Source organism: Bartonella japonica (assembly GCF_040545385.1).
GTDB classification, from domain to species: Bacteria; Pseudomonadota; Alphaproteobacteria; order Rhizobiales; family Rhizobiaceae; genus Bartonella; species Bartonella japonica.
The window spans coordinates 1-57,671 of the sequence record NZ_JBEPLT010000008.1 but is presented as its reverse complement, the minus strand read 5'-3'; the positions used below and the strand labels follow the sequence as shown (position 1 = coordinate 57,671).

Below are 57,671 nucleotides of genomic sequence, written 5' to 3'. Positions count from 1 at the left end.
ATGGAGCATTGCTTCCCAATACGGCAACAGTACGCTTTGATATGCTCGAAGCTGAAAAACGCCCCGTAAATGCCGCAGCTGATAATGTTGAAGTGAAATCTGTTCGTTCAGTTACTATTTCAACAGCAACAGAAGTAACAGCTTCAATTTTGTTTGACTCTAACCATTCATGGGATGAACGTATTTTATCAGAACAATTTCGCTATTAATTATTGTATTATAGTTTTTATGTGTATATGGCTGTTATAGTTGACTTTTTTATAAAAGCACCTTAACCCTCCAAAAGAGTGTAGAATACTTAATTTCATAAATAGTTCGGATAGCGAAATTAAAATCGCAGAGCAATTGATAAAAAAATGATACCACCTTTAAACCATTTTGATGATTTAGGTCTTTCCGCAAAGGTTATTAAAGCCGTGAAATCAGCGGGATATACAATTCCAACTCCCATTCAAAGTGAAACGATTCCCCATGTGCTGCAAAGGAAAGATGTTTTAGGAATTGCTCAAACAGGAACAGGAAAAACAGCCTCTTTTGTTTTGCCTATGCTTACACTACTTGAGAAAGGTCGTGCAAGAGCAAGAATGCCACGTACGCTCATATTAGAACCAACACGAGAACTTGCAGCTCAAGTCAAAGATAATTTTGAGAAATATGGAATAAATCACCGTCTTAATATTGCGCTTTTAATTGGTGGAGTTTCTTTTGAACAACAAGACCGTAAACTTGAACGCGGCGCTGATGTTCTTATAGCAACACCAGGACGCCTTCTTGATCATTTCGAACGCGGTAAATTACTTATGATGGGTGTTGAAATTCTTGTTATTGATGAAGCTGATCGTATGTTAGATATGGGTTTTATTCCTGATATCGAACGTATTTGTAGACTCATTCCTTTTACACGTCAAACTTTGTTCTTTTCCGCAACAATGGCGCCAGAAATCACCAAACTCACAAAACAGTTTTTACATTCTCCTGTATCTGTTGAGATTACAAAAGCATCCTCAACAGCAACCACAATTACACAGCGTCTCGTAAAATCTGGAAGTAAATCATGGGATAAAAGAGCTGTTTTACGAGAACTTATCCAAAATGAAGGAGATGAACTTCAAAATGCTATTATTTTTTGTAACAGAAAAAAAGATATCTCTGAACTCTTTAGATCGCTTATCAAATATAATTTTAGTGTAGGTGCACTTCATGGTGATATGGACCAACATTCACGTATGAACACGCTAGCAGATTTTAAGAACAATAAACTCAAACTTCTTGTTGCTTCTGATGTTGCAGCCCGTGGGCTCGATATCCCAGCTGTCAGTCATGTTTTCAACTATGACGTTCCTACGCATGCTGAGGACTACATTCATCGCATTGGTCGTACAGGGCGTGCAAATCGCAGTGGAAAAGCTTTTACTATCGTCACAGTGGCTGATCAAAAATATGTCAGTGCCATTGAGAAAATAAGTAGCGAAAAAATTGAATGGCTTAATGGAGATCTCTCTACTTTAACGACCTATGATCAAGAGGATAATGTTGTTTTAAAAAGAAAACCTTCAAAGTCGTTAAAGAAAACCGCTCCAAAAGAATCTATTGCTCAAACTAGAAAATCCTTAAAAAACGATAAGGTAGGTTATGTTAAAAGTGCAAACAATAAAACAAAACCACCTGAACAACGTTATACTCGAAAAAATAACGAATCCTCTCCCTCTGGATTTGGCGCTGATATCCCAGCATTTATGCTCATAAAAACCCGCGATTAAAATGCAACTTTGCTTTCTTTAATAGTGCAAAAACGGATAAAATATTTTGAAAGAACTACTCTTATTCACTTTGAAAAACGAGCCTTTCTACTACTTTTTCACGCCCTAAAAGTTGCAAAAGTTTCCCCATTTCAGGTCCATGATCCATTCCTGTAAGCGCTTGACGCAACGGCATAAACAAAGCTTTTCCACTACGATCTGTCTTTTTTTTCAATGCTGTTGTCCAAATTTTCCAACTCTCATCATTAAATACACCTTCAGGCAAAAATTTGAGTGATTGGCGTATGAATGCACGATCCTCAAGCGCTACTGTATCAAAATGTTTATCATCATAAATAATTTTCCACCACAAGGCAGCATCATTTACTTTGTCAATATTGCTTCTTATAGCGTTCCAAAAACACTCTGCCATTTCTCCTTCAATAGAAAGATTTTTAAGTCGTGTTTTAACTTCTGCATAAGTTAACGTGTGAACAAGATGGCTATTCAAAGTAAACAGATCAGCAACATCAAATTTTGCAACTGATCTTGATGTATCTTGTAAATTAAAATGTTCCAAAAGTGCTATTTGATTAGGGTAAGGTTGCACATTTTGTGATGTTCCAATCAAAACAGCAAGACACTGAACCGCTATAGATTCAAATCCTTCTTCTCGCAGAGAATAAATAGAAAGATCATTGTCACGTTTTGAAAGCCCTTTTCCTGAAACTGTGGACAATAAATTGATATGACCGAAAACTGGTAATTCTGCACCAAGCGCTTCAAAAAGAGCAATCTGTGCGCCTGTATTTGTAATGTGATCATCTCCACGAATAATATGCGTAATAGCCATATCTATATCATCAACCACAGAGGGCAATGTGTAGAGATAGCTTTTATCTTCACGAATTAAAACGGGATCTGAAAGAGAGGATAAATCAATCATCTGCTTTCCTTTTACCGCATCATTCCAGCAAATTTCTGTTCGCTTTGTTTCTAAAGGATTATTTTCAAAATTAGGAAGAAGAAAACGCCAATGAGGTTTACGACCTTGTGCTTCTAATGCTTTTTTATCTTCTGATGTCAATTTCAATGCAGCGCGATCATAAATAGGGGGTAATTTGCGAGAAAGCTGAATTTTGCGACGTCGCTCTAATTCTTCTGCGGTCTCATAACAAGGATACAGAAGACCACGTTGTTTGAGAGATTCCGAAACTTCATCATAGCGACTAAACCGTTTAGATTGATAATAAATCTCATCCGGTTGAATACCAAGCCACTCAAGATCAACCATAATAGCATCAATAAATTCCTGCTTAGAACGCTCAACATCTGTATCATCATAGCGTAAAATAAACTCCCCTTTATGCACTTGCGCATAAAGCCAATTAAACAAAGCAATACGGATATTACCAATGTGAATATAACCGGTTGGAGAAGGTGCAAAACGGACTTTTATCATAAAATAAGCTCAATTTTTATCGCGAAAACGATTGACAATAGGATAACGACGATCGCGTCCAAAGTTCTTATAACTGATTTTTACGCCGGGCGCAGATTGTCGTCTTTTATATTCTGCTACATAAAGAAGCTGTTCAATTTTCTCAACTGTTTCCCGCAAATACCCACGTTCAACAATATCGTGAACACTCATGTCATTTTCTATAAGAAACTGCAAGATATCGTCTAAAATAGGATAAGGAGGGAGAGAATCTTCATCTTTTTGATTTTCCCGCAGCTCTGCAGAAGGCGCTTTTTCTATAATATTGTATGGAATCACTATTCCTTCTGGTCCCTTAAAGTTTTGTAAATGGTTTTTATTGCGCCACTGTGCTAATGCATAGACCTGCATTTTATAGATATCTTTAATAGGATTAAACCCCCCATTCATATCACCATAAAGTGTTGCATATCCCACAGCCATTTCCGATTTATTGCCTGTCGTTACCACCATTGAGCCAAATTTATTTGAAAGCGCCATCAAAACTGTCCCGCGTGTACGGCTTTGAAGATTTTCTTCTGTCATATCAGATGGAAGATCTAAAAAAACAGGAGCCATTGTCTTTAAAAAGGCCTCAACAGGTTGCACAATAGGTATGGTTTCATAATGACTTCCTAAGAGACGTGCACACTCTTCAGCATCCTTTAATGATTCCTGTGAAGTATAATGATAAGGCATCATGACACTACGAACCCTCTCAGAGCCAAGCGCATCCACTGCTATTGCCGCACAAAGAGCCGAATCTATTCCTCCTGAAAGTCCAATAATAACATCCTTAAAACGGTTTTTATTAACGTAATCTCTTAAACCTAAAACACAAGCTTGATAATCAGCAGCCAACCCATTGAGAAGATTTTCATTGGAGCCAGAAATACACTGCCATCCTATCGTTTTGCGTTGCCAATGACTTACAGAAATATGGCTTTCAAAATGTTTCATTTGAAACACTGCTTTCCCTTGTTCATTTAATGCAAAAGATCCTCCATCAAAAACAAGTTCATCCTGCCCACCAACTTGATTAGCGTAAATGATTGGTACACCAGATCGAAGCGCTTGCTCACGAGTAACCTCTATGCGTCTTAATGTTTTATTGCGATCATAAGGGGATCCATTCAGAACAAGAATGATCTCAGCTCCTTTTTTACCAAGCTCTGCACAAAGAGAAAAATCATTCCAAATATCTTCACAAATGGCTACTCCTAACTTCATCCCACGAAAAATAATAGGTTCAGGACGTGAGCCGGGAGAGAATACTCGTTTTTCGTCAAATTCAGCATAATTAGGTAAATCAAACTTAAAACTTTCAGAAATTACCCGTCCTTCATCAAGAAGTACAGCACCATTGTAAATATTATTATTACGCCTTAAAGGAAGACCAATTATCATTGCTGGCCCTCCTACCGTTATCTTTGCTAATTTCTTAACAGAAGTTTCACATGTTTTTATAAAAATAGGCTTGAGAACAAGATCTTCCGGAGGATAAGCACTTATGAAAAGCTCCGTAAATAAAACAAGATCAGCCCCCTCTTGTTTAGCTTTCTGATGTGCCATCACAGCAAGAGAGAAATTTCCTTCAATATCACCAACAACAGGATTTAATTGGGCTACTGCTACCCGAAAATCATTTTTCATAAGCCTTTATACCATATCATCAGTTTTGCAACTAAAATTCTGTTTTCATCATCAAAAACATTTCTAAAAAACTCTTCTTTTACAAAGAGCTAAAATTAAAAACATTATGAAAGCTTTTATCCTAACTATTCGCAGCAAAAGCGAATGAATCAGTATGACGTTTTTTTTTAAGAAGCTCAGCAACAAGAAAAGCTAATTCTAATGCTTGATCTGCATTTAATCGCGGATCACATTGTGTATGGTAGCGATCAGATAAATCTTCCACAGAAATAGCATGTGCTCCACCTGTACATTCTGTTACATTACGACTAGTCATTTCAATATGAATGCCCCCTGGATAAGTCCCTTCTCTATAATGCACTGCAAAAAAATTCTCGACTTCCTTTAAAACATAATCAAAAGGACGCGTTTTATAACCATTTACAGTAACCGTATTACCATGCATTGGATCACACGACCATATAACCTTGCGCTTCTCGCGCTCAACTACGCGGATCAGTTTTGGAAGATAATGTTCAACCTTATCATAACCAAAACGTGTAATGAGAGTCAGCTTACCATGTTCGTTTTCAGGGTTTAGAATATCAATCAATCTCAAAAGCTCATCAGGTTTAATGGAAGGACCACACTTTAACCCAATAGGATTTTTAATACCACGGCAATATTCAACATGAGCATGATCAATCTGACGTGTACGATCACCAATCCATAACATATGGCCAGATGTTGCATACCAATCTCCTGAAGTCGAATCAATCCGTGTCAAAGCTTCTTCATAGCCAAGCAAAAGTGCTTCATGACTGGTATAAAAAGATGTCTCACGTAATGAAGCATTCGTTTTGGAAGTAATCCCTATAGAACGCATAAAATTAATTGCTTCAGAAATACGTTCTGCCAACAATTCATAACGCTCACCCTGCGGGCTATTAGAAACAAAACTCAACATCCATGCGTGAACATTTTCTAAATCTGCATATCCCCCTTGTGAAAAAGCACGCAATAAATTTAATGTCGCCGCAGATTGACGATAAGCCATCGACATCCGCTGTGGATCTGGAACACGAGAGGCTTCCTCAAATTCAATACTATTGATAATATCTCCTCGATAAGAAGGAAGCTCAATCCCTTCTTTGCTTTCCGTATCAGAAGAGCGTGGTTTTGCAAACTGACCAGCAATACGACCGATTTTAATAACTGGTTTAGAACTGCCAAAAGTTAAAACAATCGCCATCTGCAAAAAAACACGAAAAAAATCACGGATATTATCAGCCTCATGTTCTGCAAAACTTTCTGCACAATCTCCACCTTGTAATAAAAAAGCCTGACCTTGTGCTACAGCTGCTAATTTATTCTTCAAATCACGCGCTTCACCCGCAAAAACAAGAGGAGGATAGCTGCGTAGCTTTTGTTCAACATCTTCTAATACAGATTTATCCGGATAAATCGGAACCTGTTTAATTGGCCTTGTTCTCCAAGAGTTTGGCTCCCATTCTTTCATCATTATACTCTCTCCAAAGCTTAAGCCACAATGCATCGTGCTAAAAACTTTGCCGCTTACCATAACATGTGCTGTTCAATTTTTTATTTTCTTTCCATTTTCATAGGCATAACTTGGTTTATACATCGTTACCAATTCTTCTGCCATGGTTGGATGCACTGCCATAGTTTCATCAAAAACATCCTTTGTCAGCTTTCCCTTGAGAGATATGCCTATGAGCTGCGCCATTTCACCAGCATTTTCTCCTAGAATATGTGCACCTACAACAATACGACTTTCACCATCAACAATAAGCTTCATAAAGATCTTTTCCGAACTTCCAGAAAGAACATTGCGCATAGGACAAAAAACTGTACGATAAATTTCAACCTTCTTATAACGATGTATTGCATCTTCTTCTGACAGACCGACCGTTCCAATCTCGGGCTGTGAAAAAACTGCTGTCGTGATTAAATCATAATCAGGTGTTGTGGGTGTATTTTCAAATGCAGTCTTAACGAAACACATTGCATCATGAATTGCAACAGGCGTTAATTGAACATGTCCTGTTACATCGCCCACAGCCCAAATGTGAGGTACATTTGTTGTCATTTTTTCATCAACAACAATTGCACCCAATTCATTCACTTCAACACCTGCTCGTTCAAGTCTTAAACCTGCTGTATTTGGCATACGCCCCGTAGCCAACATAACCTGTTCAGTGCTTATCGTTTGTCCATTTGATAAAACAACATCATAATAATTTCCCATAGCTTGCACTTCGGAAACTTCTATCTCATAAATAATAGAAATTCCTTTTTCAATCATTGCATCACTCAGCAAATGTCGTAAATCATAATCAAAGTTACGAAGGATTAAATCACCACGATGAAGCAATGTTGTTTTCACACCTAATTCATGAAAAATATTAGCAAATTCAACACCAACATACCCACCTCCAACGATGACTATCGATTTTGGGAGCTTTTCAAGATCAAAAATCTCATTGGAAGTAAGACATAAATCACTACCTTTTATTATAGTATTTGGCGTAGTTTTTGCCCCAGTCGCAATTAGAATCTTTTCTGCGTTTACCCGCTCACCTGTTGTAGAAAGTTCTAATGTATGATCATCTTCAAAGACAGCACGACTTTCATAAATATGAACATTACTCCTTTGTAGCCCTTGGCGATAAAGCCCTTCTAATCTTGATATTTCTTTATTTTTAGCTGCAACCAATTTTTCCCAATTAAAAATTGGATCAGCATATTCCCATCCAAAACCAACGCTCTTACGGAACTCTTTCGCATATTGTGCAGCATAAACGTACAATTTCTTGGGAACGCAACCACGAATGACACAGGTTCCTCCTATGCGATACTCTTCTGCTATAGCAACGCGCTTACCAAGCTCTCCTGCAAGACGTGCTGCACGAACTCCACCAGAACCACTTCCAATGACGAATAAATCAAAATCAAAAGATCCCACGGATTATTCCTTCCCATACCTTTACGACAATAAGCTATTGCTCTTTATTCTCAAATGAAAGTCTTTTTGTTCTCACGCGTTATTTTTTCTATAAAAATCATATAAAACTATCCTTTTTAATTAAAAACGGCGCAAAACGCCCTTTTTAATTAAATAGAAGTTGTGCACTGTCGTAATCTTACCAATCGAATTACTTCTGATTTTCCGAAGAGCTCGATTCTTCAATTGTCATAGAATTGTTCAAATCAAGTGTTTCGGACATCTCCTTTCTTACATTTTTTATTAAATCCTGCATAAGCGAAGAACGCCATACATCAAATGTAGAATAAGAATCACGCGCAATATTTGGAACTTCTGTCAAAAACTTTTTGCCAGTATCAGAACTATAAAATTCCGTGATTGTATCAAGTTCTTTTTGCGTAAAATATTTTGCATATACATGAGCAATCTCTTTTTCTAAATCAGAGCGCCGTCTAGCTAAAGCAAGTGCTTGTTTATCCACAATATCAGAAATAGCCGTTGCCAAATTAGGGTCATCACTGATCAATTCATCTTTAAGATCACGTGCTGCGTTTGATAAAAAATTATCAAACTGATCCGTTGCATGAATAACACGAATAGCTTTTCTCGCTGAATCTAAATGCTGATCACTTACACCTTGAGCATAAACCATTCCAGTATTTACAGACAAAACTGCAACGACACAAACATACGCAAAAAAACGCTGAAAAAAATACATTATTTTCATTTAATGATTACCCCGATGACTAATTATTTGTGCTTTAAATTCGTTATTCTATCCAAAACCTTCAACACCGATTACTTCCTATTATCTATTGTCTTAATATATTATCATGTCAGCTTTCTTCTCTCAAACTAAGCAGTTTTAAAAACCTTTATTTGTCCATCAGCCATAGCGACAACCGCATGCGAAGCCAATTCCAAAAAAAGACCATGCTCGACAACACCTGGAATTGCAAGGAGAGAATCTGACAATTGTTTTGGTTGTAAAATGCATCCCCAAGATGCATCAAAAATGAAATGACCCCCATCCGTTTTAAAAGGATTTTCTTCATTCATTCGTAATGTAATTTCTCCAGAGAGTCCTAAATCATAAGCTGTTCTTTCGATAGCTTTACGTGTAGAAGATATACCAAACGGATTAACTTCTATCGGCAGTGCAAAAGCACCAAGCTTTTTTACCATCTTTGTTTCATCTGCAATGACAAGCATTGCACGAGATGCTGATGCTACAATTTTTTCATGCAGCAATGCACCCCCACCTCCTTTTATAAGAGTCATCCCTGGACCAATTTCATCAGCTCCATCAATCGTAAGATCTAGTTCAGGTATTTGTTCCAAAGTCGTGATAGGTACCCCATATTGATGACAGAGTTGTTCAGAATACCGTGAGGTAGCAACACCAATTACACGAAGACCACTAGCAACACGCTCACCAAGAAGGCGAATAAATTCATTTACCGTCGAACCAGTACCAATACCAAGACGCATATCATTTTCAACAAATTCAAGTGCTTTAATAGCTGCCATTTTTTTCATCTGCTGAATATCCATGAATTATTTTACCTTTTACCCATCAGAGACATTTATTATAGGTTAATTATAAAACAGCCTATTGCCTCAATCTGCCATAAATTTGTTCATCATCTTTTGATTAAAAAAATATCGATTGTTACAAAATATATGATAATGGTAATAATAAAATAGAACAATGAATAATTTTATTTCTTTATACAATTTTTATGTAATTTACTGGCATTTTCTATATCTAATGAGCATTTAACGCTTATTGCTCACTTCTGATAAGCTATACACAATAAAATTCATCTACAAATTATAAAATTATTTTAATATCAAAAGAATGTCTATTTTTGAATAGGCTACGGACTATTGGTCAGTTCTTGCAAATTTGGCAACGACACAAAGATAACCAAAGTATCATAAAAACTATCTGTCATTTTCTATTCTGTTGTAACAAAAATATAAAAAAGACTGAAAAACTTATAGATTATATATGTGCATACTGCCTATGCATATTCCACGGTCTATAAAATCCCATAGAAGACCAAATGATATCTCCATTTTTGTCCATCATAACGCTCCCTCGTGATAATAATTGCTGAGGAGTAAATATTATCTTTGTTTTCTTGTCGCATATTTGATGCCCCACCGCAAACGTCTTAATTATAATGTCTGCGTCTAGACATTGATCTGTTTCTTTATGTAAGATAATCACTTTTAATCCATTTTCTAACAAAGAAGTACATACATGATTGCCACAAACGAACTGTTCATTAAATGCAGGACCGTATTTTGTTGGTTTGATCATCTCATTTACATGAAATGATTTTTTCCATATAGATACCGTGAACTTAGAAATATGGGAACGGTCAATGTATAATTTTTTTTCATTAATAACACCTACAAGTCTCATATCATCCGCTATAATGAGTTGTATAGGTGGATGCATCAAGTAAACACCAATACCAGCAAAAATAAAAAAACTAAAAAAGAACCTGATACATGTTTTGCAAAAAATCAATCCAACCAAACCTATACTCAATAAAACTAAAGAGAATAATGGCATAAATCCGGGATTCAAAGCAGGAGAAATGGCTGTTATAGCGTGAGAAATTTTTATCACCAGACCAATACCAAAACCCATAATTTGAAGTGGTAACCACTCAAGACTCCAAAACATTGCAAGAACTGCAATTAATCCAAAAGGTATAATGAAAATTGAGACTATCGGCAAAGCAAGAGCGTTGCTGATGACGCTAAAAAATGCAACATTAGAAAAATGATAAGCAGCATAAATCCCACTCGCAGTCCCCGCCACGAATGAAGATGCACATATCGAAAGTATCGATAAGAATGCAAAACTGATTACTCTAGCTCCTACATAAGATGGTGTTGTTTTTCTTTTACGAGAAAGCAACTTCCCACTCCACCAATCAAAAGACGCAATCAAAGCTGCAGTTGCAGAAAAAGACATCTGAAAGCTAGGACCTAATATTTCATGTGGTGTAACAGCGAGGGTTATCAAACCCGCAATAGAAAAATTACGCATTGTTAAAGCAGAACGATTACACAATACAGCAACCAACATAACAGCAATCATCACAAAACTCCGCTGTGCTGAGACAGCTGCACCAGACAACAGCAAGTAAAAAGCCGTCATCATTAATGCAGCAATGGCAGCAAATTTTTTAGTGGAATAATAGGATGATAAAACTGGAAAAAGCGCTAGGAAACCACGAACAACCGTAAGAATGATACCACTCAATAGAGCCATATGCAAACCTGATATGGATAAAATATGCGCTAATCCAGACGTACGCAATGCTTTATTTGTATCCTCTGAAATACCCCCACGCTGTCCTGTTATAAGAGCAGCCGCAACACTACCCTTTTCCTCATTAAGTGCCATACGGATTCTTTGTGTCATATTCATCCGTAAATTTTTAATTTTCTGTAAGATAATACTCAATATTCTATCGGTTTGCGCAACAGATATTTTACTTGGTTTTCCTAGATAAACTCCTTGAGAACCAATTCCTTTAAAATAATTATGGAAACTAAAATCATAACCTCCTGGACGAACCGGACCAGACAATGCACTAAGCTTAACTCTTCCATAAAGCCCATCACCAATTGCTAATCTATATGGCAAATGTCTTGCTGATAAACGAATACGTTGAGGATTATGATATAATACTGGATTTTTTGTACTCAAAACATCTAAAACTAAACGAACATCCCCTCTTGGCCTTGCATCAATAGAAACAACTCTTCCTGTTAAAGTAGTGACAATATCTCTGCTTAACATTGGTGTTGACAGACGCCACGTTTCTATTTTTGCAGCCAAAGCGCCTAATACAATACAAAACAGAAATCCCGCAGAAATCCATATCCTCCGATAAATACGCAAAATATAAAGTATTCCAAGGGAAACACTCACCAACACACCAAATTGCCCCCAACTTGGCTCCCACGCTAAACTAAAATAAAAAATGATACCTAGGGCAAAAAAGACTAAAACCAACGAAAAAAGAATTCCAAAAGAAATTTCTTTGTTTATGCAATCTATCAACCACTTCCAGTAAAAAGTGATGGCTTCTTTCAAAGGTGTAAATAGAAAAATATTTTGTTTGCTACAGCTGTCGTTATTTGCATCATCACACATAGAAAAAGCATTCTGCCGTATCAGATTCGACTTTTTTCTTTCTGATTCACTGCTTATGGATAAAACATCCCTAATTTTATTTTGATTAAACATTGGCAAATCCCCACTTTACTTGCAATGTAGCTATTGCACCCCCTGTCACCTATGCTAACATGACTCTTTTATAAAATCCTATAAATAACATCTTAACTCTAAAGGAAAAGATTCGTGTCCGTTATTACCCGCTTTGCTCCATCACCAACAGGATTCCTTCATATCGGAGGTGCTCGTACTGCCCTTTTTAATTGGCTTTACGCCAAACATACTGGTGGGAAAATGCTGCTCCGAATTGAGGATACAGATCGAGAACGCTCAACAGAAGCAGCTGTAAAAGCCATCATAGATAGCTTGCATTGGATGGGACTTAGCTATGATGGTGCTCCTATTTCACAATTCGAACGAGCAGAACGTCATCGCCAAGTTGCTGAACAATTAGTAAAAAACGGTAAAGCTTACTATTGTTATGCTTCTCCTGAAGAATTAGCTGAAATGCGTGAAAATGCTCGTGCAGAAGGCCGCCCTCCACGTTATGATGGACGTTGGCGTGATCGTGATATTTCTAAAGCTCCTAAAGATATCAAACCTGTTATTCGTATCAAAGCACCACAAAATGGAGAAACAATTGTGCACGACCGCGTTCAAGGTGAAGTCCGCTTCCCGAATAAAGATCTAGATGACTTTATTATTTTGCGTTCTGATGGCTCACCCACCTATATGCATGCCGTCGTCGTTGACGATCACGATATGGGGATAACACATATCATACGTGGTGATGACCATCTTACAAATGCAGCTCGCCAAACAATCATTTTCAATGCAATGGGGTGGAACATTCCTGTTATGGCACATATTCCACTTATCCATGGTGAAAATGGTACAAAATTATCAAAGCGTCATGGTGCTCTAGGTGTCGATGCCTATCGAACAATGGGATACCTTCCTGCTGCTTTACGTAATTATCTTGTTCGTCTAGGTTGGAGCCATGGTGATGATGAGCTTATGTCAATCGAAGAGATGATCTCTTGGTTTGATATTGATGATATTAATAAAGGTGCAGCGCGTTTTGATTTCAAAAAACTTGATGCCTTCAATGGACACTATATACGCATAAGCAATGATCAAGATCTTTTTAATGCTGCTCTTGATATTCTACCAGAAATTGAAGGTGGATCACAAATCATTGAAAAACTTGATGAAAAACGCCGCACTCAATTTTTAAAAGCCATACCACATTTGAAGGAACGTTCGAAAACACTGTGTGAACTCATTGAAAATGCTTCGTTCATTTTTGCACAACGACCATTACAGCTTAATGAAACAGCACAAACACTTCTAGATAAAAATGGAAAAGCCATTTTAAACGGTATTTATCTTGCTTTAAAAACATGCAACTCTTGGGATGAAAAAACATTAGATGAAATTCTTCGATCTTATGCACAAACACATGACCTTAAATTTGGATCCATTGCCCAGCCACTTCGAGCAACTCTCACAGGACGTTCAACATCTCCTGGGGTTTTTGATGTGCTTATTTTATTAGGAAAAGATGAATCTCTTAATCGCATTCATGATCAACTTGCCGCTACAACATATTAATATATGTACATAACTTATTAATCCAATGAGCATTCACATCTCAATGTCTCTATGCAAATTGAAAGTTATTCTTAAGTTTTTGAAAAATATATTTGGTAAAATTGTAAATAAAAAGTATTTTTTAGATTGCATGAGCCAGCTTTTAGGGTAAATCTACCTTTCAATATAGATAGGAAAAGCTTCAATTTGTATCTCTCTATCCAGTGAATCAGCATATTGATTTTTAGGAGCGAAGGATCTGAAAGGAATATCTAATGTCCGAGCATAAAGCACACATCACAGTGAACAATAAAACAATAAAACTTCCCATGCGTGAAGGCACAAAGGGACCTGGAGTCATTGAAATTGCTTCGCTTTATAAAGAAACAAATACTTTTACTTACGATCCTGGTTTTACCTCAACCGCTTCTTGTGAATCAAAAATCACTTACATTGATGGTGATAAAGGAATATTACTTTACCGTGGTTATCCTATCGATCAACTAGCTAAAAAAGGAGACTTTCTCGAAAGTTGCTATCTTTTACTTTACGGTGAACTTCCAACAAAACAAGAAAAAAATGACTTTGATCGTTGTATCATGCAGCACACAATGGTACATGAGCAATTTGCGCGATTTTTTCACGGATTTCGTCGCGACTCACATCCTATGGCAGTTATGGTTGCGTGCCTCGGAGCAATGTCTGCATTTTACCATGATTCTATTGATATTACAGATCCCCAACAGAGAATGATCGCTTCTGTTCGTCTTATCTCAAAAGTTCCAACTCTTGCCGCTATGGCTTATAAATATAATATCGGACAAGCATTTGTTTATCCTCGTAATGATCTTAGCTACACTGAAAATTTTCTTCGTATGTGCTTTTGTGTTCCTTGTGAAGAATATAAAATAAACCCTGTGCTCGCTCGAGCAATGGATCGAATCTTTATCCTCCATGCAGATCATGAACAAAATGCCTCTACATCCACTGTACGCCTTGCGGGATCATCAGGTGCTAATCCATTTGCGTGTATTGCAGCAGGTGTTGCATGTCTTTGGGGACCCGCACATGGTGGGGCCAATGAAGCCTGCTTAAAAATGTTACAAGAAATAGGCTCAGTTGAGCAAATTCCAAAATTCATTGCACGAGCAAAAGACAAAAATGACCCTTTCCGCCTTATGGGATTTGGCCATCGAGTCTATAAAAATTATGACCCACGTGCAAAAATCATGCAGCAAACATGCCATGAAGTTTTAAAAGAACTGAATATTCAAGATGATCCACTTCTCGATATAGCAATAGAACTTGAGAAAATTGCACTCAATGATGAATATTTTGTTGAAAAAAAGCTTTACCCGAATGTTGACTTTTATTCTGGCATTACATTAAAAGCTTTAGGCTTTCCAACTGAAATGTTTACTGTTCTTTTTGCGTTAGCGCGCAGTGTCGGCTGGGTTGCACAGTGGAAAGAAATGATTGAAGATCCTGCACAAAAGATTGGTCGTCCTCGCCAACTCTATACCGGTTATCCTATGCGTGAATATGTTCCTATAGATAAACGGATGAGCTAAAAAATAGAAGAAGCACTTAATAAAGCTTCAATCAACTGGAGCTTTATTGTAAATGAATAATTCACTCAACATAAGAATATTTTTCACAAGTTTTTATCCAACAACTCTTCTTATAATTTTATCACAACAGTCATAATGAAAGTTTTTCATGACCTATTCCAATAATAATATGAAATACTCTTTTTGAGGATTGGTGAAATACTTCCCTGAAATATGTGACAATTCTGATTTATAACTTTATCTCAATTAAACATATATTCTCTATCACTCTCTATAAAAAATTGATGGATATTGTTACCTCAACAACAAGCTATAAAAAATCTTTTCTCTCACCTTCTAAAGAGCATAATGAAAAATTTATAAAGAGTTCTTTTATTCATTACACCTCAAATACTTCTTATCTCTCTTCAATAAATGAGAAAAAAGATGAAACATATTCTTACAGTTTCTTACACAAAATAACAATTCAATAATGAAAGACTATAGATATCCGTATGTATTCCCTATAAATATTCCTCTTAAAATCATTTGTTCGTAATACACTCATTTTCACAAGAAAAATTTTCGTATTTATAAAAAAGATCTTTCGATTTAGATAGCTCTCAATAACTTAAATGTTTTACAATAAAATACATAATATATATTAAAAACTTTAAAGTTTATTATTTGGTGATGTAATGATAATAGTGCTTTACTTTTGTATTCTTAAATTCTAGTTTTTTACTTCAATTTAATAATAATCTTTTTCAAAACTAAATCCTCAATTTTTTCGAATAAATAATGGAGATAAATTATTTTATCAAAAATGATTTGTAATAGAATCCATGGGATATTGATTTTTTCTCTCAATTTAATAGAATAAGTATTTTTATGATTATGATATCTATTACAATTGATAGCAGAATAGACACCATAAATTTTTATATTGCTCCCAAAAGAGATCACGGATTATTAAAAACAAAGGATGTCCTCATATTTTCCTGCTTATCCAATAGGAGAACATAATGAAATTATTAGTAGTCACTCTCATAGCGAGTATAACGTTCTTTCTTCAATCTGTTAATGCTCAAACACTGAAAATTGCAAGTGATGCTTCTTATCCCCCTTTTAGTTATATTGACTCAAATAATGAACACAAAGGTTTTGATATTGATATATCCCACGCACTCTGTAAAAAAATGAATGTCGCGTGTACGATCGTTACTCAAAATTTCGAGGGAATGATCCCCGGTCTTCTTGCAAAGAAATATGATGCGATCATTTCTTCTCTCGCTCCGACACAAGAGCGTTTACAAATAATCGACTTCACTGATCCCTATTATAGCACAGAATTAGCTATCATTGTTACTAAAGTTTCAGGGATTAAAGAAATTACTGCGCAGGCTTTTAAAGGTAAAAATCTTGGTGCGCAATCAAATACAACACAAGCAGCATATGCAGAAGACCATTATGCTTCTGAAGGAGTAAATATCAAACTCTATCCTACAGTAATAGAAGTTAATCGTGATCTTTTAAGCCATCGACTTGATGCCGTTATCATAGATAAAATCCAAGCATTAAACTGGCTTGAAAAGGAAGGAAAAGACTGTTGTCAACTTCTAGGAACTCTTGAAAAAACAAAATTTCCTATTGCAATTGCTCTACGTCAAAATAATAACGAGCTTAAAGATAAATTTAATAAAGCAATAAAGGAAATCCAGATGGATGGAACTTATGAAAAAATTATGAAAAAATATTTTACATTTGATATTTATTAAGTACTCAAATTCAACCAACTGTTTAATTTTAGAAAATCATTGTTTTACCCTTTCATGAGGAACATAAAAATGTTTAAAATTTAGTGTTTTTACTATTTTTGCAAGAAACCGGCTTTTTAAAAGAAAATCTTTCCTCTTTATGAGAGGAGTTATTAATTTGAGTCTTTTTCGATATTTCATTTTTGTAATAGCCATGCGTATGATGTATCAACATCAAATTTTTAGAGCTTATTAATTAAAATGAAACAATATCTTATTTTTATCTTCTTAAGATCTCAATTTTCTTTATGCTTAAGTTTAGTAATCTTTTTCAAAAACCATTTTTTGAATAAAATGACGAAGATGAATCACCTTATGAAAAACATTTATAAATATAGCTAATGAGATATTGGTTTCTTCTCTCCGTTTATCATACATATAATTCATAAAAATAGATATTTTTTGATCATGATATCCGTCATAATTGATAACAAAATGGGCATCATAAATTTTTACATTGCTCCCAAGAGAGCTTACAGATTATAAAAATACATGATGGTCTCATATTTTTCGGCTTATCCAATAGGAGAACAGAATGAAATTATTAGTCGTTACTCTCATAGCAAGTGCAACACTATTTTTTCAACCAGTCAATGCTCAAACACTAAAAATTGCAAGTGAAGGATCCTACCCTCCATTTAGTTACATTGATTCAAATAACGAACTCCAAGGTTTTGATATTGATATATCTTATGCCCTTTGTAAAAAAATGAATGTTACGTGTACAATCATCACTCAAGACTTTGAGGGAATGATTCCCGGTCTTCTTGCAAAAAAATATGATGCTATTATTGCTTCACTCGCCACTACACAAGAGCGCTTACAAAAGATTGATTTCACAGATTCTTACTATAATACAGAACTCGCTGTGATTGTTACTAAAAATTCAGGGATTAAAGAAATTACTGCGCAGGCTTTTAAAGGTAAAAATCTTGGCGTGCAATCAAATACAACACAAGCAGCCTATGCAGAAGACCATTATGCTTCTGAAGGAGTAAATATTAAACTCTATCCGACAACAATAGAAGTGAATCGTGATCTTTTAAACCGTCGGCTTGATGCCATTATTGTAGATAAATTACAAGCATTAAACTGGCTTGGAAAAGAAGGTAAAGACTGTTGTCAATTCTTAGGGACTCTTGAAAAAGTAAAATTTCCTATTGCAATTGCTCTACGTCAAAATAATAACGAGCTTAAAGATAAATTTAATAAAGCAATAAAAGAAATTCATATGGATGGAACTTATGATAAGATTATGAAAAAATATTTTGCATTTGATATTTATTAAATATCAATAGGTATTAAAATTAAGCACACTCTCCATTTCTAGAAAACTATTATCTAACCCTTTTTGTAAGGAGCGCAAGAATGATTGAAAATTTAACATTGCTGTCCTTTAGCAATGGAGGGTGGGGAATGGTTATACTTTCTAGTGCTGGGATAACATTATCATTGGCTTTATGCTGTGGGCTTTTAGGATTTCCTTTAGGACTTCTCGCTGCTGTGATGATTCGATCCGATATTAAAATAGCTAAAGCCATAGCAACCATCTTTTCATCTGTATTTCGTGGATTACCAGAACTTTTAACCCTATTTTTAGTTTACTATGGGCTGCAAAATATTATTCAAATTGTTCTTGATTATTTTAATATTGAAGTCATGTTCAGTATTAATGCTTTTTTTGCTGGCGTCCTTGCACTCAGTGTGGTTCTTGCAGCTTTTTCTTGTGACGTCTGGCTTGGAGCGTTTAATATCTTTGACAAAGGTCAATATGAAGCGGCTAAAACGTTAGGACTTTCACGATCAACCACATTTTTTCGTGTTATTTTTCCTCAGCTCGTTCAAAATGCATTGCCAGGACTTTCTAATAATTGGCTTACTTTGCTTAAAGATACATCTCTCGTATCAACTATTTCACTTGTTGACCTTATGCGACAAACAAATCTGGCAGTTGCCGCTACCAATAAACCTATGCTATTTTATTTAGTGGCATGCTTACTCTATTTATTATTTTCAGCGTTCTTTTCTGCAATCCTACACTATCTGGAAACATACACTCAAGCAGGATATCGAAAGGTCTTGAACTCATGATTCCTGAGTGGCTTTATTTTCTTTTTAATCCTGCTCTTCTAAACCGTTATGGTCCCAAATTTATTGAGGGATTTATTATTACTATTGAACTCGTTTCTATTTCTTGCTCTATTGGTTTTATTTTTGGCATGCTTATCGCATATGCTCGCTTGTCCAATAATAAGTTTTTACAATATTTTTCGCAGGCTTATGTCTATTTTTTCCGTGGATCTCCATTATTAGCCCAACTTTTTCTATTCTACTACGGACTTGGTTCAATGAGTAGCGTTTGGCAACAAGTCGGTTTATGGTGGTTTTTCCAAAATGAATGGTATTGCTGTCTTTTCATTTTTTCTCTCAATTCTGCTGCTTATCAATCCGAAATCTTTAAAGGAAGTTTTCTATCCATAACAACTGGACAACGTGAGGCATCAAAAGCATTAGGACTGAGCAGTTCTGTAACATTTTTTAAAGTTATTCTTCCGCAAGCAATGGTTTTAGCATTGCGTCCTTTAGGAAATGAACTTATTTCAATGATTAAATCTAGTGCCATTGCCTCACTTATCACTGTTTATGATTTAATGGGAATCGCTAAGCTCACCTACTCCCGAACATTTGATTTTCAAGTTTATATTTGGGCAGCCTTTCTCTACCTCTTTATTGTTGAATTTATTCATCGTTTTATTATTTTTATTGAATATCGCCTCTCTCGGTATTTACGATAAAGAAAACAGTCATAAAAAAAACTTTGTAATATCAAAATGTTACTTTAATCAATTGATTTATCAGTGAAAGAATATAACAAAATGAATTTAGAACCTAATAAATCTGTCCATACTGCTGAAGACTCTGTGATTTCTATCCAAAATTTGAATAAATGGTACGGAGATTTTCAAGTGCTCTATAATATTAATTTCGATGTTAAATCTGGCGAGCGCATCGTTCTCTGCGGACCTTCAGGATCAGGAAAATCAACTTTAATTCGTTGTATTAATCAATTAGAAACAGCGCAAAAAGGTTCCATTTGTGTTCACAATATCGATATTCACACTGCTCCTCTACACCAGCAGAAAAATGTTCTACGTAAAATAGGAATGGTCTTTCAAAATTTTAATTTATTTCCTCATATGAGTGTTATGCAAAATTGTATTTTAGCCCCTATGACAGTTCAAGGACTTTCCAAACAACAAGCAAAAGAACGAGCAATGCGTTATCTTACAGATGTTGGAATTGAAAAACATGCTGAAAAATATCCTTTACAACTCTCAGGCGGACAACAACAACGTGTTGCAATTGCTCGTGCACTTTGTATGGAACCTGAAGTGATGCTTTTTGATGAGCCAACGTCAGCTCTTGATCCAGAAAGTGTTAGAGAAGTCTTAGAAGTTATGGTTCAATTGGCAAATACAGGTATAACAATGCTTTGCGTTACTCATGAAATGGGTTTTGCACGCGAAGTTTCAGAAAGAATACTTTTTTTAGAAAATGGACAAATTCTCGAAGATACAGCATCTGATGTATTTTTTACCAATCCTAAATGCCAACGTGCTCGTGAGTTTCTTGCTAAAATTAAATATTAATCGTCCACATTGTCGCATTCGCACAATGCTAAATGTCCTGATTTTTCTTTCAAAAGAGTTATAATCGTTTGAGCCGCAACAACTCCAGAGGGAGCTTCAGTCTTCATTTTTCGTTCCATCATCTCAAAAGAATCAAGTTGTGCTTGGCGTAATAAAGGATTATACAGGAGTTGTTCCATCTGCCTTGCTAACATACCAGGTCGTAGAAATTCATTAAAATACTCCGGCACAGTAGGCTTATCAGAGATAATATTTGGCAAAGCAGCACTCCATAACATTATTTTTGGAAAAAGTAGAAATTTAGAAAAACAATCTAATTTATAGCAAAGGACCATAGGAATCTTTGCCAATGCTAACTCAAGTGAAACTGTTCCAAGTGCCGCAAGAGCAACATCCGCGTCCATAAAAGCATGCCATTTTGCATCTTCACCAACAACAATCTCCACCTTGCTTTTCCAGCCTCGTACAAAATCATGAATTTCATCCACCAAATGCGGCAAAGTTGGTAAAATAATACGTAAATGAGGCTCACGTTGTGCGAAAATTTCTACTGCTTCTCTAAAAATGGGCATTAAATAACGAATCTCTAACTTGCGAGATCCAGGTAACACAACCAGTGTAGGCAATGAAGCTTGTTTAATCGATAAATTTTTCTTTCTTAATTGGCGCTTTTTTTCTGATTGAACAGTCAAGAGCGGAGGATAAGTTAAAAGGCGGTGTCCAACATAAGTCGTAGCAGGACCTCCAAAATCCTTCATAATCTTTTCTTCAAAAGGAAAAATTGCTAAAACATGGTCAACAAACTCACGCATAGCTTTAGCACGCTCTGGACGCCATGCCCAAACGGTTGGTGCAATATATTTAATGATAGGAATAGAAGGTGATAAAGCACGCACTTTTTTTGCAACACGATGGGTAAAATCAGGACTATCAATAATAATTAGACAATCGGGCTGTTCTTGTGCAATAAATTTCGATAAATTGCGAATATGCCTCAGCAATGACGGAAGCTTTTTTAATACTGCACCTAAACCTATTAAAGCAATATCATGAAAATCAAAAAAACTTTTTAAACCTAATGCCTTTAAATGGCTTCCACCAACACCAATCAAATGAATATGACATCCTGTCTGTTGTGATAAACAAGAAATCAAATCCGCTCCTAGAAAATCACCTGATTCCTCACCTGCAATAACAGCAATTTTTAAGAAACAATCACTCATGATCAAAATTTTCAAATGTTTCTATAAATAGAGAATATTTGTTAGCTTTTTCTATTGTTGTTTTCACCGACAATATAAGACTTCTATTTGCCTCTACGGCAATGCCAGATAATCCACTCTTTACAATATTCATTATTGTAGCAGGCCCAATTGATGGCAAATCAACACGATGATCTTGTTGTGGTTTTGCACATTTAACAAGAACACCACCTTTAGGTGGAATTTGTCCCCTTTCTCGCATTTCACAAACCCGCCACAGCATATTATCGGTTCCCTCAGCTCCCTCAACCGCAATCACCCTTTCATTGATAGCTACCACTGCTTGCCCAATATCTAATTGACCTAAAAGCTTTGCTGCTTGTGCAGCTAAGAAAATATCTTTTTTCTCTTTTTGAGTAGCTCGCCGTGACGTCAAATTAAATGCTCTTGGTGCTAAAAGATCTGGTACTATCTCATGAGCACCGATAACATAAAAACCATGCTTTTCAATAATCTTTATAAAAGCTCTCAATAATGCATCATCTCCACCCCTCAAAGCTCCAATTAACTTAGGAAGAGCTAAAAATGTTTTCCAATCAAATTGTAATTGTGTAAGAAGAGGCCGTTTTTTTACACCACCTGCCAAAACAATATTACAAACTCCAGCTGTTTTTAAAATTTTAACAAGTCGCGCTAACTCCACAATTGATAATTCGCAATGATCATAACGATGAAGCACAGTATCTGCTTCATCACGCAAAAGTACCAGAAAAGGATTCTGCCCATTCTTCTCAAGCTCTTGAGCAACAGTGATAGGTAGAACACCATTTCCTGCTATAATAGCAGTACGGCCGGAAAGACAGCTTCTGGCACGAAATACTGGCATTTTTAATCCTTATTTTCTTTTATTCTATCACCTTCAAATCTTGGTGTACAATAAAAACGTTTTCCTTTTTCTTTAATAAAATTAACGACATCAACTACAGACTGAGAAGTAGAATAAAAAGAAGAAACGTCGCTGACACGCTCTTTAAACGGTTTGCTATGATCAAAAAGCATAGAAACAGCATGACGTAATGCATGAATATCTGTACGTGCAAGCCCTGCACGCTTCATACCAATAATATTTAATCCAGCAAGCTTTGCCTGCACCCCAACAGCTGTTCCATAAGGGATTAAATCACCAACCAGTGCAGAAACACCACCTATAAATGCATGATGCCCAATACGAACAAATTGATGAACGGCAGCACCACCACCAATAATAACATAGTCCCCGACAGTAACATGCCCAGCAATCATTGCATTATTAGCAAATGTTACGTTATTTCCCACATAACAATCGTGAGCGACATGCGCATAACAAAAAAACTGACAGTTATTGCCGACACTCGTCATTCCTACACTCGAGTCGGAACCTCTATGCATTGTCACACCTTCACGAATCGTACAATTTTTACCAATAGAAAGAGTTGTACTTCCTCCCTTATGTTTACTATTTTGTGGATCTGCCCCCAAAACTGCATGCGAAAATACTTTACTATTGGCTCCTAATGTTGTCTTCCCCATTATTACAACATGACTCATCAAACTGCATCCATCACCAATAACAGCCTCTGAACTAATATGACAAAACGGCCCAACTTGTACATTCTCACCAAGCTGCGCTCCTTTCTCTACAAGAGCAGTTGGATGAATTTTTGTACCGGACATTTTAAAATCCCCATTAATATCGTTTACTCTTCTTCTATAATCATCGCAGTAATTTCTGCTTCAGCGACGCGAACATCCTCCACTTTTGCAACACATGAAAAACGTCTCATGCCAGATCTCTTTTTTAAAAGCTGAACATAAATCTTTAACTGATCACCAGGAATTACCGGTTTACGAAACTTTGCATTATCAACCGTCATAAGATAAACTAAGTTTGTTTTCTTATTTCCTAATCTTAAAAGTGAAATTGCACCTGCTGTTTGTGCCATAGCTTCTAAAATCAAAACTCCAGGCATAACTGGCTTTTCGGGGAAATGTCCCATAAAATGTGGCTCATTAATAGTTACATTTTTAATACCAATCGCTTCTTGCTCATCATCAATTCCCACTATGCGATCGATCAATAAAAATGGATAACGATGTGGTAATATTGATAGCAATTGTTCAATATCTAAAGCCTCTAAACTTTTCATTTCTCCAGTGTTGGACATATCAGGCTTTCTCCTTTTTAACTTTGCCAATATTACGCAACGCCGCCACTTCACGAAACCACTGTTTAAATGGTCGTGCTGGAATCCCTCCCCATTTTTCTCCATCTGGAATGTCATTCATCACACCACTACCAGCAGCGATCTGAACACATTTACCGATGACGATATGATCCGCCACCCCAACACTCCCACCAAGTTGAGACATGTCACCTACAGATGTACTTCCAGCAATCCCACACTGCGCGGCAATAAGACAATAGCGACCAATCCTTACATTGTGAGCAATCTGTACTAAATTATCAATTTTACTTCCTTCACCGATAATGGTATCCTCAAACGTCCCACGATCAATTGTTGTATTCGCACCAATTTCTACACCATCCTCGATGATAACACGACCAAGCTGTGGAATCTTTTCAATCCCAGAAACGCTACCAACATAACCAAAACCGTCTTGCCCAATACAAACACCAGGATAAATCTGAACTCTATCCCCTATTAAGGAATATTGAACTGTTACCTTAGGGGCGATATAGCAGTCACGCCCAATACGACAATTCTCACCGATAACAGCAGTAGAAGAAATAAGTGTTCCAGCTCCAATCTCAACATTTTTACCAACGACAGCCCCTGCTTCAATACACACATCATGTGCGAGTTTAGCACTTGGATGAATGTGCGCATGCAGCGAAATTCCTCTCTCACCAAACCAAGGTACTGGCTTGACAGAATCAGGAAATAAAATACGACCAATCTGAGCAAAATCACGCTGGGGTGTAGATGTCACCAAAATCGCCATAGATTTAGGGACTTTAAAAACAATTTCATTCGTACAAAAAACAGCGACAGCAGAACTCCCCAAGAGAGCATCAGAAAACTTCCGATGCTCCACAAACACGAGAGACCCTTCCTCAGCACTCTCAAGTGAAGAAAGAGTATTTATAACCGTGTTAGAAAACTCTGGATTAAGAAGTTTAGCACCCGTCAACTCTGCAACATTAGCAACCGTCAGCCGCCGGGACGGCGTAAAAAAAAATGTATCCGCCATCAAAAAACTTTCTCTCCCAGCCTAACCCACTTGCTTCATTTTTTCCTTCTTCAAGAAAACTCAAATCAGAACTTCGTAGAAATACCAAAATTCAATTGCTGCAAATGATCACCTTCTTGCTTTTTTATTGGCCAAGCATAATCAAAACGCAATGGACCAAACGGCGAATCCCACATCAAACTTAAACCCGCAGACGAGCGCCATACACTTTTGGTATATGTAACAGGCATTTCATCCTGAACAACAGGTTTGTAATTATTACCATAAAGTGTTGCCATATCTGCAAATAAAGCACCACGCAACCCCAATCCCTCAGGCACAACAGGTATAGGAAATTGTACTTCAGCAGTCGCATTCATATAGGTCGTCCCTCCTAAAAAATAAACTTCACCTTGATTAGAAATCTGACGCGGACCTATTCCATTGTATTTGAAGCCTCGGAGCATATCAGTATTTATCTTAAACATATCGAAGATACGAACACCATTTTTGCCTATTTCATGAATATAACCACCACCAAAAGAAAATAAACCAACAAGATCCATCTGCTCAGAAAGCGTCTTGTACCTCATCGCTTTCCCCGTTGTCTTCAAGAACTTTGCACTTCCACCAAGCCCTGCATACTCCTGAAGAATACGCGTATACCATCCATCATGTGGATTTTTCATATCGTCAATAGTATTATAGGTAAGACCATAACTAATTGATGAACGCTTCCAAGGGCTGTTCTTTGCGGCCTGAACAATTGCACCAGAATATTTCCCATATAATTTTCTTATGTCACTCTCTTTAGTTAAATCATACTCTTTGCCAAAATCGTACTCTTCCTGCACATAAGAATAAGCTAAATTAGCAGATAACTGATCATTAATAGGCAATCCAAATCGAAGTGATCCACCTGTCTGTCGTACATCATATGCTTTATCAGCGCGGTAAGTACTGCGAAAAACATCAACACCTGCAGATGAACGATAACCCAAGAAATAAGGATCAACGAATGATAAATTATAATTACGAGATTTTTCTTGCCCAGCTCCTAAACCCAAACGGACATACTGACCACGCCCTCCAATATTACGCTCTGTAACAGATACTTCAAGCGACATACCAGGACTCGTACCACCCGTTGTATACCCTCCAGAAAGGGAAAGGTCTCCTGTTGGAGCTTCAACAACATCTACAACCAAAATAACCTGATCAGACTGATCGGTCGGAACGATTGAAATATTAACTGCTTTAAAAAAGCCCAAACTTTCTAGACGACGCTTTGCACGCTGTACCAAAGTTTGATTGTAAGCATCTCCTTCGTTCAAATCAATCTCACGGCGAACAACATAATCACGCGTTTTTTCATTGCCACGCACTTCAATGCGCTGAATATAAGCACGTGGGCCCTGTTCAATATTATATGAAATCGAAATTGTGTGATTTACAAAATCACGATTCCCCCGCGGCTCAACTTTAGCAAAAGCATAACCAGAATCAGCAGCTTTATTATTAATAATTGCAACGGACTGTTCAATATTCTCTGCACTGTAAATATCACCAGACCGAGTTTTCAGTATATTTTTCACAGATTGAACATCAATCCCATCGATATCGCTTTCAACCTGAATATCACCAATTTTATAGCGCACGCCCTCATCAAGAACAAAGTCAATTTTATATGCGTTACTTACTTCATCAAAAACCGCTTTAGAGGAAACAATTCGGAAATCCGCATAACCACGATTATGATAAAAGCGACGGAGGACCTCTTCATCAGCAGCTAAACGCTCTTCACTGTAAACATCACCTCCCAACAATAATGAGAACACTCCAGAAGGCTTTGTTAAAATCACATCACGCAAACGGCGGCTTCCAAAAGCACTATTTCCCTTAAAAGTGATGTCTTTAATCTTTGTCTTTCGTCCTTCAACAATATTAAATACCACATTTACACGCCCTTTTCCCAAGTTAATGGTCTGAACTGTAACAGCAACATTATTACGGCCAACAGTTTTATAGGCTCCACGAATTGTATTGATATCCTCTGAAAGCTTAGAAGAATTAAAAGGCTCATTCGGTCTTAAGGAAATAAACCGTTTAAGATCAGGATCCTTAAGGGACTTATTTCCTTGAAACAACACCTGATTGACCACCTCATACTCTTTGATAAATACAACCAGTTTATTATCAACCTGATCTATTTTAACATCATAAAATAAACCTAGCCTAAAAAGACGCTTCACCGCAGAATCAATATCACCACTGGAAACATTCTGTCCAACTTTAATGCCTATATTATCTCGAACTGCTTGAGCACTTACAAATTTATTCCCGCGAACTTCAATAGAATGAACTACAGATGCCTGTACCTCTTCAACCATTGCAACTGACATAAAAACTGTTGTCGGAACAACGCCCCCCATACCCAATACCAACACAGATGCTGCACTTAAAAACTTTGAACTCATAGTCATTGGCTTCTTTTACCTTAATCTTATTCCTTGGACATTTGGCCTTAAAAAAACGAACTGCTATAATGGCTTTTTTTCACAGAACAACTCTTAACCCCTTATTGACTGATTACAGCATACAATGCCACAATATTTTATGGACATGGTAAACAGCTTTAATTTCATTTTTTCTATTATTACCCAATTTATAAAATGTTTTCTATAATTTATTAGCTGAACCAACAAAAATAATCATTAAAGAACGCAAAAATCATAAATAAGAGAACAATAAAAAAACCTAAGCGAAAAATAATTTCTTGGATTTCAGCAGATATTGGTCTCTTCGTGAAAACTTCAATAACGTGAAATAATAAATGTCCACCATCAAGTGGCGGGATCGGGAAAAGATTAGTAAGCCCAATACCTATCGAAAGAAACGCTGCAAAATTCAACAAAGAAATAAAACCTGTCTCACTAACTTTCCAAGCAATTTTAACAGTTTTAGAAGGACCACTTAATCGACAATGATCCTCTTTTCCCCCTATTAAACGACTTACAAAAAGAAATGTTTGATTAACAATAAACGCAGTGCGTTCTAATGCTTTTCTCACAGCTGCACTAAAATCATAACGAATATGCTTTACATAAGCTGGATCTAAGCGTGTAAGATTATTGGGATCGACAGGCACACCTACACCTATCATACCGCTTTGAATCCGATTACCAAATCCATCATCTCTTTCAACTATTTTGGGTGTAATTACTGTCGTAAAGACTTGCCCCCTGCGTTCTATTTTAAACGCTATAGGATTTTCACCATGAAAAGTGACATAATTCATCAAATCTTCAAAACTCTCAACTTGTCGCCCATCCAGCTCAATAAAGCGGTCACCCAATTTCAAACCAGCCTGAACAGCAGGAGAATCTTTTACCAAAGAACCAACGACTGGCTCAATGGCTGCACGACCATAAATAAAGAAAAAAAATGTTAAAATAACAACAGTAAAAAGGGCATTGAATAAAGGACCCGCAAAGACAGTTACTGCTTTTTTCCAAGCGTGTGCACAAGCAAATGAACCATCAACAACCGAAAAAGAATGAGATGATGACGCATCTACTTCTTCTCCAATAAACTTTACATACCCACCTAAGGGAATAAGTCCTAAACGCCATTGTGTACCACATTTATCTGTATAACCAAATAGTTTTGGACCAAACCCAAGTGAAAAAACCGATGCTTTAATACCACATAACCGTCCAATCAAATAATGCCCCATTTCATGCACAAAAACAATAAGCATCACAATGAAAAGAATACTCAAACTTCTTAAAAGAAAATTCCCCCCACCTATTATATGATTTAAAAAATCCAAAATATTTTCTCCTCGCTAAATCATACAAAAGAGATTAAAAGGTGTCTCCATATCAAACATAAATGAACCAATTAAATAAAGAAAAAAAGCAGCCCCAACCAACCCATCTATACGATCCATAAAACCACCATGTCCAGGAAGCAAAGAACTAGAATCTTTAACAGAAAAATGCCTTTTTAGCCATGACTGTCCCAAATCACTTAATTGTGAAATAATTGATAAAGTGAGAGCAAGTAATATCACAAAAAAACTGCTTAAATTTATTTCAAAAAATTGAAAAGCAACCAATACACCGCCAGAAACTCCAACAACCGTGCCACCAATTGCTCCTGCCCATGTTTTATTAGGAGAAAACCGTGGTGCTAATTTTGGACCACCAAATGCACGCCCACTAAAATATCCAGCAATATCTGTTCCCCACACTACCGCAAACAAGAAGAGAATAACTTGAAATCCTAGCATCTCATAGCCTCGCAAAAAGGATAAAGCTACAACTGGAAAAGAAGCATATAAAAAACCAAAGAAGACCCATACACTCTTTTTTATAGGTCTAATAGATAAAAGTGTTGCAAAAACTATCAAGACACCAAAAATAATCAAAGCTGATACACTTGATGCCAAAAAAGAACCAAAAACTAAATAAAAAATGCTTGCTAATATTTTTTGCGAAACATGCCAATTCTCTTTAGTAATATTAATCCATTCATAAAGGATAAAACCGCCAATAACCCAAGCAAACAAAAAAAATAAAGTGCCACCAAACCATGTTAAATACAAAGCAATAACACCAAAAACAAAAGCCGTTAGAGTACGATAAGCAAGATTAGACAAAACAACTTCCAAACAATAAAAATAACGAATACAAATTTAAAAATTGACGCACACAAAAAACCTTTCCCTGCTCTGCTTTATATCCACATTTTTGCAAACCTTTTTTATAATTTACCATAAATGATTTAATGTACCAAGATACTGCTGACAAAACCAATAACCAGAAGTAAAAATTTCAAAAATCTTTACATTAAGATCAACTATAAAACATATTTTCCAATATTCTATTATCCATAAAACGAAAAAGCAGCTGTTCACTGCCTATGTAAATGGTGAAATTTAAATCTGATTTTTACTTGCTATAAGACCATTTTTCCATCGAAATATCAGTTATCTTCACAAAAACCAAAGGAGCATCGAAAATAAAGAGCCTATAACAAATTATTGGGTTTACTCCATTGTGCCCTCATAATAGAAAGTCATAGCAAGATTAAGGCATTATCCTTTTCTCTTCATTTCTTCCTCAGTATTTACCATGAAATATTTAAGGCACCTTGTTCATAGCAGCATCGCCATCTACAACATAACAAGAATACATTGAAAAAACTCTCTCTGCCCTTCTAAACGATTTGCATTCATAGAATAGCTCAAAAAGCACTAATCAGGGTTATAAAAAGAGTACCCCCTATTCAAATAAACCTTATCTTTACAGTATATAATTGCGACAAGACACAGTCTACCTTTAATATCATACCACGCCCTTAAGAAACCAACCAGCTTCCGTTTTTAACCACAAAAATGTTATATAGATAGAATATAATATACCTTTTCTAACGATAAAATCACTTTAAACATGCATAATTTCTGCTTCTTTCACAGATAAAATCTTATCAATGTCAACAATAGTTTCATCCGTGAGTTTTTGAACTTTTTCGGATAAACCGTGCGCCTCATCTTGACTAATTTCACCTTCTTTTTCTAGCTTTTTCAAATTGTCCAAGCCATCGCGGCGAACATGACGGGTAGCAATACGAGCTTGCTCCGCATATTGATGTGCAATTTTTACAAGTTCTTTACGGCGCTCTTCATTCAACTCAGGTAAAGGAATACGTAAATTTACACCATCCGTGATGGGATTTAGACCAAGACCAGAATCACGAATAGCACGCTCCACAGCCCCTACCATCGTTTTATCCCATACAGAAACCGAAAGCATCCGTGGTTCTGGAACTGAAATATTTGCAACCTGATTGATAGGTACGGTAGAACCATAAGCATCAACTGTTAAAGGTTCTAATAAACTCACTGACGCCCGCCCAGTCCGCAAACCACCCAACTCATGTTTAAAAGCTGCAATAGCACCATCCATACGACGCTTCAAATCATCCATAATCGATGTAACATTCATACTTCCATCTCCTTCAATTACGACTTGAAGATTATTCTCATTCCGATACTATTGTAAACTGCCCAGTTCCATTTAATACTTTAGCCAAGCCGCCTTTTTCATGAATGGAGTATACAATAATTGGCACATTGTTTTCACGTGCTAAAGTAACTGCAGTTGTATCCATAACAGACAATCCCCATTGCAAAATCTCAACATGGGTTAATTGACTAAAGCGTTTAGCAGTAGGATCTATCTTTGGATCCGCAGAATAAATACCGTCAACTTGTGTTCCTTTCAAAAGAACATCTGCACCGATTTCTGCCGCTCGTAAAGTCGCAGCAGAATCAGTAGTAAAAAATGGGTTACCTGTACCTCCAGCAAAAATAACGACTTTTCCTTGATTCATGTAACCTATCGCTTTACGCTGTGAAAAACTCTCACAAATTTGTGGCATAGCAATTGCAGAGAGCACAACTGTATCAATGCCTAATTTGGTTAATGATGTTCTTAACGCTAAAGAATTAATAGCAGTTGCAAGCATCCCCATGTGATCACCTGTTACACGATCCCCACCATGTGAAGCAACAGCAACTCCACGAAAAATATTGCCTCCACCTATAACAATAGCAACTTCCACACCCATTGCTCGCACTTCAGCAATATCAGCAGCAATACGATCTACAACAGAAACATCAATTCCAAAGCTTTGCCCCCCCATGAGAGCTTCACCTGAAACTTTTAAAAGAATACGTTTATATTGAAGTGCTAATGTCATTGATAAACTCCCAAAAAGCACAGGTACTCTTCACTTTTAAGTTTACTAAGGGCAACACTTTATCACGTGATGCCCTTTCAACAATCATAACTTCACATACCAATGACTACACACTCAATGATATGCATTCAAACCTCTAACAATCATTTACGAATAGCTACCCTTTTGCAGCCGCTGCAACCTCTGCATAAAAATCAGACTCCTCTTTTTCCACACCTTCTCCTAGTGCAAAACGAACAAAGCCTGTTATTTTTGCTGGCGCACCAATCAATTTTTCAGCATCCTTTAAAGCAGCTTCAACAGTCATATCAGGATTCATGACAAAAGCCTGAGAGAGCAAAACAACTTCTTCGAAAAACTTACGCATACGCCCTTCCACCATTTTTTCAATAATATTTTCAGGCTTCCCAGACTGACGTGCCTGATCTGAAAAAATCGCTTTTTCACGTTCAATAGCACCGGCATCAACATCTTCTGCTGTTAATGCTAATGGATTAGTTGCAGCAATATGCATAGCCACATGCCGACCAAAAGCGACTGCAGCTTCTTTATTTCCTGTAGTTTCAATAGCGACTAAAACACCAAGTTTACCAAGCCCTTCAACCACACTATTGTGTATATAAGTAGCAACTATACCATCTTCAACAGAAAGTTTAGCAGAACGACGAAATGTCATATTTTCGCCAATAGTACCAATTGCATCCTTGATTGTGGACTCCACAGTTTTATCAGAACCAGGATAAAGAGAGCTAGAAACAGATTCAACACTCCCCTGCGTACCCAACGCAGCTGTCGCTACATTGCGTACAATATCTTGGAATACTTCGTTGCGCGCAACAAAGTCTGTTTCAGAATTGATCTCAACTAAAACCGCGCTTGAACCTTTTGATACAACTCCGATTAATCCTTCAGCTGCTGTACGCCCAGCCTTTTTATCTGCTTTCGCTATCCCTTTTTTACGAAGCCAATCAACAGCAGCTTCCATATCACCATTAGTCTCTGCGAGAGCTGTTTTACAGTCCATCATACCAGCGCCCGATAATTCCCGAAGTTCTTTTACTTGTGCAGCAGTAATGCTCATATTTTCCTCTTTGTTTTATAATGGTGAAAGCGTGCGAGAAAAAATCCTATGCACGCTTATGACCCTTTCTTTAGAAAATAAGTACCTTAATAGGCGCTTAAATTATGACTCAGAAACTGCACTTTCCGAAACTGCAGTTTCTAAAATAGGCTCCACAGGAATGGGCTCCACAGGTGCATCAGCTTGTGCTCCTAAATCAACACCCATCGCACCTTGTTGACGAGCAATACCATCAAGAGCTGCACGGGCAAAGAGATCACAATACAGAGAAATTGCACGTGACGCATCATCATTACCTGGTATCGGATGGGTAACATTATCAGGATCACAATTGGTATCAATAATAGCAATAACTGGAATGTTCAAACGTTTTGCTTCTTGGATAGCAATACTCTCTTTATTCGTATCAATAACAAATATAAGGTCTGGAACAGATCCCATATCCCTAATACCACCAAGTGCCCGACTAAGCTTTTCACGATCGCGTTCAAGATTTAAACGTTCTTTTTTTGTAAAACCTTGTGCTTCAGCAGCAAGGATTTTGTCCAACTTGCGCAAACGGTGTATCGAATGGGAAATTGTTTTCCAGTTCGTAAGCATACCGCCAAGCCAACGTGCATTCACATAATACTGTGCTGAACGATTCGCCGCATCAGCAATAATATCAGATGCCTGCCGCTTCGTACCAACAAAGAGAATGCGTCCACCCCGAGCAACCGTATCCGAAACAAGTTTAAGCGCTTGGTGTAAAAGAGGTACAGTTTGAGCAAGATCAATAATATGGATATTATTACGCTGACCGTAAATATAGGGAGTCATTTTTGGATTCCAGCGATGCGTCTGGTGTCCAAAATGTACACCGGCTTCTAAAAGCTGATGCATAGTAAAATCTGGTAGTGCCATAGTTTATCCTTTCCGGTTTAACCTCCGCGGAAAAAGTAGAGAATTCTACTACCGGCGGACATTTGCTGATTTCTTCTTGCAAATACCCAAACTCCGCGTGTGGAATGACGTAAACATACTAATATTTGATTCTTTTTCAAGTTATTTTCTAAAATCTTTTAATGCTTACATCGACCGAGATTTTTTCCGTCCTCGAGAAATTCAAGACTGCTCAACTTTGCACGTATTGCAAAAGATCCATAATCTATATGAAGATCACGCATAACACCATTCTCATATAAGAGAAAACTGGTACGATAAACCGGCAAACCATCCTTTTTTTCTACATCATCAAAATAAGAAATCGTAATGGGCCAAAATTTCTCTTTATTTAATTTTTCTATTTTTTTTGTTTCGGTATCAGAGAGCTGCACTCTCTTTTCCCCAATGACTACACTTTCTTTTAGGACTTTGTCCGCTTTATCTGTTCCATCAAATACTGAAACATTGTAGAAATGATCGCCTGCTTTTGCATGACGAATAATATTTTTCAGTTGCATAATGGGAAATTCGGATATTTCCAGCTTATATTCTTTTTCCTTTGGTTTTTTTAGTTTAACGACAATCCCATCCTTAAGACGCTCAGCAACACCTTCAGAACGTTGTGTAACTTCTTGTCCGACTTGATCTGTAACATTAAAACGAAACGTACGGCCATCACCCGTCTCATAACTCGTTGTCTGTTGATCCGTTAAACGCACCGGCATATCTTCAATATGAATACGACTCATAAAACGAAAACGGGTAGTATAGCCCTGACAGTCTGAACCACTAAGTTCGTAAACCATTCGTCCTGACATCCCTGAAACTACCATTTCATGAGAAACACTATCGAGCTGGAAATCATAAATTGCTCGATGAGGTGCAATAAAAATGGATTCTTCCGCTCTCGCAGTACATAAAAAAGCAATATACAAAATTATTATAAATAATGATCTAATCATTCTTAACTTCCGATTCTATCCCTGCTCCATAACATCATCCAATAAGGCAAAAAAGTCTCGCTTCTCAATTAACCATACATTTCATTAAATCAAAAAATAGTTTATGCAATGAATAATACAGAGTAGCTACGGAGTTTAAATTATGACCAACGCAATTGAAAACCATCTAAAAGAACTGGGTATCACTCTCCCTGAAGCAATGCAACCTATTGCCAATTATGTAACATCCTCACAAAGCGGTAAAAAACTCTTTATTTCTGGACAGCTCCCTCTTTTAAATGAGAAGCCAGTAGCAACCGGTAAAGTTGGTGCAACCGTTAGTGCCGAACAAGCAAAAAAAGCAGCCGAAATTTGTGCGCTCAACATTCTTGCCCAAGCCAAAGCAGCTCTTGGTGATTTAAATAAAATAAAACGCGTAGTAAAAATCACCGTTTTCATCGCTGTAGATCCTCATTTTACAGATATTCCTCTTATCGCTAATGGTGCTTCTGATTTACTGGTTAATGCTCTTGGTGAAGCTGGCAAACACGCCCGTTCCGCTATTGGTGTTGCCTCTCTTCCTATGGATGTTCCAGCAGAAGTTGAAGCCATTATAGAAATCTAAACCTTCATCAATAGCAGTGCGCTTGCACGACTAACATAAAATAACAACCAAAAATAACAACTAAATACAATTTTTTTTTGATCTAACATTCACAGAATTTTGCATTTTCCTATCTTGAAATTAAAATTCTAAACCTTAAAGAAAGGAAATATTGATATGAAACAAACTTATGACAATAATAATATTTTTGCTAAATTGATTCGCAATGAAATCCCTTCTGTTCGAGTGTATGAAGATGACGATGTCATTGCATTCATGGATATTATGCCACAAGCACCAGGTCATACGCTGGTCATTCCCAGAAAAGGCTCTAGAAATCTTCTGGATGCGGATATTGAAATATTATTCCCTGTTATCAAAGCTGTTCAAAAAATCGCTAATGCTGTCAAAAAAGCCTTTCAAGCGGATGGCATAACAATCATGCAATTTAATGAAGCTGCCAGTCAACAAACCGTTTATCATCTTCACTTTCATGTTATACCACGTATGGAAGGAATAGAACTTTCTCCCCATAATGGTGTTATAACTCCCACAGAAATACTGGAAGAGAACGCAAAAAAAATCCGTGCTGCTCTTTAGAAGACTCTTAAGTGGTTGAGCTTTTTTTCCTTACACGTTTTTTTGTCAAATGTGTTGTTTTGCTATTTTTTGAACTAACAGATATATTTGAAGATGAGACTTGTAACTGCAATCTTTCTTTTCCCCCATTTGATTTTTGTGTCAACACACGAACCATGCCACCATTGCACAATTTTCCAAATAAAATTTCGTCAGCTAATGGCTTCTTAATATGCTCTTGTATGACACGACTCAATGGGCGTGCTCCCATATGAGAATCATATCCTTTATTGGCAAGCCAAACCATCGCAGAAGGGCTTAATTCAAAACAAATTCCTCGATCCACCAATTGCGCCTCAAGCTGAAAAATAAATTTTTGCACAATCTGATTGATAATTAACCGAGATAGAGGTGCAAATGGAATAATCGCATCTAATCGGTTACGAAATTCTGTCGTAAAAAGTCGATTAATTTCTTCTATATCACCACCTTCGCGATGCACTTTGCCAAATCCGATCGCTGATTTTGCCATATCTGAAGCGCCAGCATTGGTTGTCATAATTAAAATGATATTGCGGAAATCAATTTTTTTGCCATTATGGTCTGTTAACTTACCATAATCCATCACTTGCAATAAAATATTAAATAGCTCTTGATGAGCTTTCTCAATCTCATCAAGCAACAGGACAGCATGAGGCTTCTGATCAACCGCATCTGTCAGGAGACCTCCTTGATCAAAACCGATGTAACCTGGAGGAGCTCCAATTAAACGTGCCACTGTATGCCGCTCCATATATTCTGACATATCAAAACGTAAAAGCTCAACACCTAAAGAAGATGCAAGCTGTTTTGCAACTTCAGTTTTTCCTACACCCGTTGGTCCTGAAAATAAGTAACTTCCTATTGGCTTCTCTGGTTCTCGCAATCCCGCTCGCGCTAATTTAATAGATGACACTAATGCGGAAATTGCCTGATCTTGTCCATAAACAACATGCTTGAGTTCTCTTTCAAGCTTGATAAGCGTCTTTTGATCATCATCTGAAACTGTTTTTGGTGGAATTCTTGCCATAGTAGCAACAGTCACCTCAATTTCTTTAACACCTATGCTCTTTTTTCGTTGTTTTTCTGGCAAAAGCTTTTGTGCTGCACCGCTTTCATCAATAACATCAATTGCTTTATCAGGTAACCGACGATCAATCATATAACGTGAAGATAATTCTACGGATGCCTTCATTGCCTGATCAGTATATTTAATCTGATGAAAATCTTCAAAATAAGGCTTCAATCCCTGCAAAATCTTAATTGTATCAGAAATAGAAGGCTCGTGAACATCAATCTTCTGAAAACGGCGCTCCAAAGCACGATCTTGTTCAAAAATTTTACGATATTCTCTATAAGTTGTCGAACCAATACATCGAATAGTTCCGGAAGATAACGCAGGTTTTAAAAGATTTGCCGCATCCATATTCCCCCCCAATGTAGCCCCAGCTCCAATTAAGGTATGAATTTCATCAATAAACAAAACAGCATTTGGATACTGCTCAAATTCTCTCATAATTTGCTTTAATCGTTCTTCAAAATCACCACGATAGCGTGTACCAGCAACAAGCCCCCCCATATCAAGAGAAAATATCGTCACATTTGACAAAATCTCAGGCACTTTTTTATCAACAATACGTTTTGCCAATCCTTCAATGATAGCAGTTTTTCCAACTCCAGGATCACCAACCAAAAGTGGATTATTTTTTGATCTCCTGCATAAAATCTGAATCATGCGTGAAATTTCTACTTCACGACCAATTAATAAATCAATTTTTCCATCACGTGCTTTACAGTTGAGATCAATACAATAACTGTCCAACGCACTCGTTTGCTTTTCATCATTGTCAGAAATCTGTTGATCTAATTGTTCTTCAAGCCCCTCCAATAACATGGATAATCCCTCATCCCGTGTGATACCATGTGAAATAAAACGCACGGCATCGTAGCGTGTCATTCCCATCTCTTGAAGAAAATATGCCGCATAACTTTCATGTTCAGAAAAAATTGCAACAAGAACATTTGCTCCCGATACTTCGTCTTTTCCAGCTGATTGAGCATGAATTACTGCACGTTGGATAACACGTTGGAAAAATGGTGTTGGTTTTGTATCCTCATCAGTTCTGATCTGTACTTCCAATTCTGTATGAATATAGTTGGTTAAGCGCTCTCGCAATTCTTCCACATCTACTTGACAAGCTTGAATAACTGAGTTTGCATCGGTATCATCTAGCAAAGCAAGTAAAAGATGCTCTAATGTTGCATATTCATGCTGCGCTTGAGTAGCAATTGTTAAGGCACGGTGCAAAACTTCTTCAAGACTAGGTGTAAAAGATGGCATAATCCCTCACTTCCGTTCCATTATACATTGTAATGGATGTTCATTTTGACGTGCACACTCCCTAACTTGTACTATTTTCGTTTCAGCAACTTCGTAACTATAAGTTCCGCATTCACCTACCCCATTTTGATGAACATTTAACATAATATGTGTTGCTTCTTCGAACTTCTTTTTAAAAATTTTTTTCAAAATAAAAACAACGAAATCCATAGGGGTGTAATCATCATTAAGTAAAAGAACACGATACAACTTAGGCTTTTGAATTTTTGTTCTCATCTTTGGAATTATAATAGAATCGTATCTGCTTTCACCCCAATTCTTGTCCTTTTCCAAATTCTTGCCCTTTTTATTGTGCATAATACGCGTTATAAAACTTGCTCTTGGTCTTTGTACCATCATTGTTTTCCGTAGAGCGCCTTTTATTAATCTTAGGTTTTTTCGTAACTATTGCAATACTTCTTCATGCAAAGAAAAAACTTTCTTTTATGATTAAGTTTAAATCAAGAATGAAAGCTTACAAAATAATTTCTGTAAACAAATTAGTAATATCATTTGTCTAAATTGTATCGATAAGCTGCGAGAAAAGAAGCTTTACAAAATTTTTAAAGTAAATGGAGAAATGGGATATCGTAAGTGTATATTAATTGCCAGAAAATCATTCGTTTCTACAAGAAAGTAACAATTGCTTTTGTTATTTTAGTCCTTTCTTACTCTTGGTCATGCGCTACTCCGAAAGGAGCGTATCCTGATAAATACGCTGCTATCGTTATAGATGCAAATACAGGGAAAACTTTATTTCAAGCTAATGCAACTCTAAAGCGTTATCCTGCTTCTTTAACAAAAATGATGACGTTGTACCTGCTCTTTGAAGCTATGCATCTGCGCCGTATAACCTCGAATACACCGATCCCCATTTCACATCATGCAGCAACGCGCCCACCAACAAAAATCGGTGTTAAAGCAGGCCAAATGATTTCTGCAGAAGCTGCGGCTAAAGCGCTCATCACAAAATCAGCAAATGATGTTGCTGCTGCCATTGCAGAATATCTCGGTGGCAGTGAAAAAAAATTCGCTCAAATGATGACAGCTAAAGCTCGAAAACTAGGCATGACAAATACGCATTTTGCAAATGCTTCAGGGCTTCCAGATGTGCGCAATTATTCCACTGCACGGGATATGGCCACTTTGTCATTAGCTTTACGAAAAGATTTTCCAAAACAATATAACTTGTTCAAAACAAAAAGTTTTACCTTCCGTGGACACACAATTAATAGCCACAATAAACTTGTTAAAATAATGAAGGGTGTTGATGGAATTAAAACAGGTTACACACAAATGTCAGGTTCTAATTTAGCAACTTCGATGCGCCTTGAAGGACGTTCTATTGTTGCTGTTGTTATGGGGGGTAAATCATCTAATGCACGTGATGAACATATGGCTAGCTTATTGTACCAATATCTACCAAAAGCAAGTCGTAGAAAAAGTGATGAACGTATAATGGCTTCTACACGCTATAACCTACCTACTGGTGCTAATATTCCTATACCGACCGTTAAAAATGATCCAACCAATTTCGATGATGATGTCTCTAATATGTTGACAGCATTCACAGAACAGCCTAGAAATTCTAATAGTGCTATAGCCGCTGTCAATCAAGTGATTATACCAATCCCTAATCCTCAAAAAGCTGTATCCGTTGAAACAAATAAAATTTTAAAGGCTTCTTTGTCTACAAATACCGGATGGGCTATCCAAATTGGTTCTCTTCCAAATAAAGAACAAGCAAAAACTTTACTTTTAAAAGCAAAGAATACAGCGCATTCTGCTTTAAAAAATACATCTTCACATATGCAGTTGTTTGAAAAAAGCGGAAATCGTTATTACCGTGCACGATTTACGGGCTTTCAGTCAAAAAACGCTGCATTCAACGCTTGTTCTACATTAAAGAAAGCAAATTTTAACTGCTATACTGTAGCTTACTGAAGATTTTTGGATTCGCATTAAGGATAGTATCATGACACATAATGCTCTTGCTTCATTATCTGAAAAAGAAAAACTATTGAAGCAATCATTTCTGCTCTCACTGCGTTCTCTTCACGATGCTGCAATAAAGTTTGCTGGTTTAAAATATACTCCTACAACCCAAGATACACAATCTCTTATTAAACTTCTCATTTGCCAAACAACACGGAATCGTCGTCTCGTAATGCCTCCTGTACGCATTCATTTACGTGTTGCAAGTCAAACCGGTAATGTGCCTATTAAAATCCGTTTAGGTGCAACGAATGTTTAGTTTATAAACAATTTCTGCAAGAATTATTTTGTTAATCAAGAGTATTTATACATTTCCTATAATTATTCTTTTCTTCAAATTTCATAAGCTTTGCAGAGCAATTTTTTAGATCCCCAAACAGATACTTTCAGCATCTTAAGTAAAGTTACTTCTTAAAGCACACAGGAAATACCAAATGTTATCTCACTTTTAGTCTTAAAGATTATTCTCAACAGCTTTTTACAACCATCAATAAATGCAAGATTTTTTTACTGAGTACTGTCTATCATGAACAACTTAATAAAGAAACTTCAAGGACTTATAAATCCGTGCAAGTAACATAAACGTTGCATAAAATTGGTTAACCCCTTTTCCAAACTCGCATTCCCTTTTCAAAACACAAAACAGTACTAAAATGCAATTCTCTTATTGATAAATAACTCGCAAAGCATTTATCAAATTCAATATAGCGACCACGCTCTTCATGCAAAACAAAATGCTATTGTGTTGTAAACTTACAGGCCTATTTTAAAAAGTAAAAAAACTCTCTTAATGTTCCAAAGTCTATTTCACGACAGTATTCGTAAATGGTATAATGTAAAAGCTATTGAACCCCACCATCTTTAATGAACCAGCGTTATTACCATTATTAATTTGCCAGCTTACGTTATCGCGATATAACCTTTGCATTTAGACAGTTCATAAAAGATATTTTTAGTCTTTTCTTTAATCATTTTTACTCATATGCTACCCTCCACTTATTGCATGCAAGCAAACAATTTATTTGATTCAAAATAAACAGATTTGAAATGAAAAAAGCTTACGATATTTAGAACTTATTCCAATATAATAAAATATCTTTACAAACCAATATCTTGTAAGGCACTAACAAGATATTGCATTCACTGCGAGACCAGCTTGGCTTGTCTCCTTATAACGTTCACTCATATCATGTCCAGTCTGACGCATTGTTTCTATACAAGCATCAAGAGAAACAAAATGATCTCCATTACCATGCAATGCAAGGGAAGATGCTGTCACTGCCTTAACAGCACCCATTGCATTGCGCTCGATACAAGGAATCTGCACAAGACCCGCAACCGGATCACAGGTCATTCCTAAATGATGTTCAAGAGCAATCTCTGCCGCATTTTCAATTTGTGCTGGTGTACCTCCTAACGCCGCTGTCAATCCTGCAGCAGCCATTGAAGACGCTGTTCCAACTTCACCTTGACACCCCACTTCTGCACCAGAAATAGATGCATTATGTTTAATAACACCACCAATAGCTGCTGCGGTTAACAAAAAATTATGTATTCCTTCGCGATCTGCGCCATCATTAAACTGAAGATAATAACGCAAAACTGCAGGAACAACTCCAGCTGCACCATTGGTTGGCGCCGTAACAACACGACTACCGGCTGCATTTTCTTCATTCACAGCTATGGCATATACAGAAAGCCAATCATTTGCCCAAAGTGGATAATTATGATTTTTCTTTCGATTTTCTAAAAGCGTTTTGTATAATTTTTTAGCGCGCCTTAGAACACGCAACCCCCCCGGTAATTCACCCTCTTGTGAAAGACCTCTATCAATGCAATTTGTCATAGCTGAAAAAATTTCATCAAGTCCTGTATCAAGAGCAGAACGTTCCATCTTCGTTTCTTCGTTCATACGCTTCATTTCAGCAATTGAAAGCCCTGATTTTTCTGCCATTGATAACATTTCACACGCAGAATGAAAAGGATATGGCACCTGAGATGTTTCCTGTTGTATATTATCACTCATACGATTCAATTCATCCTCAGTTACAACAAAACCGCCGCCAATAGAATAATAAATCTGCCGCAAGAGAACATTTCCGTTAGCATCAACCCCTTCAAACGCAAGTCCATTAGCATGCCCAGGTAGAACTTTCTTTCGTTCAAAAATAAGATCATTTTGCCAATCAAACTGATAAGCTGGATGTCTTTCTGGTTGTACTTTTTTCTCATGTGCAACCTTTTCTAATAATGCTCCCATGCAATCAGGATCAACAGTAGCGGCTTTTTCTCCCAAAAGACCTAATATAACAGCTTTATCTGTAGCATGACCAATTCCTGTAAAAGCCAAAGAGCCATAAAGATAAACACGTATACGAAAGACTTTAGCAACAGATGCTTTGGAATGGTGTCGTTCAATAATCTCTTGCAAAAACATATTAGCAGCCGTCATCGGCCCCATTGTATGTGAACTGGAAGGACCAACACCAATTTTAAAAAGTTCAAAAACAGATAAAAACACTCACCACCTCAAAACTAAATAGGATTTGAGTATATGTTTTTTTTATCATATTTGTCCTATTTAAAATCAAATTGCAAGATAAGCTAAAAAAATGACAGCAATAAACACGAATGTTGCTCGTCTTGCAACCACCCAACACTTTCTCTCTAGAGCGCTTTCCATAGCCAACCTCAAACAAATAATGACCCTAAAAAATCATTCTTTTAATGTTCTAAACGTAGTAAAATAAGTCTTAACATGCAATCCAAAATTCAATAAGGATAAAGTTTCTTACCAAAATATTTTTATAACGCCTCAAGCTCTTTAAAATTTATGCTCACTAATATAAAAATATTCTATGAATAGAATTAAATAAAGCGTACAAAATTCTCAATCGGTTCGCGTTCAGTATCGAAATTATTTTCTGGAGCATTTATATCTCGATAGCCAAGCGCCATACCACAGATAATATCCCGATCAGAAGGCACTGATAAAAGTATACGAATTTGTTTATGATAATCAGCAAAAGCAGCCTGCGGACAAGTATCTAAACCAAACCCACGCGCTGCTAACATAATGGTCTGCATGAACATGCCTAAATCAAGCCAGCTCCCTATTTCCATATCATGATCCATTGTAAACAAAAGTCCTACAGGTGCCCCAAAAAATGAAAAATTTCGTGCCTTCTGGCTAAGCATTTTTTCCTGCTCGTCCTTTTGAATTCCAAGACTTTTATAAAGATCCAAACCAATCTTTTTACGTCTTGAAAGATATGGTTCACGCCATTGACGTGGATAATAATAATATTCACGATCTCCTTTTACACCTGAAAGAGAAAGCTGTGAAAGCTCTTGCCCAAGTTTTTGTAATACATCCCCTGTAAGAACAATGACTTGCCATGGCTGAATATTTGTCCCAGATGGTGCTCGTGCCGCAAGTTTTAAAATTTCTTTAATTGTTTCCTGTGCAACGGGTTGATCAGTAAAAGCGCGAATGGATTTTCGTGACAGAATAGATTGAAAAATATTCATAGGAGCAACTGTCATTATTTTACTTTCTTTTATAGAAAAATGAATCCGAATATCGTTATTTGCTCATGCAAAGCCTACAACTTCGAATCCTCTAATCCCTTCGAATGGCTTATACATGTAACGTTTCGCTTAATACCTATATAAGAGAACAATACAATCTGCCTCTTTTAATAAGAGGAATATTGCTTAAAGTGAAAGAAATAAACTTTAAAATCAACGAGTAACTCCCAATTCGGCTAAAATCTTTAAAAAATTCCTTCTTTGCGCTTCACCTCATGCAACAATCATCAATATCATGCCGCATTTGTGTAAATCAGCCTATTTTTATTGATCCCTGCAATTAATTCCTTAAGTTTTTTCCTCATCAAATAACCTTCCGGCTATAATCAACATATCAGAAATTTCAGACACGGTATTTGTTTAATTTATAATAATCCGCTTTCATATAAACTCTTGTGTACCCACACCAAACAAGCACAAGAAACTCTTATTCCCCCAGAAAATACAAAAAATTCTAGCTATTATCAAAAATTCTCATGTCAACTGATCAATCGAATAACATTCTATTATTTCGTTTTCATAACATCATACTGCTATTAGAAATACACCTATTTTTACTAAAATTTCAGCACACTTTATCCTCTTCCTTTCAGTACTTTAAGATAAAAAAACATAGTACAGTAAAAAAGCGATTATTTTTTGGATTACAGAAAAATCTGACTATTTATGATGGTGCCTTTTCAACCTTTATAGAAAAAAGAGTACTCAAAAAAATTAAAAATATTCAAAATTAACAGAACTCTTGTTTTAAGATAATCTATCCTCTTTTCTTAACATGTAGCCGCCCTTATACAATTCTCAACTTTAAACATATTGAAAATAAACTCTTCCTTTAACTGCATACACAAACAACCAAGCAACAACACATTGATGTTATTATAGATAAAGGATAATAAATCACCGAAGATGATCAAAACGACAATCATCTTAAGTTTTTACAACACCTGTTATAAAAATACGCTATTTCTTTCACGCTTAAAAATTAAAAAAACGCCCGTATTCTACATTTGGGCGCTTTTCTATAACCTTTATTATGCATTCAAACTATTCAGAAACAACCGCTGTTGTCATATTTGTCAACATAGCCTTCGCCATCTCATTACTGCTAGATTTGCGCTGCTCATCAACAATCAAATCATCACGCACTGCAGCAATACGGCGGATTTGAGCAATCGTACCACCTGTACCGGCAGGAACAAGACGACCAACAATAACATTTTCCTTAAGCCCTTGCAAAGTATCAATTTTTCCAGAAACTGCTGCCTCGGTAAGAACCCTTGTTGTTTCTTGAAATGATGCTGCAGAAATAAAGGAAGGCGTTTGAAGAGATGCTTTTGTAATTCCAAGAAGGATAGGATTACCAGATGCAGGCTTTTTCCCTTCTGCAATCAAATTATCATTGATTTCATCAAGTTCAATACGGTCCACATTATCCCCTGGAATATAACCAGAATCTCCAGATTCAGTAATTTCAACCTTTTGTAACATCTGACGAACAATCACTTCAATGTGCTTGTCATTAATTAAAACCCCTTGTAAACGATAAACTTCCTGAATTTCATTAACAAGATAAGATGCCAAAGCTTCAACACCCTTAATTGCCAAGATATCATGAGGAGCTGGATTACCATCAAGGATATAATCTCCTTTTTCAATCTGATCTCCTTCTTGGAAGTGGAATAACTTACCCTTTGGAATCAAATATTCTACTGCTTCAAGAGTTTCATCATTTGGTTCAATAATAATACGACGCTTATTCTTATAACCACGACCAAATCGAATTGTCCCACTCACTTCGGCAATGATAGCATGATCCTTTGGACGTCGTGCTTCAAAAAGTTCAGCCACACGTGGTAGACCACCTGTAATATCTTTTGTCTTAGCACTTTCCATTGGCAATCGAGCTATAACATCACCCGCCTTAACATGAGAACCAGGCTCAACAGAAAGAATGGTCTCCACTGACATCATATAACGGGCTTCACCTCCCTTATACAATTTAGCAATGTTTTCACCTTTGCTATCTGCATGGATAATAATGGCTGGTTTTAGATCAGCACCACGTGGATTAGCACGCCAATCAATCACCAAACGCTTTGTAATACCCGTAGATTCATCAGCTGTTTCAGTCACTGATAAACCATCAATCATGTCTTCAAAGCCTACATATCCATCAACTTCAGTTAAGATCGGACGTGTGTAAGGATCCCATTCCGCTATACGTTGACCACGTCTTACCACATCACCATCATCAACAAAAATATGCGAACCATAGCTCACACGATGTACAACACGCTCTTTCCCAGTTTCATCCTTGATAAGGATAGACACGTTACGCCCCATAACCACCAAATGTCCCTCAGAATTGCGAACTACATTGCGATTACGAATCTCCACAGTACCTTCATAAGAGGATTCTAAATAAGACGAATCAACAACCTGCGCCGTTCCACCTAAGTGGAAAGTACGCATAGTAAGTTGTGTTCCTGGTTCACCAATAGACTGAGCAGCAATAACACCAACTGCCTCACCCTGATTAACCGGTGTTCCACGCGCCAAATCACGACCATAACATTTTGCACAAACACCAAGGCGCGTTTCACAGGTCAAAGCAGAACGAATTTGAACAGACTGAATGCCCGCCTCTTCAATCTTAATAACATCAGATTCCTCAATCATCGCCCCGCCTTCAAGAATAACATCTCCCGAAACAGGATGTAAAATATCAACAAGCGCTGTACGACCAAGAATTCTTTGTCCAAGAGAAGCAACAATTTGTCCGGCATCAACAATCGGCTGCATGGTAAGCCCTTTTGCAGTACCACAATCAACTGCTGAAATAATAGCATCCTGCGCAACATCAACAAGACGCCGCGTTAGATAACCAGAGTTGGCTGTTTTTAACGCCGTATCAGCAAGTCCTTTACGGGCACCATGAGTTGAATTGAAGTATTCGTTAACGGTCAACCCTTCTTTAAAATTCGAGATAATTGGTGTTTCAATAATTTCTCCTGATGGCTTTGCCATAAGACCGCGCATACCAGCCAACTGCTTCATCTGATTAGCAGAACCACGCGCACCGGAATGCGACATCATATAGATGGAGTTCATTGGCCGCTGACGACCTGTTTTAGGATCAAATTCAACAGCTTGAATACGTTTCATCATCTCATCCGCAACGCGATCCGTGCATTTGCCCCAAGCATCTACGACTTTGTTATATTTTTCACCTTGCGTAATCAGACCATCATTGTATTGCTGCTCATACTCTTTAGCCAAAGCTTCCGTTTCTGTAACCAAACGTGACTTGCTATCAGGGATAACCATATCATCCTTACCAAATGAAATTCCTGCACGACAAGCATAAGAAAAACCAAGTTGCATAATACGATCACAAAAAATAACCGTCTCTTTCTGCCCACAATGCCGATAAACCTGATCAATCATTTTAGAAATATTCTTTTTAGTCATTTCTTGATTGACAATATCAAACGAAATATTTGGATTTTTTGGCAAAAGCTCCCCAATAATTAAACGGCCAGGTGTTGTATCATAAAGCTTAGCTTCTTCTCTTCCATCCTGACCTATATTTTTAACACGGCCTTTGATTTTCGTATGAAGAGTTACAATCTTATTTTCTAGAGCGTGATGGAGTTCACCTATATCAGAAAAAGCCATCCCCTCACCTGGTTCTTTTTCAGAAAGAATCGAAAGATAATAAAGACCAAGAACCATATCCTGTGATGGAACAATAATAGGCGCACCATTGGCAGGATGAAGAATATTATTAGTCGACATCATTAAAACACGCGCTTCAAGCTGTGCTTCGAGAGAAAGCGGAACGTGAACCGCCATTTGATCACCATCAAAGTCCGCATTAAAAGCAGTACAGACCAATGGATGAAGCTGTATAGCTTTCCCTTCGATCAGAATAGGCTCGAAAGCCTGAATCCCCAAACGGTGCAATGTAGGAGCCCGATTCAGTAAAACAGGATGCTCACGGATAACCTCATCTAAGATATCCCAAACTTCTGGATGTTCTTTTTCAACAAGCTTTTTCGCCTGTTTTACAGTCGATGAATACCCCTTCGCATCAAGTCGCGCGTAAATAAATGGCTTAAATAATTCAAGAGCCATTTTTTTGGGAAGACCACATTGATGCAATTTTAATTCAGGCCCCGTCACGATAACAGAACGCCCCGAATAATCAACACGCTTTCCAAGCAAGTTTTGACGGAAACGTCCTTGCTTCCCTTTCAGCATATCTGAGAGAGACTTTAATGGACGTTTATTGGCTCCAGTAATCACACGCCCACGCCGGCCATTATCAAACAATGCATCAACAGCCTCTTGCACCATACGCTTCTCATTACGCACAATAATCCCAGGAGCACGCAATTCAATCAACCGCTTTAAGCGGTTATTACGATTTATGACACGCCTATAAAGATCATTCAGATCTGATGTCGCAAAACGTCCACCATCAAGCGGAACCAACGGACGTAAATCTGGCGGAATGACCGGAATCGTCTTCATAATCATCCACTCTGGCTTATTGCCAGATTCAAGAAAGTTCTCAACGATTTTAAGCCGCTTAATCAGCTTTTTCTGCTTTAACTCCGAAGATGTTTCCGCTAATTCAATGCGCAAATCATTCGCGACTTTTTCTAACTCTAGGCTAGCTAAAAGCTCATAAATAGCCTCAGCACCAATCATGGCTGTAAACTGATCTTCTCCGAACTCATCAATAGCAAGCATATATTCTTCTTCAGAAAGAAGCTGATGAAGCTTCAGAGATGTTAATCCTGGCTCCGTTACAATATAATTTTCAAAATAGAGAACTCGTTCAATATCCTTCAAAGTTAAATCTAAAAGTGTGGAAATGCGTCCTGGTAGCGATTTAAGAAACCAAATATGCGCAACGGGTGCTGCAAGCTCAATATGTCCCATACGCTCACGACGTACGCGCGAAAGAGTAACTTCTACACCACATTTCTCACAGATAATGCCTTTATATTTCATGCGTTTATATTTACCGCATAGACATTCATAATCTTTAATCGGACCAAATATACGAGCACAAAAAAGACCATCACGTTCTGGTTTAAAAGTCCGATAATTAATAGTCTCAGGCTTCTTAATCTCACCATACGACCAAGATAAAATCTTCTCAGGGCTCGCAATGGAAATACGAATAGAGTCAAATGTTTGCGCTGGCGCTTGAGGATTGAAAAGATTCATGACCTCGTGGTTCATGCTGTTCTCCTTAAAAGATTCTTAGAACCTGTTGTAATATCTCATTAATTTTATCACAGATCTGTTTAAGGCTTATTTCTAATTCTTGAACTGTCTGTTTTACCTTAATAGAAATTTCTTCTTTATCCTTTTAGAACAATCAGAGCGCACCTTTAACTCAGTGCGCTCAGTGAATTATTGTTCTATTGTATCAGTTAATGCTCTTTGTGCAATAAGCTCACGTGCATCATCAAGTTCTACATTAAGAGCAAGTGAACGCATTTCCTTCACCAACACATTAAAACTTTCAGGTATACCAGCCTCAAATGTATCGTCACCGCGTACAATCGCCTCATAGACTTTTGTTCGACCAGCCACATCATCTGATTTTACTGTCAACATTTCCTGCAATGTGTATGCAGCACCATAAGCTTCCAGCGCCCAGACCTCCATTTCACCAAAACGCTGACCACCAAATTGGGCCTTACCACCTAATGGTTGCTGCGTGACAAGTGAATAAGGACCAATCGAACGCGCATGAATCTTATCATCAACAAGGTGATGCAATTTCAACATGTAAATATAACCCACCGTCACTGGACGATCAAAAGGCTCTCCAGTACGACCATCATAAAGCGTAACTTGTCCTGAGCTATCCAAACCTGCATCTTCTAACATCATGTTGATATCAGCTTCATGTGCTCCATCAAAAACAGGTGTTGCAATTGAAACACCTTTCCTCATTTGCTGCGCCAATTTGTAAAGGCTTTCATTATCATACTGGCGCACTGGCTCATTATGATCATTATCAGGCATAAGGTTCTCAATACGCTGACGTAAAGGAAGTATATTCCCAGTCTCTTGATATAACTCTAGCAAATCACCAATTTTCTTGCCCATACCGGCGCACGCCCAACCAAGATGCGTCTCAAGAATCTGCCCCACATTCATACGACTAGGCACCCCAAGCGGATTTAACACAATATCAGCATGTGTCCCATCTTCAAGAAATGGCATATCTTCTACCGGAAGGATACGCGATACCACCCCCTTATTACCATGACGTCCTGCCATCTTATCACCTGGCTGGATTTTGCGCTTCACAGCCACAAAAACCTTTACCATTTTCATCACACCAGGGGGCATTTCATCGCCTCTTTGGACCTTTTCAACTTTATCCATAAAGCGACGTTGCAATGCCTCTTTTGACTCATCATACTGCTTCCGTAAAGCTTCAATTTCATTTTGAAGCTTTTCATCTTCAATAACAAATTGCCACCACTGTGACCGTGGGTATTGATTTATTACTGTAGTATCAAGCTCCTTGCTTTTCGAGAAACCTTTTGGACCCTCTACAGCAACTTTACCTATCAACATATCAGAAAGACGTGCATAAACATTGCGATCAAGAATTGACTGCTCATCGTCACGGTCTTTAGCTAAGCGTTCGATTTCCTCACGCTCAATCGCCATCGCACGTTCGTCTTTTTCCACACCATGACGATTAAAAACACGAACTTCCACAACAGTTCCGAAAGTTCCAGGAGGCATTCGCATAGAAGTATCACGAACATCTGAAGCCTTTTCCCCAAAAATTGCGCGCAGAAGCTTTTCTTCTGGAGTCATAGGACTTTCACCCTTTGGTGTAATTTTTCCAACCAAAATATCACCAGGCTGAACTTCAGCACCAATATAGATAATACCAGCTTCATCAAGATTTCTTAGCGCCTCTTCTGAAACATTAGGAATATCACGCGTAATCTCTTCAGGACCAAGCTTTGTATCACGTGCAGCAACCTCAAACTCCTCAATATGAATCGAGGTGAAAACATCATCGGCAACAATACGTTCAGAAAGCAAAATAGAATCTTCGTAATTGTATCCATTCCAAGGCATAAAAGCCACAAGAACGTTCCGCCCAAGAGCTAAATCACCAAGATCCGTAGAAGGACCATCTGCAATAATATCACCCTTCTCTATCAGATCTCCAACATGCACAAGAGGACGCTGGTTAATACAAGTAGACTGATTAGAACGCTGAAATTTCTGTAAGCGATAAATATCAACACCAGATTTTGAAGGATCTAAATCTTCTGTCGCACGGATAACGATACGGGTTGCATCAACTTGGTCAACAATGCCACCACGCTTCGCGCTAACAGCTGCACCTGAATCACGAGCAACCACTGATTCCATTCCCGTACCAACAAATGGAGCTTCAGCACGTACAAGCGGAACCGCTTGACGCTGCATGTTTGATCCCATCAACGCACGATTCGCATCATCATTTTCCAAAAACGGGATAAGAGCAGCTGCAACAGAGACCAACTGCTTTGGTGAAACATCCATCAAATCTACATGATCCCGTGGAGCCATTAAAACTTCACCAGCATGACGGCAAACAACAAACTCTTCCGTAAAGCGTCCTTCTGCATCCAATGAAGAATTGGCTTGAGCTACATAATGCTTGGATTCTTCCATAGCTGATAGATAAATAACTTCTGTTGTTACTTTACCATCAATAATTTTACGGTACGGACTTTCGATAAAACCATATTTATTAACCCGCGCAAATGTCGCTAAAGAATTAATCAAACCAATATTAGGACCTTCTGGCGTTTCAATTGGACAAATACGCCCATAATGTGTGGGATGCACATCACGAACTTCAAAACCTGCACGTTCACGTGTCAAGCCACCTGGACCAAGAGCGGACAAACGACGCTTATGGGTAATCTCTGACAATGGATTGGTTTGATCCATAAACTGCGATAATTGCGAAGACCCAAAAAATTCTCGAACCGCTGCAGCAGCAGGTTTTGCATTAATCAAATCCTGTGGCATGACTGTATCAATTTCAACCGACGACATACGCTCTTTTATCGCACGCTCCATCCGAAGCAAACCAATGCGGTATTGATTTTCCATCAATTCCCCAACTGAACGAACACGACGATTGCCAAGATTATCAATATCATCAATTTCACCACGACCATCACGCAGCTCAACCAACATCTTAACAACAGCAAGAATATCTTCTTGGCGCAAAATACGAACTGTATCTGGACAATCAAGATCCATACGCAAATTCATCTTAACACGACCAACAGCCGAAAGATCATAACGCTCTGGATCAAAAAATAACGAATGGAACATAGCTTCTGCCGTATCCATTGTTGGTGGCTCACCTGGACGCATTACACGATAAATATCAAATAATGCATCTTGTCGACTTTCATTTTTATCGACTTTTAAAGTGTTGCGGATGTATGCTCCAATATTCATGTGGTCAATATCGAGAATGTTAATCTGATCCGCATTAACATCTAACAAAATCTTTAATATTTTTTCATCAATTTCATCACCAGCTTCAAGGTAAATCTCACCTGTTTGGTAATTGACTATATCTTCCGCTAGATAGGAGCCTAGTAAATCATCCTCACTGATTTTAATTGCCTTTAAACCTTTCTCAGCTAAAGCTTTTGCAATACGAGCCGTAAGCTTTTTACCAGCCTCAGCAACAACTTCACCACTATCTGCATCTATAAGATCAGAAACAAGCTTCATTCCTTTAAAGCGATCAACAGAATAAGGAATACGCCATCCATCTCCATCCCGCTCATAAGTAATTTTATTATAAAAAGTCGACAAAATATCTGATGCATCCATCCCTAATGCCATCAAAAGACTCGTAACAGGAATTTTACGCCGCCGATCAATACGCGCATAAATGATATCTTTAGCATCAAACTCGATATCCAACCATGAGCCACGATAAGGAATCACACGAGCAGCAAAAAGAAATTTTCCTGATGAATGCGATTTCCCTTTATCATGATCAAAGAAAACACCTGGAGAACGGTGCATCTGTGAAACAATAACACGCTCTGTACCATTAATGATAAAAGTACCATTTGTCGTCATCAAAGGCATATCGCCCATATAGACGCCCTGCTCTTTAATGTCCTTGATATCTTTTGAACCAGTATCCTCATCAATATCGAAAACAATTAAACGCAATATAACCTTTAACGGTGCAGCATAAGTTAAATCACGCTGACGACATTCTTCAACATCAAATTTTGGTAAATCAAATTCATAACCAACAAACTCGAGCATAGCCGTACCGGAGAAATCCGAAATAGGAAACACCGATTTAAAAACAGCCTGCAAACCTTCATCTGGTCTTCCACCTTTTGGTTCCTCAATCATGAGAAACTGATCGTATGACGCTTTTTGAACCTCAATAAGATTCGGCATCTCTGCTACTTCAGGGATCTTACCAAAAAACTTGCGTACGCGTTTACGACCATTGAATTGAGACATCATCGCTAGGGTTTGAGCCATCGTCGCTCCTTGATCTTTGCTCTTCAAGGTAAATTAAACCTTGAAAGTCTTATGTCATTAACCTGCACCTGCAGACCAGTTCACTTTATACTCGATAATGAGTATTATTAACTTTTTCCACTCACACAAACCATTTAGTTATTTGGCTCTATAGTGAGAAAACTAAGAGTAAAACCCATCCCCATTACAGCTACAAAACCGTTGGGAAAGTTTTCCCTGATCATCTCCCTTGTTTTCAAGAGAAAGGAAATCGGCGAACATATATGCCCGCCGATCAAATAAAATTTACTTAAGTTCAACTTTAGCTCCAGCAGCTTCAAGTTGAGATTTAATTTTTTCTGCTTCATCCTTAGAAGCACCTTCTTTAACAGGTTTAGGTGCTCCCTCAACAAGATCTTTAGCTTCTTTAAGACCAAGCCCAGTAAGAGCACGAACTTCCTTAATAACATTAATTTTCTGCGCACCACCATCAACAAGAATAACATCAAATTCTGTTTTTTCTTCAGCAGCCGGAGCAGCAGCACCAGCGGCGGCAGTCACAGCTACAGGAGCTGCAGCCGAAACTCCCCATTTTTCTTCAAGCAATTTAGAAAGCTCAGCAGCTTCCAAAAGGGTTAGGTTAGAAAGGTCTTCTACGATCTTCGCTAGATCTGCCATTTTTAAATTCCTTCAATTAAAAGATTTGAACCATTATTAAAAATTTATTCAAAAAATAGAAAAACATCAAAGCTCTTCCATAAACGTGAATAAAAACAGCCTTAAGCCGCCTTATTCCCCTGAGCATATGCACCAACAACACGAGCAACCTGACCAGCAGGCGCATTAACAACCTGTGCGATACGGGTCGCAGGAGTAGAAATCATACCCACGAGTTTCGCCCGCAACTCATTTAGTGAAGGCAATGAAGCCAAAGACTTCACAGCATCTACACTCAAACTCGTTGCACCCATTGCACCGCCAAGGATGATAAATTTGTCATTGCTTTTTGCAAAATCAACAGCAACTTTAGGTGCTGTGATTGGATCTTCTGAATAAGCAATAAGAGTTTGCCCAGTAAACAAACTCACTATTGATTCAGACTCCGTGCCCTGAAGAGCGATTTTAGCAAGACGGTTTTTGGCAACTTTAACGGCACCACCAGCTTCACTCATTTTAGAACGAAGATCATTCATCTGTGAAACTGTTAGACCGGAATAGTGTGCAACAATAACAGAACCAGACTTTTGAAAAGCCTCGTTAAGCCATGTAACAAATTCGCGTTTTTCCGCTCTATTCACTGTCTCTCTCCATTTAACAGGTTTGCTTAACACAAACCCGTTGGTTACCTTTGATAACATAAAATACTCTAAATACTCTATGTTACCGATGAGGATCCTGTCCCCTTTTTCACGCCACTGCGATCAAAGGTAACCTTGGTTCAAACCCTTTAAGTCTTTTAACTCTACAGTTCTTACCCCAGTCTCATGCAGGCTTTTTGATTAAGATGCTCAAATAGCATCACCCACAATCTCGGACAGGATATTCCGGAATTCTTTCCGGTATAACCCAAGCTCACTAAAGCTCAGATGGCGAAATGCCGATGAAAACCGACACCCTAAATACAATTTTATTATTCACACACCCCAAAACAAAATTAAAAATCTATTCACACTTGCTCAGAACGAACCGTTGCAGGATCGACTTTAATTCCAATACCCATAGTCGAAGAAATAGCAACACGTTTAATATATTCACCTTTTGCACCTTGTGGCTTAGCCTTAATAACAGCACTAGCAAAAGCTTTAATATTTTCTACTATTTTCTCAACCCCAAAAGAAGCCTTCCCAATACCAGCGTGCACAATACCAGCTTTTTCTACACGAAATTCAACAGCACCGCCCTTAGAAGCTTTAACAGCACCAGCAACATCAAGTGTTACAGTACCAACTTTTGGATTTGGCATCAAACTACGTGGACCAAGAATCTTTCCAAGACGACCAACTAGAGGCATCATATCTGGCGTCGCAATACAACGATCAAAATCAATCGTCCCACCATTAATGCTCTCAAACAAATCTTCAGCTCCTACAATGTCAGCACCTGCAGCCTTAGCCTCTTCGCCCTTATCCCCACGTGCAAAAACAGCGACACGAATATTCCGACCCGTTCCATTTGGCAAATGAGCAACCCCACGAACCATTTGATCAGCATGACGAGGATCAACACCTAAGTTCATTGAAATTTCAATCGTTTCATCAAACTTGGCAACTGCACGCTCTTTAACCATTGAAACTGCATCTTTTAAAGCGTAAAGCTCATTAAAATCAATATCTTTGCGGATATTTTTTATTCTCTTTGCTATTTTTCCCATAATACTAGCCCACCACTTCTAAGCCCATAGAGCGGGCAGAACCTTCAACCATGCGCATCGCCGCATCAATGTCATTTGCATTAAGATCCTTCATCTTTGCCTCTGCAATTGAACGAACTTTATCACGAGAAATGCTTCCCACAGACACCTTACCGGGTTCTTTCGAACCAGATTTCAAATTTGCTTCCTTTTTTAAGAAAAATGATACAGGAGGCGTTTTTAAAGAAAAAGTAAAAGACTTATCTTGATAATAAGTGATAACTACTGGAATTGGCGCACCCTTTTCCATTTCCTGCGTAGCCGCATTAAACGCTTTGCAAAACTCCATGATATTAATACCACGTTGACCAAGGGCAGGACCAATTGGTGGAGACGGGGTAGCCGCTCCTGCAGGGACCTGCAATTTGAGCTGACCTATACTTTTTTTTGCCATAATAATCTGCCTTCTATTTTACTAGTAAGGGAAAACCTATCCATTACCTACTGCAGTTGAGTGGTCCGGTTTATCAAGCCGACAAAAGCCATAACTCACCTCCCACCACTTACTCAAAATGATCAAAAATCACCTTAAGCTCAATCAGAGTTTTTCAACTTGACCAAACTCCAAATCAACAGGCGTAGGACGCCCGAAAATCAACACCTCTACTTTAAGACGGGAACGTTCTTCTTCAACCTCTTGAACAATCCCATTAAACGAAATAAAAGGACCATCAGCAACGCGCACTTGTTCTCCAACTTCAAATAGTACAGAAGATTTTGGGCTTTCAACTCTTTCTTGAACTTGTTTAAGTATTTGCTCAACTTCTCGATCAGAAATGGGAACAGGACGCGAATCCGATCCCAAAAAACCCGTCACTTTAGGAGTATTCTTAATGAGATGATAAAGCTCATCTGTCAAATCGGCACGAACAAGAACGTAACCAGGAAAAAATTTCCGCTCTGCATCAACCTTTCGCCCACGACGAACTTCAACAACACGCTCTGTGGGAACAAAGATCTTTTCAAAAAGATGATCAAGCCCTTTTTGCTTAGCCTCTTTTTCAATAGCTTCTGCTACCTTCTTTTCAAAATTCGAATAAGCTTGAACAATATACCAACGAACAGCCACAGTCATACTTCCTTAGCACTATCAACCAAAAAGATATCTTAAGAAATCAATCCCTCTCCAGATACCAAAATGCATAATCTGATCCACAACAAAAAAGAAAACTGAAGCCAATACCGTCACAAATAATACCATAATAGTGGAAATTACTGTTTCACGACGCGAAGGCCACTTCACCTTAGCTGTTTCTACATAAACCTGTTTTAAAAAGGTAACTGGATTGGTTTTAGATGCCATTGGTCACACTACACTCTCTTTAACCTTATTGTATCTATACAACAAAACAAATACGAAAAAACATAAAAAACTCATCTTCAGCCTTCTACAGCTTCCTCACTCACTATTCAATACAGATTCATATACAAAAAAACAACCCCTATATAGAAAAAAGCAAAGAAGGCAGAAAACTACCTCCTTAAAGCTAAAATCTTACTCGCCTTTGGCAGGGGCAGCAGGACTTGAACCCGCGACCTGCGGTTTTGGAGACCGCCGCTCTACCAACTGAGCTATACCCCTAATTCCCAAGACTAAAACATCTTTAACAATAAAGATGTCTTTTATTTACTCAATGATCTTAGAAACGATACCGGCACCAACAGTACGACCACCTTCACGAATAGCAAA

The 57,671-nt window shown here is 37.6% G+C and carries 45 protein-coding genes and 1 tRNA gene (1 of these 46 running past the window's edge); 13 read left to right on the top strand and 33 right to left on the bottom strand.

All coding sequences use genetic code 11. From position 1 onward, the window contains the following. Positions 1-209 carry the 3' end of an NAD kinase gene (locus tag ABID39_RS04805; RefSeq protein WP_354186590.1) on the top strand. Its footprint begins 565 nt before the window's first position, so the window shows 209 of its 774 coding nt (coding positions 566-774); the start codon falls outside the window, past its left edge; it ends in the stop codon at positions 207-209. 147 nt (positions 210-356) lie between these two features. After that, a complete protein-coding gene (locus tag ABID39_RS04800; protein WP_354186588.1) occupies positions 357-1,760 on the top strand; it encodes a DEAD/DEAH box helicase in 1,404 nt (467 codons plus the stop codon). A gap of 61 nt (positions 1,761-1,821) precedes the next feature. On the opposite strand, the gene gltX (ABID39_RS04795) is transcribed toward ABID39_RS04800, so the two are convergent. The 7 genes from gltX (ABID39_RS04795) to ABID39_RS04765 all read right to left on the bottom strand — a co-directional run bounded on the left by gltX (ABID39_RS04795) (position 1,822) and on the right by ABID39_RS04765 (position 12,137). After that, positions 1,822-3,201 carry a glutamate--tRNA ligase gene (gene gltX / locus ABID39_RS04795; RefSeq protein WP_354186586.1) on the bottom strand — a complete coding sequence of 460 codons (1,380 nt, stop codon included), beginning with the start codon at positions 3,199-3,201 and terminating at the stop codon, positions 1,822-1,824. A gap of 9 nt (positions 3,202-3,210) precedes the next feature. Next, on the bottom strand, positions 3,211-4,872 hold the full coding sequence (locus tag ABID39_RS04790; RefSeq protein WP_354186584.1) for an NAD+ synthase: 1,662 nt from the start codon (positions 4,870-4,872) through the stop codon (positions 3,211-3,213). Between the two features lie 121 nt (positions 4,873-4,993). Continuing rightward, positions 4,994-6,373, bottom strand: coding sequence for a class II 3-deoxy-7-phosphoheptulonate synthase (locus ABID39_RS04785; protein ID WP_354186582.1), 1,380 nt, complete (start codon positions 6,371-6,373; stop codon positions 4,994-4,996). 72 nt (positions 6,374-6,445) lie between these two features. Then, a complete protein-coding gene (gor, locus tag ABID39_RS04780; protein ID WP_354186580.1) occupies positions 6,446-7,837 on the bottom strand; it encodes a glutathione-disulfide reductase in 1,392 nt (463 codons plus the stop codon). A gap of 190 nt (positions 7,838-8,027) precedes the next feature. Then, complete coding sequence (locus tag ABID39_RS04775; protein WP_354186578.1) at positions 8,028-8,585, bottom strand: DUF2059 domain-containing protein; 558 nt, start codon at positions 8,583-8,585, stop codon at positions 8,028-8,030. Between the two features lie 128 nt (positions 8,586-8,713). Beyond that, entirely contained in the window at positions 8,714-9,412 is a 699-nt protein-coding gene (rpiA, locus tag ABID39_RS04770; protein WP_354186576.1) for a ribose-5-phosphate isomerase RpiA, read from the bottom strand. Between the two features lie 454 nt (positions 9,413-9,866). Beyond that, positions 9,867-12,137 carry a ComEC/Rec2 family competence protein gene (locus tag ABID39_RS04765; protein WP_354186574.1) on the bottom strand — a complete coding sequence of 757 codons (2,271 nt, stop codon included), beginning with the start codon at positions 12,135-12,137 and terminating at the stop codon, positions 9,867-9,869. A 114-nt stretch (positions 12,138-12,251) separates the two neighbouring features. Here ABID39_RS04765 and gltX (ABID39_RS04760) point away from each other — a divergent pair, with 114 nt between their 5' ends. The 7 genes from gltX (ABID39_RS04760) (at position 12,252) to ABID39_RS04730 (ending at position 20,675) form a co-directional block, all read left to right on the top strand. Next, entirely contained in the window at positions 12,252-13,679 is a 1,428-nt protein-coding gene (gene gltX, locus ABID39_RS04760; RefSeq protein WP_354186572.1) for a glutamate--tRNA ligase, read from the top strand. A gap of 254 nt (positions 13,680-13,933) precedes the next feature. Next, positions 13,934-15,229 (top strand): citrate synthase, encoded by a 1,296-nt coding sequence (gene gltA, locus ABID39_RS04755; protein WP_354186570.1) that lies wholly within the window; start codon positions 13,934-13,936, stop codon positions 15,227-15,229. Positions 15,230-16,233: 1,004 nt separating this feature from the next. Beyond that, positions 16,234-16,986, top strand: a complete 753-nt coding sequence (locus tag ABID39_RS04750; protein ID WP_354186568.1) for a transporter substrate-binding domain-containing protein — start codon at positions 16,234-16,236, stop codon at positions 16,984-16,986. 574 nt (positions 16,987-17,560) lie between these two features. Beyond that, positions 17,561-18,313: a transporter substrate-binding domain-containing protein gene (locus tag ABID39_RS04745; RefSeq protein WP_354186566.1), complete on the top strand. Its 753-nt coding sequence runs from the start codon at positions 17,561-17,563 to the stop codon at positions 18,311-18,313. A gap of 80 nt (positions 18,314-18,393) precedes the next feature. Continuing rightward, positions 18,394-19,116: an ABC transporter permease gene (locus tag ABID39_RS04740; RefSeq protein WP_354186564.1), complete on the top strand. Its 723-nt coding sequence runs from the start codon at positions 18,394-18,396 to the stop codon at positions 19,114-19,116. Continuing rightward, on the top strand, positions 19,113-19,820 hold the full coding sequence (locus ABID39_RS04735) for an ABC transporter permease (RefSeq protein ID WP_354186562.1): 708 nt from the start codon (positions 19,113-19,115) through the stop codon (positions 19,818-19,820). The genes ABID39_RS04740 and ABID39_RS04735 overlap by 4 nt, the downstream gene beginning before the upstream one ends. 81 nt (positions 19,821-19,901) lie before the next feature. Then, a complete protein-coding gene (locus ABID39_RS04730; protein WP_354186560.1) occupies positions 19,902-20,675 on the top strand; it encodes an amino acid ABC transporter ATP-binding protein in 774 nt (257 codons plus the stop codon). Here ABID39_RS04730 and lpxB read toward each other — a convergent pair. From lpxB to ABID39_RS04665, 13 genes are all read right to left on the bottom strand, one after another. Continuing rightward, entirely contained in the window at positions 20,672-21,898 is a 1,227-nt protein-coding gene (gene lpxB, locus ABID39_RS04725; protein ID WP_354186558.1) for a lipid-A-disaccharide synthase, read from the bottom strand. The genes ABID39_RS04730 and lpxB overlap by 4 nt on opposite strands. Further along, a complete protein-coding gene (locus tag ABID39_RS04720) occupies positions 21,891-22,763 on the bottom strand; it encodes an LpxI family protein (protein ID WP_354186556.1) in 873 nt (290 codons plus the stop codon). Before ABID39_RS04720 ends, lpxB begins: the two co-directional genes overlap by 8 nt. Before the next feature lie 2 nt (positions 22,764-22,765). Then, the gene (gene lpxA / locus ABID39_RS04715) at positions 22,766-23,590 is read right to left on the bottom strand and encodes an acyl-ACP--UDP-N-acetylglucosamine O-acyltransferase (RefSeq protein ID WP_354186554.1); all 825 of its coding nucleotides are present in this window, start codon (positions 23,588-23,590) and stop codon (positions 22,766-22,768) included. 23 nt (positions 23,591-23,613) lie between these two features. Further along, positions 23,614-24,081: a 3-hydroxyacyl-ACP dehydratase FabZ gene (fabZ, locus tag ABID39_RS04710; protein ID WP_354186552.1), complete on the bottom strand. Its 468-nt coding sequence runs from the start codon at positions 24,079-24,081 to the stop codon at positions 23,614-23,616. 1 nt (position 24,082) lies between these two features. Beyond that, positions 24,083-25,129 (bottom strand): UDP-3-O-(3-hydroxymyristoyl)glucosamine N-acyltransferase, encoded by a 1,047-nt coding sequence (gene lpxD / locus ABID39_RS04705; RefSeq protein WP_354186550.1) that lies wholly within the window; start codon positions 25,127-25,129, stop codon positions 24,083-24,085. A 65-nt stretch (positions 25,130-25,194) separates the two neighbouring features. Next, complete coding sequence (gene bamA, locus ABID39_RS04700) at positions 25,195-27,591, bottom strand: outer membrane protein assembly factor BamA (protein WP_354186548.1); 2,397 nt, start codon at positions 27,589-27,591, stop codon at positions 25,195-25,197. A gap of 206 nt (positions 27,592-27,797) precedes the next feature. Continuing rightward, on the bottom strand, positions 27,798-28,940 hold the full coding sequence (gene rseP / locus ABID39_RS04695) for an RIP metalloprotease RseP (protein ID WP_354186546.1): 1,143 nt from the start codon (positions 28,938-28,940) through the stop codon (positions 27,798-27,800). 15 nt (positions 28,941-28,955) lie between these two features. Beyond that, positions 28,956-29,771 (bottom strand): phosphatidate cytidylyltransferase, encoded by an 816-nt coding sequence (locus tag ABID39_RS04690; RefSeq protein ID WP_354186544.1) that lies wholly within the window; start codon positions 29,769-29,771, stop codon positions 28,956-28,958. Positions 29,772-30,558: 787 nt separating this feature from the next. Beyond that, the gene (frr, locus tag ABID39_RS04685) at positions 30,559-31,119 is read right to left on the bottom strand and encodes a ribosome recycling factor (protein WP_354186542.1); all 561 of its coding nucleotides are present in this window, start codon (positions 31,117-31,119) and stop codon (positions 30,559-30,561) included. A 37-nt stretch (positions 31,120-31,156) separates the two neighbouring features. Further along, entirely contained in the window at positions 31,157-31,876 is a 720-nt protein-coding gene (gene pyrH, locus ABID39_RS04680) for a UMP kinase (protein ID WP_354186540.1), read from the bottom strand. Positions 31,877-32,033: 157 nt separating this feature from the next. After that, positions 32,034-32,957, bottom strand: a complete 924-nt coding sequence (gene tsf / locus ABID39_RS04675; protein WP_354186538.1) for a translation elongation factor Ts — start codon at positions 32,955-32,957, stop codon at positions 32,034-32,036. Positions 32,958-33,059: 102 nt separating this feature from the next. Continuing rightward, positions 33,060-33,860: a 30S ribosomal protein S2 gene (rpsB, locus tag ABID39_RS04670; protein ID WP_354186536.1), complete on the bottom strand. Its 801-nt coding sequence runs from the start codon at positions 33,858-33,860 to the stop codon at positions 33,060-33,062. Between the two features lie 158 nt (positions 33,861-34,018). Further along, the gene (locus ABID39_RS04665) at positions 34,019-34,843 is read right to left on the bottom strand and encodes a cell envelope integrity EipB family protein (protein WP_354186534.1); all 825 of its coding nucleotides are present in this window, start codon (positions 34,841-34,843) and stop codon (positions 34,019-34,021) included. 142 nt (positions 34,844-34,985) lie between these two features. Here ABID39_RS04665 and ABID39_RS04660 point away from each other — a divergent pair, with 142 nt between their 5' ends. Together ABID39_RS04660 and ABID39_RS04655 are read left to right on the top strand one after the other, a co-directional pair. Next, entirely contained in the window at positions 34,986-35,447 is a 462-nt protein-coding gene (locus tag ABID39_RS04660; RefSeq protein ID WP_354186532.1) for a RidA family protein, read from the top strand. 156 nt (positions 35,448-35,603) lie between these two features. After that, the gene (locus ABID39_RS04655) at positions 35,604-36,026 is read left to right on the top strand and encodes an HIT family protein (RefSeq protein ID WP_354186530.1); all 423 of its coding nucleotides are present in this window, start codon (positions 35,604-35,606) and stop codon (positions 36,024-36,026) included. 7 nt (positions 36,027-36,033) lie between these two features. On the opposite strand, the gene clpA is transcribed toward ABID39_RS04655, so the two are convergent. After that, entirely contained in the window at positions 36,034-38,385 is a 2,352-nt protein-coding gene (gene clpA, locus ABID39_RS04650) for an ATP-dependent Clp protease ATP-binding subunit ClpA (protein ID WP_354186528.1), read from the bottom strand. Positions 38,386-38,391: 6 nt separating this feature from the next. Continuing rightward, entirely contained in the window at positions 38,392-38,781 is a 390-nt protein-coding gene (gene clpS / locus ABID39_RS04645) for an ATP-dependent Clp protease adapter ClpS (RefSeq protein WP_354186620.1), read from the bottom strand. Between the two features lie 237 nt (positions 38,782-39,018). On the opposite strand from clpS, the gene ABID39_RS04640 reads away from it, so the two are divergent. Both ABID39_RS04640 and ABID39_RS04635 read left to right on the top strand, forming a co-directional pair. Next, entirely contained in the window at positions 39,019-40,368 is a 1,350-nt protein-coding gene (locus ABID39_RS04640; protein WP_354186525.1) for an SPOR domain-containing protein, read from the top strand. 31 nt (positions 40,369-40,399) lie between these two features. Continuing rightward, entirely contained in the window at positions 40,400-40,678 is a 279-nt protein-coding gene (locus tag ABID39_RS04635) for a hypothetical protein (protein ID WP_354186523.1), read from the top strand. Positions 40,679-41,542: 864 nt separating this feature from the next. On the opposite strand, the gene ABID39_RS04630 is transcribed toward ABID39_RS04635, so the two are convergent. From ABID39_RS04630 to ABID39_RS04580, 11 genes are all read right to left on the bottom strand, one after another. After that, positions 41,543-42,940, bottom strand: coding sequence for an L-serine ammonia-lyase (locus ABID39_RS04630; RefSeq protein WP_354186521.1), 1,398 nt, complete (start codon positions 42,938-42,940; stop codon positions 41,543-41,545). Between the two features lie 347 nt (positions 42,941-43,287). Next, the gene (locus ABID39_RS04625) at positions 43,288-43,965 is read right to left on the bottom strand and encodes a nitroreductase (protein WP_354186519.1); all 678 of its coding nucleotides are present in this window, start codon (positions 43,963-43,965) and stop codon (positions 43,288-43,290) included. Positions 43,966-45,054: 1,089 nt separating this feature from the next. Then, positions 45,055-49,266, bottom strand: coding sequence for a DNA-directed RNA polymerase subunit beta' (rpoC, locus tag ABID39_RS04620; RefSeq protein WP_354186517.1), 4,212 nt, complete (start codon positions 49,264-49,266; stop codon positions 45,055-45,057). Positions 49,267-49,440: 174 nt separating this feature from the next. After that, complete coding sequence (gene rpoB / locus ABID39_RS04615; protein WP_354186515.1) at positions 49,441-53,592, bottom strand: DNA-directed RNA polymerase subunit beta; 4,152 nt, start codon at positions 53,590-53,592, stop codon at positions 49,441-49,443. Between the two features lie 285 nt (positions 53,593-53,877). Next, a complete protein-coding gene (gene rplL, locus ABID39_RS04610) occupies positions 53,878-54,249 on the bottom strand; it encodes a 50S ribosomal protein L7/L12 (RefSeq protein ID WP_354186513.1) in 372 nt (123 codons plus the stop codon). Positions 54,250-54,350: 101 nt separating this feature from the next. Next, on the bottom strand, positions 54,351-54,869 hold the full coding sequence (gene rplJ / locus ABID39_RS04605; RefSeq protein ID WP_354186511.1) for a 50S ribosomal protein L10: 519 nt from the start codon (positions 54,867-54,869) through the stop codon (positions 54,351-54,353). A gap of 368 nt (positions 54,870-55,237) precedes the next feature. Beyond that, positions 55,238-55,942: a 50S ribosomal protein L1 gene (rplA, locus tag ABID39_RS04600; RefSeq protein ID WP_354186509.1), complete on the bottom strand. Its 705-nt coding sequence runs from the start codon at positions 55,940-55,942 to the stop codon at positions 55,238-55,240. A 4-nt stretch (positions 55,943-55,946) separates the two neighbouring features. Continuing rightward, on the bottom strand, positions 55,947-56,375 hold the full coding sequence (rplK, locus tag ABID39_RS04595; protein WP_354186507.1) for a 50S ribosomal protein L11: 429 nt from the start codon (positions 56,373-56,375) through the stop codon (positions 55,947-55,949). 144 nt (positions 56,376-56,519) lie between these two features. Continuing rightward, entirely contained in the window at positions 56,520-57,050 is a 531-nt protein-coding gene (gene nusG, locus ABID39_RS04590; protein WP_354186505.1) for a transcription termination/antitermination protein NusG, read from the bottom strand. A gap of 21 nt (positions 57,051-57,071) precedes the next feature. Next, positions 57,072-57,284 carry a preprotein translocase subunit SecE gene (gene secE, locus ABID39_RS04585; RefSeq protein ID WP_354186503.1) on the bottom strand — a complete coding sequence of 71 codons (213 nt, stop codon included), beginning with the start codon at positions 57,282-57,284 and terminating at the stop codon, positions 57,072-57,074. A 203-nt stretch (positions 57,285-57,487) separates the two neighbouring features. Continuing rightward, positions 57,488-57,563 (bottom strand) — tRNA-Trp (locus ABID39_RS04580). Between the last annotated feature and the right edge of the window lie 108 nt (positions 57,564-57,671).

Bases quoted from the DNA above. Each gene is read 5' to 3' on its own strand.
- ABID39_RS04800 (WP_354186588.1), top strand. From the start codon at position 357: ATGATACCACCTTTAAACCATTTTGATGATTTAGGTCTTTCCGCAAAG.
- gltX (WP_354186586.1), bottom strand. From the start codon at position 3,201: ATGATAAAAGTCCGTTTTGCACCTTCTCCAACCGGTTATATTCACATT.
- ABID39_RS04790 (WP_354186584.1), bottom strand. From the start codon at position 4,872: ATGAAAAATGATTTTCGGGTAGCAGTAGCCCAATTAAATCCTGTTGTT.
- ABID39_RS04785 (WP_354186582.1), bottom strand. From the start codon at position 6,373: ATGATGAAAGAATGGGAGCCAAACTCTTGGAGAACAAGGCCAATTAAA.
- ABID39_RS04775 (WP_354186578.1), bottom strand. From the start codon at position 8,585: ATGAAAATAATGTATTTTTTTCAGCGTTTTTTTGCGTATGTTTGTGTC.
- rpiA (WP_354186576.1), bottom strand. From the start codon at position 9,412: ATGGATATTCAGCAGATGAAAAAAATGGCAGCTATTAAAGCACTTGAA.
- ABID39_RS04765 (WP_354186574.1), bottom strand. From the start codon at position 12,137: ATGTTTAATCAAAATAAAATTAGGGATGTTTTATCCATAAGCAGTGAA.
- gltA (WP_354186570.1), top strand. From the start codon at position 13,934: ATGTCCGAGCATAAAGCACACATCACAGTGAACAATAAAACAATAAAA.
- ABID39_RS04750 (WP_354186568.1), top strand. From the start codon at position 16,234: ATGAAATTATTAGTAGTCACTCTCATAGCGAGTATAACGTTCTTTCTT.
- ABID39_RS04745 (WP_354186566.1), top strand. From the start codon at position 17,561: ATGAAATTATTAGTCGTTACTCTCATAGCAAGTGCAACACTATTTTTT.
- ABID39_RS04740 (WP_354186564.1), top strand. From the start codon at position 18,394: ATGATTGAAAATTTAACATTGCTGTCCTTTAGCAATGGAGGGTGGGGA.
- ABID39_RS04735 (WP_354186562.1), top strand. From the start codon at position 19,113: ATGATTCCTGAGTGGCTTTATTTTCTTTTTAATCCTGCTCTTCTAAAC.
- ABID39_RS04730 (WP_354186560.1), top strand. From the start codon at position 19,902: ATGAATTTAGAACCTAATAAATCTGTCCATACTGCTGAAGACTCTGTG.
- lpxB (WP_354186558.1), bottom strand. From the start codon at position 21,898: ATGAGTGATTGTTTCTTAAAAATTGCTGTTATTGCAGGTGAGGAATCA.
- ABID39_RS04720 (WP_354186556.1), bottom strand. From the start codon at position 22,763: ATGCCAGTATTTCGTGCCAGAAGCTGTCTTTCCGGCCGTACTGCTATT.
- lpxA (WP_354186554.1), bottom strand. From the start codon at position 23,590: ATGTCCGGTACAAAAATTCATCCAACTGCTCTTGTAGAGAAAGGAGCG.
- fabZ (WP_354186552.1), bottom strand. From the start codon at position 24,081: ATGTCCAACACTGGAGAAATGAAAAGTTTAGAGGCTTTAGATATTGAA.
- lpxD (WP_354186550.1), bottom strand. From the start codon at position 25,129: ATGGCGGATACATTTTTTTTTACGCCGTCCCGGCGGCTGACGGTTGCT.
- bamA (WP_354186548.1), bottom strand. From the start codon at position 27,591: ATGACTATGAGTTCAAAGTTTTTAAGTGCAGCATCTGTGTTGGTATTG.
- frr (WP_354186542.1), bottom strand. From the start codon at position 31,119: ATGAATGTTACATCGATTATGGATGATTTGAAGCGTCGTATGGATGGT.
- pyrH (WP_354186540.1), bottom strand. From the start codon at position 31,876: ATGACATTAGCACTTCAATATAAACGTATTCTTTTAAAAGTTTCAGGT.
- tsf (WP_354186538.1), bottom strand. From the start codon at position 32,957: ATGAGCATTACTGCTGCACAAGTAAAAGAACTTCGGGAATTATCGGGC.
- rpsB (WP_354186536.1), bottom strand. From the start codon at position 33,860: ATGGCACTACCAGATTTTACTATGCATCAGCTTTTAGAAGCCGGTGTA.
- ABID39_RS04665 (WP_354186534.1), bottom strand. From the start codon at position 34,843: ATGATTAGATCATTATTTATAATAATTTTGTATATTGCTTTTTTATGT.
- ABID39_RS04660 (WP_354186532.1), top strand. From the start codon at position 34,986: ATGACCAACGCAATTGAAAACCATCTAAAAGAACTGGGTATCACTCTC.
- ABID39_RS04655 (WP_354186530.1), top strand. From the start codon at position 35,604: ATGAAACAAACTTATGACAATAATAATATTTTTGCTAAATTGATTCGC.
- clpA (WP_354186528.1), bottom strand. From the start codon at position 38,385: ATGCCATCTTTTACACCTAGTCTTGAAGAAGTTTTGCACCGTGCCTTA.
- clpS (WP_354186620.1), bottom strand. From the start codon at position 38,781: ATGGTACAAAGACCAAGAGCAAGTTTTATAACGCGTATTATGCACAAT.
- ABID39_RS04635 (WP_354186523.1), top strand. From the start codon at position 40,400: ATGACACATAATGCTCTTGCTTCATTATCTGAAAAAGAAAAACTATTG.
- ABID39_RS04625 (WP_354186519.1), bottom strand. From the start codon at position 43,965: ATGACAGTTGCTCCTATGAATATTTTTCAATCTATTCTGTCACGAAAA.
- rpoC (WP_354186517.1), bottom strand. From the start codon at position 49,266: ATGAACCACGAGGTCATGAATCTTTTCAATCCTCAAGCGCCAGCGCAA.
- rpoB (WP_354186515.1), bottom strand. From the start codon at position 53,592: ATGGCTCAAACCCTAGCGATGATGTCTCAATTCAATGGTCGTAAACGC.
- rplL (WP_354186513.1), bottom strand. From the start codon at position 54,249: ATGGCAGATCTAGCGAAGATCGTAGAAGACCTTTCTAACCTAACCCTT.
- rplA (WP_354186509.1), bottom strand. From the start codon at position 55,942: ATGGGAAAAATAGCAAAGAGAATAAAAAATATCCGCAAAGATATTGAT.
- rplK (WP_354186507.1), bottom strand. From the start codon at position 56,375: ATGGCAAAAAAAAGTATAGGTCAGCTCAAATTGCAGGTCCCTGCAGGA.
- secE (WP_354186503.1), bottom strand. From the start codon at position 57,284: ATGGCATCTAAAACCAATCCAGTTACCTTTTTAAAACAGGTTTATGTA.